Source organism: Polynucleobacter sp. MG-Unter2-18, from assembly GCF_018687675.1.
In the GTDB taxonomy this organism is placed as follows: domain Bacteria; phylum Pseudomonadota; class Gammaproteobacteria; order Burkholderiales; family Burkholderiaceae; genus Polynucleobacter.
On record NZ_CP061302.1, the window covers coordinates 574303 to 630503 of the forward strand.

General features: G+C 45.2%; 60 protein-coding genes and 2 tRNA genes (2 of these 62 only partly in view). 34 read left to right on the forward strand and 28 right to left on the reverse strand.

Annotated elements, in window-relative coordinates:
- The 9 genes from C2759_RS03040 to C2759_RS03080 all read left to right on the forward strand — a co-directional run.
- Positions 1 to 150, forward strand: partial view of a DUF1854 domain-containing protein gene (locus C2759_RS03040; RefSeq protein WP_215356211.1) — the 3' portion only. The gene continues 327 nt to the left of window position 1, outside the view; only the last 150 of its 477 coding nucleotides appear in the window; its start codon lies off the left edge, out of view; it ends in the stop codon at positions 148 to 150.
- 187 nt (positions 151 to 337) lie between these two features.
- Positions 338 to 1336: a tripartite tricarboxylate transporter substrate binding protein gene (locus tag C2759_RS03045; protein WP_205621330.1), complete on the forward strand. Its 999-nt coding sequence runs from the start codon at positions 338 to 340 to the stop codon at positions 1334 to 1336.
- Positions 1337 to 1457: 121 nt separating this feature from the next.
- Positions 1458 to 1985, forward strand: coding sequence for a tripartite tricarboxylate transporter TctB family protein (locus tag C2759_RS03050; RefSeq protein ID WP_215356213.1), 528 nt, complete (start codon positions 1458 to 1460; stop codon positions 1983 to 1985).
- A gap of 44 nt (positions 1986 to 2029) precedes the next feature.
- On the forward strand, positions 2030 to 3529 hold the full coding sequence (locus tag C2759_RS03055) for a tripartite tricarboxylate transporter permease (RefSeq protein WP_215356215.1): 1500 nt from the start codon (positions 2030 to 2032) through the stop codon (positions 3527 to 3529).
- A 115-nt stretch (positions 3530 to 3644) separates the two neighbouring features.
- The gene (locus C2759_RS03060) at positions 3645 to 4019 is read left to right on the forward strand and encodes a DUF2946 family protein (RefSeq protein ID WP_215356217.1); all 375 of its coding nucleotides are present in this window, start codon (positions 3645 to 3647) and stop codon (positions 4017 to 4019) included.
- Between the two features lie 70 nt (positions 4020 to 4089).
- On the forward strand, positions 4090 to 4572 hold the full coding sequence (locus tag C2759_RS03065; RefSeq protein ID WP_215356219.1) for a copper uptake system-associated protein: 483 nt from the start codon (positions 4090 to 4092) through the stop codon (positions 4570 to 4572).
- Positions 4550 to 6505 carry a TonB-dependent receptor gene (locus tag C2759_RS03070; RefSeq protein ID WP_251367009.1) on the forward strand — a complete coding sequence of 652 codons (1956 nt, stop codon included), beginning with the start codon at positions 4550 to 4552 and terminating at the stop codon, positions 6503 to 6505. The genes C2759_RS03065 and C2759_RS03070 overlap by 23 nt, the downstream gene beginning before the upstream one ends.
- Before the next feature lie 71 nt (positions 6506 to 6576).
- A complete protein-coding gene (locus tag C2759_RS03075; RefSeq protein ID WP_215356221.1) occupies positions 6577 to 6963 on the forward strand; it encodes a DsrE family protein in 387 nt (128 codons plus the stop codon).
- A gap of 64 nt (positions 6964 to 7027) precedes the next feature.
- Positions 7028 to 7513, forward strand: coding sequence for a copper chaperone PCu(A)C (locus C2759_RS03080; RefSeq protein ID WP_215356223.1), 486 nt, complete (start codon positions 7028 to 7030; stop codon positions 7511 to 7513).
- 75 nt (positions 7514 to 7588) lie between these two features.
- Here the strand turns inward: C2759_RS03080 and ilvD are convergent, their stop codons facing one another.
- Positions 7589 to 9280 carry a dihydroxy-acid dehydratase gene (gene ilvD, locus C2759_RS03085; RefSeq protein WP_215356225.1) on the reverse strand — a complete coding sequence of 564 codons (1692 nt, stop codon included), beginning with the start codon at positions 9278 to 9280 and terminating at the stop codon, positions 7589 to 7591.
- A gap of 226 nt (positions 9281 to 9506) precedes the next feature.
- Between ilvD and C2759_RS03090 the strand changes: the two genes are divergently transcribed.
- A complete protein-coding gene (locus tag C2759_RS03090) occupies positions 9507 to 10139 on the forward strand; it encodes a response regulator transcription factor (RefSeq protein WP_215356227.1) in 633 nt (210 codons plus the stop codon).
- A gap of 73 nt (positions 10140 to 10212) precedes the next feature.
- Positions 10213 to 11262: a hypothetical protein gene (locus C2759_RS03095; protein WP_215356228.1), complete on the forward strand. Its 1050-nt coding sequence runs from the start codon at positions 10213 to 10215 to the stop codon at positions 11260 to 11262.
- A 33-nt stretch (positions 11263 to 11295) separates the two neighbouring features.
- Here the strand turns inward: C2759_RS03095 and glnK are convergent, their stop codons facing one another.
- The 3 genes from glnK to ppa are packed head-to-tail and all read right to left on the reverse strand — an operon-like array spanning position 11296 to position 13858.
- On the reverse strand, positions 11296 to 11634 hold the full coding sequence (gene glnK / locus C2759_RS03100) for a P-II family nitrogen regulator (protein ID WP_015420723.1): 339 nt from the start codon (positions 11632 to 11634) through the stop codon (positions 11296 to 11298).
- Between the two features lie 51 nt (positions 11635 to 11685).
- The gene (locus tag C2759_RS03105) at positions 11686 to 13356 is read right to left on the reverse strand and encodes an NAD+ synthase (RefSeq protein ID WP_215356229.1); all 1671 of its coding nucleotides are present in this window, start codon (positions 13354 to 13356) and stop codon (positions 11686 to 11688) included.
- Positions 13322 to 13858 carry an inorganic diphosphatase gene (ppa, locus tag C2759_RS03110; protein WP_046329807.1) on the reverse strand — a complete coding sequence of 179 codons (537 nt, stop codon included), beginning with the start codon at positions 13856 to 13858 and terminating at the stop codon, positions 13322 to 13324. The genes C2759_RS03105 and ppa overlap by 35 nt, the downstream gene beginning before the upstream one ends.
- Before the next feature lie 217 nt (positions 13859 to 14075).
- Between ppa and C2759_RS03115 the strand changes: the two genes are divergently transcribed.
- Positions 14076 to 14336, forward strand: a complete 261-nt coding sequence (locus tag C2759_RS03115; RefSeq protein WP_251367010.1) for a BrnT family toxin — start codon at positions 14076 to 14078, stop codon at positions 14334 to 14336.
- Complete coding sequence (locus C2759_RS03120) at positions 14314 to 14655, forward strand: DNA-binding transcriptional regulator (protein WP_215356231.1); 342 nt, start codon at positions 14314 to 14316, stop codon at positions 14653 to 14655. The genes C2759_RS03115 and C2759_RS03120 overlap by 23 nt, the downstream gene beginning before the upstream one ends.
- 69 nt (positions 14656 to 14724) lie before the next feature.
- On the opposite strand, the gene trxB is transcribed toward C2759_RS03120, so the two are convergent.
- Positions 14725 to 15681 (reverse strand): thioredoxin-disulfide reductase, encoded by a 957-nt coding sequence (gene trxB / locus C2759_RS03125; RefSeq protein WP_215356232.1) that lies wholly within the window; start codon positions 15679 to 15681, stop codon positions 14725 to 14727.
- A 114-nt stretch (positions 15682 to 15795) separates the two neighbouring features.
- On the opposite strand from trxB, the gene C2759_RS03130 reads away from it, so the two are divergent.
- The 5 genes from C2759_RS03130 (at position 15796) to C2759_RS03150 (ending at position 20420) form a co-directional block, all read left to right on the forward strand.
- Positions 15796 to 18033, forward strand: a complete 2238-nt coding sequence (locus tag C2759_RS03130; protein WP_371816912.1) for a DNA translocase FtsK — start codon at positions 15796 to 15798, stop codon at positions 18031 to 18033.
- A gap of 49 nt (positions 18034 to 18082) precedes the next feature.
- Positions 18083 to 18727, forward strand: coding sequence for an outer membrane lipoprotein carrier protein LolA (locus C2759_RS03135; RefSeq protein ID WP_251367011.1), 645 nt, complete (start codon positions 18083 to 18085; stop codon positions 18725 to 18727).
- A 31-nt stretch (positions 18728 to 18758) separates the two neighbouring features.
- Positions 18759 to 20069 carry a serine--tRNA ligase gene (gene serS, locus C2759_RS03140; RefSeq protein ID WP_215356235.1) on the forward strand — a complete coding sequence of 437 codons (1311 nt, stop codon included), beginning with the start codon at positions 18759 to 18761 and terminating at the stop codon, positions 20067 to 20069.
- A 55-nt stretch (positions 20070 to 20124) separates the two neighbouring features.
- Positions 20125 to 20214, forward strand: a tRNA-Ser gene (locus tag C2759_RS03145).
- A gap of 131 nt (positions 20215 to 20345) precedes the next feature.
- Positions 20346 to 20420: transfer RNA gene (locus tag C2759_RS03150), tRNA-Ile, on the forward strand.
- A gap of 215 nt (positions 20421 to 20635) precedes the next feature.
- Here the strand turns inward: C2759_RS03150 and C2759_RS03155 are convergent.
- The gene (locus C2759_RS03155; RefSeq protein WP_215356236.1) at positions 20636 to 21181 is read right to left on the reverse strand and encodes a YggT family protein; all 546 of its coding nucleotides are present in this window, start codon (positions 21179 to 21181) and stop codon (positions 20636 to 20638) included.
- Between the two features lie 72 nt (positions 21182 to 21253).
- Here C2759_RS03155 and C2759_RS03160 point away from each other — a divergent pair, with 72 nt between their 5' ends.
- A complete protein-coding gene (locus C2759_RS03160; protein WP_215356237.1) occupies positions 21254 to 21901 on the forward strand; it encodes a glycosyltransferase in 648 nt (215 codons plus the stop codon).
- A 4-nt stretch (positions 21902 to 21905) separates the two neighbouring features.
- Here the strand turns inward: C2759_RS03160 and C2759_RS03165 are convergent, their stop codons facing one another.
- The 4 genes from C2759_RS03165 to C2759_RS03180 form a co-directional block, all read right to left on the reverse strand.
- Entirely contained in the window at positions 21906 to 22301 is a 396-nt protein-coding gene (locus tag C2759_RS03165; RefSeq protein ID WP_215356238.1) for a dihydroneopterin aldolase, read from the reverse strand.
- Positions 22302 to 22322: 21 nt separating this feature from the next.
- Complete coding sequence (gene folE / locus C2759_RS03170; protein ID WP_215356239.1) at positions 22323 to 23006, reverse strand: GTP cyclohydrolase I; 684 nt, start codon at positions 23004 to 23006, stop codon at positions 22323 to 22325.
- A gap of 19 nt (positions 23007 to 23025) precedes the next feature.
- Positions 23026 to 23505 carry a glutathione peroxidase gene (locus C2759_RS03175; protein ID WP_371816913.1) on the reverse strand — a complete coding sequence of 160 codons (480 nt, stop codon included), beginning with the start codon at positions 23503 to 23505 and terminating at the stop codon, positions 23026 to 23028.
- A 102-nt stretch (positions 23506 to 23607) separates the two neighbouring features.
- On the reverse strand, positions 23608 to 24675 hold the full coding sequence (locus tag C2759_RS03180) for an ABC transporter ATP-binding protein (protein ID WP_215356241.1): 1068 nt from the start codon (positions 24673 to 24675) through the stop codon (positions 23608 to 23610).
- 68 nt (positions 24676 to 24743) lie between these two features.
- Between C2759_RS03180 and C2759_RS03185 the strand changes: the two genes are divergently transcribed.
- Together C2759_RS03185 and C2759_RS03190 are read left to right on the forward strand one after the other, a co-directional pair.
- Positions 24744 to 26300, forward strand: a complete 1557-nt coding sequence (locus C2759_RS03185) for an iron ABC transporter permease (RefSeq protein ID WP_215356242.1) — start codon at positions 24744 to 24746, stop codon at positions 26298 to 26300.
- Positions 26301 to 26362: 62 nt separating this feature from the next.
- Positions 26363 to 27418, forward strand: coding sequence for an extracellular solute-binding protein (locus C2759_RS03190; RefSeq protein ID WP_215356243.1), 1056 nt, complete (start codon positions 26363 to 26365; stop codon positions 27416 to 27418).
- Here the strand turns inward: C2759_RS03190 and C2759_RS03195 are convergent.
- Complete coding sequence (locus tag C2759_RS03195; protein ID WP_215356244.1) at positions 27409 to 27720, reverse strand: hypothetical protein; 312 nt, start codon at positions 27718 to 27720, stop codon at positions 27409 to 27411. The two genes, C2759_RS03190 and C2759_RS03195, sit on opposite strands and share 10 nt — an antisense overlap.
- Positions 27721 to 27852: 132 nt before the next feature.
- Here C2759_RS03195 and C2759_RS03200 point away from each other — a divergent pair, with 132 nt between their 5' ends.
- Entirely contained in the window at positions 27853 to 28122 is a 270-nt protein-coding gene (locus C2759_RS03200) for a hypothetical protein (protein ID WP_215356245.1), read from the forward strand.
- Between the two features lie 10 nt (positions 28123 to 28132).
- Here the strand turns inward: C2759_RS03200 and C2759_RS03205 are convergent, their stop codons facing one another.
- The gene (locus C2759_RS03205; RefSeq protein WP_215356246.1) at positions 28133 to 29008 is read right to left on the reverse strand and encodes a hypothetical protein; all 876 of its coding nucleotides are present in this window, start codon (positions 29006 to 29008) and stop codon (positions 28133 to 28135) included.
- A 241-nt stretch (positions 29009 to 29249) separates the two neighbouring features.
- Between C2759_RS03205 and C2759_RS03210 the strand changes: the two genes are divergently transcribed.
- Positions 29250 to 31064, forward strand: coding sequence for an AsmA family protein (locus C2759_RS03210; RefSeq protein ID WP_215356247.1), 1815 nt, complete (start codon positions 29250 to 29252; stop codon positions 31062 to 31064).
- 3 nt (positions 31065 to 31067) lie between these two features.
- On the opposite strand, the gene C2759_RS03215 is transcribed toward C2759_RS03210, so the two are convergent.
- The 5 genes from C2759_RS03215 to C2759_RS03235 form a co-directional block, all read right to left on the reverse strand.
- A complete protein-coding gene (locus tag C2759_RS03215; RefSeq protein WP_215356248.1) occupies positions 31068 to 31415 on the reverse strand; it encodes a phage holin family protein in 348 nt (115 codons plus the stop codon).
- 63 nt (positions 31416 to 31478) lie between these two features.
- The gene (locus tag C2759_RS03220) at positions 31479 to 31784 is read right to left on the reverse strand and encodes a helix-turn-helix domain-containing protein (protein WP_046329827.1); all 306 of its coding nucleotides are present in this window, start codon (positions 31782 to 31784) and stop codon (positions 31479 to 31481) included.
- Positions 31781 to 32113, reverse strand: coding sequence for a type II toxin-antitoxin system RelE/ParE family toxin (locus C2759_RS03225; protein WP_215356249.1), 333 nt, complete (start codon positions 32111 to 32113; stop codon positions 31781 to 31783). The genes C2759_RS03220 and C2759_RS03225 overlap by 4 nt, the downstream gene beginning before the upstream one ends.
- Positions 32114 to 32181: 68 nt before the next feature.
- On the reverse strand, positions 32182 to 32385 hold the full coding sequence (locus tag C2759_RS03230) for a SlyX family protein (RefSeq protein ID WP_215356250.1): 204 nt from the start codon (positions 32383 to 32385) through the stop codon (positions 32182 to 32184).
- Between the two features lie 21 nt (positions 32386 to 32406).
- Positions 32407 to 32646, reverse strand: coding sequence for a hypothetical protein (locus C2759_RS03235; RefSeq protein WP_046329829.1), 240 nt, complete (start codon positions 32644 to 32646; stop codon positions 32407 to 32409).
- Between the two features lie 33 nt (positions 32647 to 32679).
- Here C2759_RS03235 and C2759_RS03240 point away from each other — a divergent pair, with 33 nt between their 5' ends.
- Positions 32680 to 33696, forward strand: coding sequence for an LLM class flavin-dependent oxidoreductase (locus C2759_RS03240; protein ID WP_215356251.1), 1017 nt, complete (start codon positions 32680 to 32682; stop codon positions 33694 to 33696).
- On the opposite strand, the gene C2759_RS03245 is transcribed toward C2759_RS03240, so the two are convergent.
- Together C2759_RS03245 and C2759_RS03250 are read right to left on the reverse strand one after the other, a co-directional pair.
- Positions 33680 to 34102 (reverse strand): putative toxin-antitoxin system toxin component, PIN family, encoded by a 423-nt coding sequence (locus C2759_RS03245; protein WP_215356252.1) that lies wholly within the window; start codon positions 34100 to 34102, stop codon positions 33680 to 33682. The genes C2759_RS03240 and C2759_RS03245 overlap by 17 nt on opposite strands.
- On the reverse strand, positions 34099 to 34647 hold the full coding sequence (locus C2759_RS03250; RefSeq protein ID WP_046329832.1) for a YaeQ family protein: 549 nt from the start codon (positions 34645 to 34647) through the stop codon (positions 34099 to 34101). The genes C2759_RS03245 and C2759_RS03250 overlap by 4 nt, the downstream gene beginning before the upstream one ends.
- An 89-nt stretch (positions 34648 to 34736) precedes the next feature.
- Between C2759_RS03250 and C2759_RS03255 the strand changes: the two genes are divergently transcribed.
- Both C2759_RS03255 and C2759_RS03260 read left to right on the forward strand, forming a co-directional pair.
- Entirely contained in the window at positions 34737 to 36347 is a 1611-nt protein-coding gene (locus C2759_RS03255) for an NAD(P)/FAD-dependent oxidoreductase (protein WP_215356253.1), read from the forward strand.
- 142 nt (positions 36348 to 36489) lie between these two features.
- Positions 36490 to 38421, forward strand: a complete 1932-nt coding sequence (locus C2759_RS03260; RefSeq protein ID WP_215356254.1) for an ATP-binding cassette domain-containing protein — start codon at positions 36490 to 36492, stop codon at positions 38419 to 38421.
- 35 nt (positions 38422 to 38456) lie between these two features.
- On the opposite strand, the gene C2759_RS03265 is transcribed toward C2759_RS03260, so the two are convergent.
- The 5 genes from C2759_RS03265 to C2759_RS03285 form a co-directional block, all read right to left on the reverse strand.
- Positions 38457 to 39128, reverse strand: a complete 672-nt coding sequence (locus C2759_RS03265) for an alpha/beta hydrolase (RefSeq protein WP_215356255.1) — start codon at positions 39126 to 39128, stop codon at positions 38457 to 38459.
- Positions 39129 to 39176: 48 nt separating this feature from the next.
- Positions 39177 to 39494, reverse strand: a complete 318-nt coding sequence (locus tag C2759_RS03270) for a chaperone modulator CbpM (protein ID WP_215356256.1) — start codon at positions 39492 to 39494, stop codon at positions 39177 to 39179.
- Between the two features lie 5 nt (positions 39495 to 39499).
- Positions 39500 to 40480: a DnaJ C-terminal domain-containing protein gene (locus C2759_RS03275; protein WP_215356257.1), complete on the reverse strand. Its 981-nt coding sequence runs from the start codon at positions 40478 to 40480 to the stop codon at positions 39500 to 39502.
- Between the two features lie 131 nt (positions 40481 to 40611).
- Entirely contained in the window at positions 40612 to 42159 is a 1548-nt protein-coding gene (locus C2759_RS03280) for a UxaA family hydrolase (RefSeq protein ID WP_215356258.1), read from the reverse strand.
- A 29-nt stretch (positions 42160 to 42188) separates the two neighbouring features.
- Positions 42189 to 43151 (reverse strand): tripartite tricarboxylate transporter substrate binding protein, encoded by a 963-nt coding sequence (locus tag C2759_RS03285; RefSeq protein WP_215356259.1) that lies wholly within the window; start codon positions 43149 to 43151, stop codon positions 42189 to 42191.
- A 66-nt stretch (positions 43152 to 43217) separates the two neighbouring features.
- On the opposite strand from C2759_RS03285, the gene C2759_RS03290 reads away from it, so the two are divergent.
- Entirely contained in the window at positions 43218 to 44366 is a 1149-nt protein-coding gene (locus C2759_RS03290) for a mandelate racemase/muconate lactonizing enzyme family protein (RefSeq protein WP_215356260.1), read from the forward strand.
- Here C2759_RS03290 and C2759_RS03295 read toward each other — a convergent pair.
- A complete protein-coding gene (locus C2759_RS03295; protein ID WP_215356261.1) occupies positions 44353 to 45288 on the reverse strand; it encodes a 3-hydroxyacyl-CoA dehydrogenase family protein in 936 nt (311 codons plus the stop codon). The genes C2759_RS03290 and C2759_RS03295 overlap by 14 nt on opposite strands.
- A gap of 144 nt (positions 45289 to 45432) precedes the next feature.
- Between C2759_RS03295 and C2759_RS03300 the strand changes: the two genes are divergently transcribed.
- Genes C2759_RS03300 through C2759_RS03315 form a run of 4 tightly spaced genes read left to right on the forward strand, consistent with a single transcriptional unit; the run spans position 45433 to position 49157 of the window.
- Positions 45433 to 46365, forward strand: a complete 933-nt coding sequence (locus C2759_RS03300) for an SMP-30/gluconolactonase/LRE family protein (protein ID WP_251367012.1) — start codon at positions 45433 to 45435, stop codon at positions 46363 to 46365.
- Position 46366: 1 nt separating this feature from the next.
- Positions 46367 to 47101: a GntR family transcriptional regulator gene (locus C2759_RS03305; protein WP_215356262.1), complete on the forward strand. Its 735-nt coding sequence runs from the start codon at positions 46367 to 46369 to the stop codon at positions 47099 to 47101.
- A gap of 15 nt (positions 47102 to 47116) precedes the next feature.
- Positions 47117 to 48166, forward strand: a complete 1050-nt coding sequence (locus C2759_RS03310) for an Ldh family oxidoreductase (RefSeq protein WP_215356263.1) — start codon at positions 47117 to 47119, stop codon at positions 48164 to 48166.
- Between the two features lie 19 nt (positions 48167 to 48185).
- Positions 48186 to 49157: a tripartite tricarboxylate transporter substrate binding protein gene (locus tag C2759_RS03315; protein ID WP_215356264.1), complete on the forward strand. Its 972-nt coding sequence runs from the start codon at positions 48186 to 48188 to the stop codon at positions 49155 to 49157.
- Between the two features lie 52 nt (positions 49158 to 49209).
- Here C2759_RS03315 and C2759_RS03320 read toward each other — a convergent pair whose 3' ends face one another.
- Entirely contained in the window at positions 49210 to 49911 is a 702-nt protein-coding gene (locus tag C2759_RS03320; RefSeq protein WP_215356265.1) for a pirin family protein, read from the reverse strand.
- A 72-nt stretch (positions 49912 to 49983) separates the two neighbouring features.
- Between C2759_RS03320 and C2759_RS03325 the strand changes: the two genes are divergently transcribed.
- Both C2759_RS03325 and C2759_RS03330 read left to right on the forward strand, forming a co-directional pair.
- Positions 49984 to 51390: a TAXI family TRAP transporter solute-binding subunit gene (locus C2759_RS03325; RefSeq protein ID WP_215356266.1), complete on the forward strand. Its 1407-nt coding sequence runs from the start codon at positions 49984 to 49986 to the stop codon at positions 51388 to 51390.
- 29 nt (positions 51391 to 51419) lie between these two features.
- Entirely contained in the window at positions 51420 to 52775 is a 1356-nt protein-coding gene (locus tag C2759_RS03330; RefSeq protein WP_215356267.1) for a DUF3422 domain-containing protein, read from the forward strand.
- A gap of 49 nt (positions 52776 to 52824) precedes the next feature.
- On the opposite strand, the gene C2759_RS03335 is transcribed toward C2759_RS03330, so the two are convergent.
- Together C2759_RS03335 and C2759_RS03340 are read right to left on the reverse strand one after the other, a co-directional pair.
- Complete coding sequence (locus tag C2759_RS03335) at positions 52825 to 54102, reverse strand: NAD(P)/FAD-dependent oxidoreductase (protein ID WP_215356268.1); 1278 nt, start codon at positions 54100 to 54102, stop codon at positions 52825 to 52827.
- Between the two features lie 9 nt (positions 54103 to 54111).
- Positions 54112 to 54441, reverse strand: coding sequence for a c-type cytochrome (locus tag C2759_RS03340; RefSeq protein ID WP_215356269.1), 330 nt, complete (start codon positions 54439 to 54441; stop codon positions 54112 to 54114).
- A 183-nt stretch (positions 54442 to 54624) separates the two neighbouring features.
- On the opposite strand from C2759_RS03340, the gene C2759_RS03345 reads away from it, so the two are divergent.
- Positions 54625 to 56201, forward strand: the 5' portion of a protein-coding gene (locus C2759_RS03345) for a glycosyltransferase family 39 protein (RefSeq protein ID WP_215356270.1). 145 nt of this gene lie beyond the right edge of the window; only the first 1577 of its 1722 coding nucleotides appear in the window; its start codon is at positions 54625 to 54627; its stop codon lies off the right edge, out of view.

Sequence of the window (56201 nt, forward strand, 5' to 3'; positions counted from 1 at the left end):
ACCAGAATTCGTCTCAAGGGAGAGGAAGATATTCGTCGCATTGCAAGTAATACGCTCCTCATTGCAGATTCCAATGGCCTGCAATTTTTGATTAAAGATTCCACACAACTGGATAAAGTCAGCAAGAAGCTTTTGGATCGATTCCGCTAGTTCAATATTTCGTAAAGGCCTTGCTAGGGTTTTTACTTAGGAGTTAGTGTTTGCCCTAACTACCCATTTGATAATTGTTGACTCTTATCAAGTGTTCATGCCACAGCTTGGATAAAAATCCTCACATAACAAATAAAAGCCAAAGTAATATTGGTATTCAAATTTTTTTGGAGGAGCGTTCATGAAGATGAAGTTAAAAGGGGCATTGATTTCCACCGCATTAGCCCTCGGTGCTGCTGCTGTTTCACCTGCTTTCGCTGCTTGGGAACCTACTAAGCCAGTTGAGTTCATCATTCCTGCCGGTCCTGGCGGTGGTGCTGACCAAATGGCTCGTATGATCCAAGGCATCATCACGAAGAATAATCTGATGAAGCAGGCTGTTATTCCAGTAAATAAATCTGCTGGTGCTGGTGCTGAAGGTTTCTTGGCAATGAAAGAAGCTAAGGGCGATCCAAACAAAATCGTTATTACCCTCTCAAACTTGTTCACAACTCCATTGGCAACTGGCGTCCCATTTAACTGGAAAGACATCACTCCAGTAGCCATGTTGGCATTAGATCAGTTTGTGCTGTGGAACAACGTAGACAAGCCATACAAAACAGCCAAAGAATATATCGACGCCGCTAAAGCAGCTGGCCCAGGTAAATTCAAAATGGGTGGTACTGGCTCTAAGCAAGAAGACCAAATCATTACTGTTGCCCTTGAAAAAGCGACTGGTGCTAAGTTCACTTACATCCCATTTAAAGGGGGTGGCGACGTTGCTGTGCAGCTCGTAGGTAATCACGTTGACTCTACTGTGAATAACCCAATCGAAGCAGTCGCTCAATGGCGTGCTAACAAATTACGTGCCTTGTGCGTATTTGATGACACTCGTATGCCTTACAAAGAGAAGATTACTGCTACGCAATCATGGTATGACGTTCCAACCTGCAAAGAGGCTGGAGTTACTACTGACTACGTGATGTTGCGCGGTATTTTCATGGCTCCAGGCGTTACTCAAGAGCAGATTGACTACTACATCAATGTGTTCAAAAAAGTACTACAGACACCTGAGTGGAAGAAGTTCATGGCTGATGGCGCATTTAACCAAACATTCATGACCGGTAAAGAATTTACTAACTGGTTGACATTGAATGAAGTGCTCCACAAGCAACTGATGACTGAAGCAGGTTTCTTGGCTAAGTAATTTTTAGATATGAGATGGGGCCTCTGTGAGGAGGCCCTATTTTTTTAAATGTAAAACGTAGTAGCACTAAGTATTAAACACAAAGCAGTATTAATTAACCATTTATTAGCGAACGAAGCACATGTCTGAACATACAAATAATTCAAATCAAGAATCCCTGATCAGCGTTAGGATGATGGATATCTTCACTGCACTCTTATTTATTGCCGTGGGCCTAGTGGTCATGGTGGGAAGTATTAAATTAGGCGCCAGTTGGGGTAGCGATGGCCCTGAGGCCGGCTATTTTCCTTTCTACATTAGCTTAATCATTCTGCTCTCCAGCTCAGTGACGCTCTATCAAGCTGTAGTGGTTGATAAGAAAAAAGAGACAGAAACATTTGTTGATAAAGAATCGTTCAAGCAGGTGATGGCTGTGATGTTGCCAGCTATTGTCTTTGTGCTCGGTGTTCAGCTGATCGGTATTTATGTTTCATCTGTAATTTACATCGCCGTATTCATGGTCTGGCTTGGTAAATACCCACTATGGAAAGCAGCAGCAGTTTCTGTAGGTGTGAGTGTGGCCTTGTACCTCATGTTTGAGTACTGGTTCCAAGTTCCATTGCCACATGGCTCCTGGATTAATCCGCTTGAGTTCATTGGCGTGCAGTAAAAAAGAATAACTATTAAAAAAGATTAGAAAAGAAGGAGTTCAAGTTGGAAGAAATTAACGCTCTATTCAGCGGCTTTGCCGTTGCAATGACACCCTTTAACTTACTGTTAATGATCGTTGGTGTGACACTCGGCGTGATTATTGGCGTATTGCCAGGTTTAGGTGGCGCTAACGGAATTGCGATTCTGTTGCCATTGACCTTCACAATGCCGCCAACTTCAGCAATCATCATGCTCTCCTGTATTTACTGGGGCGCGTTATTTGGCGGTGCGATTACATCTATTCTGTTTAACATTCCTGGTGAGCCTTGGTCTGTTGCGACTACCTTTGATGGTTATCCAATGGCCCGTGAAGGTAAAGCTGGCGAAGCCTTAACAGCAGCGTTCACATCTTCATTTGTTGGTGCGTTCTTTGCGATTGTGATGATCACCTTCTTGGCGCCTTTGGTCGCAAAGTTTGCCCTGCAATTTGGTCCGCCAGAATTCTTCTCGGTGTACTTGCTCACCTTCTGTAGTTTTGTAGGTATGAACAAGGGATCACCATTTAAGACGATCTCCGCCATGATGTTGGGCTTTGCTCTAGCTTCAGTTGGTATGGATACAGTGACAGGTCAATTGCGCTTGACATTCGGTAGCCACGAGCTGATGCGTGGTTTTGACTTCTTGATTGCTGTGATTGGTTTGTTTGGTATCGGCGAGATTCTGTTGTCGATGGAAGAAGGTCTTGAATTTAAGGGTGCCGCTGCAAAGATTCGTCGTCAAGTGGTTCTTGAGACTTGGGCGAAGTTGCCAAAGTATTGGGCTACAACACTGCGCAGCTGCTTGATTGGTTGCTGGATGGGTATCACCCCAGGTGGTGCAACTCCAGCTTCTTTCATGGCCTACGGCGTTGCTAAGCGCGTGTCCAAGAAGGGCGAGAACTTTGGTAAGGGCGAGATGGAAGGTATTGTTGCTCCAGAAACAGCAGCCCATGCTGCTGGTACTGCCGCTTTACTACCAATGCTCTCATTAGGTATCCCGGGTTCACCAACTGCAGCTGTATTGCTCGGCGGCTTGTTGATCTGGGGCTTACAACCAGGACCATTGCTCTTCGTTGAGAAGCCAGACTTTGTTTGGGGCTTAATTGCTAGTATGTACTTGGGTAACTTGGCAGGCTTGTTTGTTGTATTAACTTGCGTTCCATTGTTTGCCTCAATCTTGAGAATTCCATTCTCAATCATTGCCCCAGTCATTATTGTAATTTGTGCGGTTGGTGCTTACACCGTTCACAATGCAACTTTCGACGTTTGGTTGATGATGGGCTTTGGCTTACTCGGCTACATCTTTAAGAAACTCGACTACCCAATGGCACCAATGGTCTTGGCCTTGGTATTGGGCGACCGTGCGGAAGATTCATTCCGTCAGTCCATGTTGATTTCTCAAGGTAGTGTTGACGTGTTCTTCTCAAACTACTTGGTAGCTGGTATTACAACTCTAGCCTTGGTATTGCTGTTCTGGCCATTAATTGGCAAGCTCACAGGCAAGAAAAAAGCAACTGCAGCGTAAGCTAAAGAAGTAAAAATACAGCTCAATTTAGTCAAAAGCAAAAATTGAGCAAAGAGAAGGGGGCGCAAGCCCCCTTTTTCTATGACTACAAAAAATCCGATAAAATCGCCACATCATGAATTTCCGTAAAAACCGCCTCATTCACTGGATTGCTGCTTTGGCAATCGCAATGAGTTCGCTTGCGCCAGCGGTTTCTCAAGCGGTATCGCTTGCAAAACATGGCCAAGGTTTTGCAATGGAGATTTGTGCGGCAGATGGCACAAAGTCACAAATTAGCGTTCAAAGCTCTGAGCAAACAGAGTTGGCTGAGTCAGTTCAGCCATGTCCGTATTGCATCGCTCATACAGCTATCACACCAGTTTTCAATACCAATCTCACTTTCCAAGCGCCGCAAACACTTGCTCTGCTGCCGCAGCTTTTCTATCAATCACCTAAGCCACTCGCTGCTTGGGTAACTCCACCCTCAGCTGCACCCCCTACACAAACCTAAATATTTTTAGGGCATAGCCTAGCTATGCGTTGGGCAACACCATATTGCCGCAATCTTGTGTGGAGTAGTCATGTTTTCAATCCAAATGAATTGGCCTTTCTTAAGGCACATCTCACTATTTATATGTGCAGCTATCTGCATTGCTTCAAATGCTGTTGCTCATCCCCAGACTGATGCAGAGTCTCAAGAGAAGATCAAAGCGTTGATCTCCAAGACATTTGATCAACCTAATCTGAAGGTGCAAATCACCCCGATCGTTATTGAGGGCAAAGTTGCGATTGCAGATTGGACTCAAGGTCAAAAGGGTGGCCGGGCTCTCCTCAGAAGAAAGCATGCCGATTGGGAAATCATTGCTTGCGGTGGTGCTGGATTTAAAGATCCTAACGCGATTGCGGCAGCTGGCATTTCCAAGAGGATTGCTCAAAACATTACTGCAAAACTCAGGACTGCAGAAGCATCGCTATCTGCACAAAAAATTAAACAACTGGATTCATTTGATGGTGTCGTGACTATGGGTCACGGTATGCAGCATGGATCTGATTCAAAACATTAATTCGAGGTTAAAAATGAAACTATGTAAAACAAAATTAGCACTTGCCGCCTCACTCATCATAGCTGGCAATGTGTATGCGCAAAGCTTGCCAAATGTAATCGTTACAGCTAAGCCAGACGTAGCGGAAATTGAGATTGATAAGTTTTCAAGTGTATCTGCTGTTATTACTGATGACACAATCCGTGATTTACATGCTGCGGATTTAGCTTCTGCATTGCGCAATACTCCTGGAACACAAATTTCAAGATATAACCCAGTTGGCTCGTTTGGCGGTGATGAGGGGGGCTCCATTTTTATTCGAGGTATGGGATTGAGTCGCCCGGGTAGTGAGATTAAAACTTATATTGATAATGTTCCGATGTATATGCCAATCTGGAATCATGCTGTCCTAGATTTGTTACCAGTAAATGGTATGAAAAATATTACTATATTCAAAAGCCCGCAACCACAGGTTACCGGTAATAACTTTGCATCTATTAATCTGACCACAAAAACTGCTGGGCCAGAAAATGGCGTTTCAGGTAATGCTCGTATTTCTTATGGTTCATACAACACAGTTATTGAGCAAGTTGATATGGTTGGTCGTAGCGATGATATTGACTACTCTCTTGCGCAAGGTTACTCAAAATCAGATGGTCATAGAACGAATGCTAGCGGTCAATTAGCCAATATTATGGGCGGCCTAGGTATGAAGATTAATCAAAATTGGTCGGCTAGTGTAAGTGGAATGGCATTAAATAACTCAGTAAAAGATCCCGGAAGTAATCTTTCGGCATCGCCAGCTGTAGCGCCAACTTACGATACTGCGGCGCAAATGGTTACAGCTGTTCTCAAGCATTCATATGATCTTGTAGAGGGTGAGTTTCGCGTTTACTCCAATACAGGAAAGGGCAACCTTAATAATTCAGCCGACTGGGGAACAGAAGATCAGCCCTTTACAATGCAAGGTTTCCGATGGAAAGAGAGCATTACTCCTTGGCAAAATGGAACATTATTGCTGGGGCTTGATTATGACTCTTCTTATGGAAGTATCACTCAAACTAACGTAGCCAAGACAAGCACGGCAAAAACAACGCTGCCTACATTTAAGATGACTTCGCCATATGTTGGATTAAGTCATAACTTACTATTAAATAGTGCTTGGTCGCTAGTCCCATCTGCCGGCATTCGAACGTACCAAAATAATTACTATGCTTCTAAGGCGGCACCATATGGCGGCGTTTCTTTGGTCTCGGACAAGGTTACCGTATTTGCAAATGCCTCAAAGGGTATAAATTACCCTGGAATGGAGGGGCCTGCATTAACGGCAGCTGTTTTAACAAACACTGGGGGGTTTGTAAATTTTTCAGATACTTGGAAACAACTATCTCCGGAAGAAAATAATCATCTAGAAGTTGGCACGAAAATTTTCCCGGATAAAAAATCACGTATTGATTTGAGTTTGTTTCAAGATACCATTTCAAATAGGTATGGATTCTCATTTGCCAACGCTGCTTGGTTTAATTATGGCAAGTACACTATGCAAGGTATTGAGTTATCTGGCCAGCGTGAGATTATTCCTGAGTTGACAGTATTCGGTGGCTGGACTTATTTGAATAATGACAGCACTACGAATCTACCCTATGCACCACAAAATGCGTTTAATGCCGCTATCACTGGTTACGTAGGAAAATTCAGGTTGTCTGTAGATGGTCAATATCAAACAGCATTCTATGGTCAAAATCTAAATCGCAATGGCAGTTCCAATACTCAAAGAATGGATGGTTACACTGTTGCCAATGCACGAATTTCTTACCCAATCCCTGAGTTAGGAAAAAAAGGTGAGGTTTTTGTGATGGTCGAAAATATATTCAATCAACAATACAGCTATCGTCAAGGATATCCAATGCCAGGCACTTGGGGGTCAGTCGGCCTATCTACAAGCTTTAACTAATTATTTATTTAGATAGTTTTTTATAAAAAAGGGGTGTCATCATGTTTCCAAAATCACTAAAAGCCGGAGTTATGACTTTATTGATAAGCTTATCTTTGTCAGTATTTGCCGGTGCTAACGATCCACTCTTCATCAACCTCTCAACCGATGAATTACATCGTTCTACGATGGCTATTAACTTTGGCAAGCATCATTCTGCCAATGGTCATCCATTGACTATTTTCTTAAATGACAAGGCAGTGATGCTGGGTGTAAAGGCTGGAGCTACCAAGTTTTCCGATCAGCAGCAGGCTTTGTCTGAAGTAATTTCTAGCGGTGCCTTGGTCATCATGTGCCCAATGTGCTTAAAGCAAGCTGGTTTTACTGAAGCTGATTTGATCGCTGGGGTAAGGATAGGTAGCCCTAAGGTAACTGGTGATGCCCTGTTTAAGGATGGCACTAAGACAATGAGTTGGTAGTAGAGTAAGAGAATAAAAACCGCATCTATGATGAGAATTGAAGATTAACTAAGGAGATTTCTAAATGAAACGCAATACATTATTAAATGCTTTACTAGCTACTATTGTGGGCTTAGGTTTGACTACTACTGTAAAAGCACAAGAGGTAAAAGTGGGCTCAATTAAGGTTGAAAACGCTTATACACGTGCAACTGTTCCGGGCCAAATGGTGGCCGGCGGTTTCATGAAAATTGAAAACAAAGGTGTTGCCGATCAATTGATCTCTGCAAGCTCTCCAGTTTCAGGTGAGGTTCAACTACACGAAATGGCGATGGACGGTAATGTGATGAAAATGCGCCAAGTAAAAGATATTCCAGTACCAGCAGGTGGCGCAGTGGAATTGAAGCCAGGCGGTTTACATTTAATGTTCATGAATATTAAGGCCCCATTGGCTGCAGGCGAGACCGTTCCAGTCAAACTCAAGTTTGCTAAAGCGGGTGAGGTGGAAGTGAAGATGCCTGTGAATGCGATGGGTGCTGGAGCAGGTCATGGCGGAGCAAGCAAGCACTAAGTTAAACCTCAAGTGGTACGAGGAATAAAAAAGCCCCTAGTTTTACTTAGGGGCTTTTTAGTTGGGTGAATCAATTTAGATCTTTAAATCCAAATCAGTCACTGCGCCTTTGCTGGCACTACTTGCCAAGCTTGCGTATTTAGCAAGCAAACCACGGGTGTAGCGTGGCTTTGGTTGTAACCAAGTTGCACGGCGCTTAGCAATTTCTGCCTCGTCAACGTTTAACTGAATAAGTAACTTGTGAGCATCGATCGTGACTGAGTCACCTTCATGAATGAGGGCAATCACGCCGCCTACAAATGCTTCGGGAGCAACGTGACCTACAACCATGCCCCAAGTACCGCCAGAGAAGCGGCCATCGGTGATGAGACCTACTGTCTCGCCTAAGCCTTGACCAACCAGGGCAGAGGTAGGAGCAAGCATCTCACGCATGCCAGGACCGCCTTTAGGGCCTTCGTAACGAATGACCACAATGTCACCATCTTTAATCTTTTGCGCCATGATGGCAGCCATTGCGTCATCTTCAGAATCAAATACGCGAGCAGGACCAGTAATGGATGGGTTCTTAAGGCCAGTAATTTTGGCAACGCAGCCTTCAGGAGAAATATTACCCTTGAGAATTGCTAAGTGACCTTGTTTGTACAGTGGGGTATCTAAAGTACGAATCACTTTTTGATCGGCACGCGGTACGGATGGAACATCTTTTAATGTTTCAGCAATCGTTTTACCAGTGATGGTCATGCAGTCACCATGCAAGAGTCCGCCATCTAACAAGATCTTCATCACTTGTGGAATACCGCCGGCCTGGTGAAGGTCAGTTGCTAAATACTGACCAGATGGTTTCATATCCACAATCACGGGAACGCGCTTACGAATGCGCTCAAAGTCATCAATCGTCCAATCGATTTCAGCAGCGCTGGTAATCGCTAGAAAATGGAGAACCGCATTGGTAGAGCCACCCACTGCCATGATGACGCTCACTGCATTCTCAATAGATTTCTTGGTAATAATGTCGCGTGGACGTAAATTATTTTTAATAGCCTCAACCAAGACAATGGCTGATTCATGAGCGCTAGTGACTTTCTCAGCATCTACGTTGGCCATCGTAGAAGAGTAAGGCAGGCTCATGCCCAAAGCTTCGAATGAGGAGCTCATAGTATTGGCGGTATACATACCTCCGCAAGAACCGCTACCTGGACAAGCATTTTGCTCCACACCCTTCAGATCTTCTTCACTGAGGCGGCCTGAGGTAAATTCACCAACAGCTTCAAATGCAGAAACAATATTGAGCTCTTTGCCTTTGAAATGGCCAGGCTTAATGGTTCCGCCATACACATAAATTGCCGGTACGTTAGTGCGGGCAATCGCCATCATTCCGCCTGGCATGTTTTTATCGCAACCACCAATGACGAGAACGCCATCCTGCCATAAGCCATTTACACATACTTCAATGCTATCTGCAATGACTTCACGTGAGACGAGAGAATATTTCATACCCTCGGTACCCATGCCGATGCCATCTGATACGGTTGGAGTGCCAAACATTTGCGCCTTTGCACCCGCTTCCTCAAGCGCGCTGACTGCTGCATCAGCGAGTTTCTGTAAGCCGCTATTACAAGGGGTAATGGTGGAATGGCCATTAGCCACGCCAACCATCGGCTTAACAAAATCCTTCTCTTCGTAACCCATCGCGTAATACATTGAGCGATTAGGAGCGCGAGCAACCCCTTCGGTGACATTGCGTGAGCGTTCATTGAGGCGTTTCATGCTGATATTGACTCCAGAAAAGAATTTGTCGAAAAGCTCTATTGTGCCGTGATAAAAGGGGTAATGCAGGGGTTTTATAGGGGGGCATGCTTCTATCATGCATCGCAACAAGTACATTTCTCTATTGTATTTGGTGATTCAGTGAATTTATTAGCTTAAAAGCTAATACCCATCCTAAAAAACCTGCGGTAAATTGACTCATGTTCCATTTTTCCTTTTAAATTCAATGACTAAAGTTGGTCACATCTATCTAATCGACGACGATGAGTCGATACGTACTTCTTTAAGTCGAATGTTGAAAGATGTTGGCTATACGGTGGAGGATTATTCCTCTGCGTTAACATTTTTAGAGCATTCTGTACCGGTAGCGCCCGCGGTCATATTGCTTGATATGCAAATGCCGGATATGACTGGCCTTGATTTGCAGGAAAAATTGGTTCAACTGGGCCGCAAAACCCCTATTGTGTTTGTCAGCGGGCAGAGCCACCCCCATCAAATCGTTAAAAGTCTTAAGCGTGGCGCTGTCGACTTCCTTTTTAAGCCCTTTAATTTGGAAGATCTATTAAGGGCTGTGGCAGATGCGCTTGAGTTTGATAGGCGCCAACTCAAGCGGATCTCTAAAGAAGTGGAAACTAAAAAAGACTATGCAACTCTGACGCCCAGGGAGAGGGAGGTCTGTTTTTGGTTGGTAAAGGGATTGCTAAATAAGGATATTGCCGTCAAACTGGGCACAACTGACGCAACGATCAAGGTTCATAAGGCTAGAGTGATGGATAAGATGAATGTGGAATCAGTCCAAACGCTAGTCGCTAAGTACCTAGAATCTGATCTTGAGAATTTACAAAAAATTAGCTCTTAAGCTAATTTCCCTTGTAATTTATAGGCACTATGATGGGGCAACTTTTGATAGATAAAGCACTTACAACACTTTTGTGAATACCGATTCCAAACCTCCAGATATTCGCAAAGAGGCTTTTACTAAGGCTCGCGAAAACCTGAACTTAAGCACCAAAGAGCTTGGTGGCATGGCCTGCCTATCCACTCGCCAAATCGAGCAAATCGAAAATGGCGAAATGAGTTCTTTTTACGGTGTTCAAATTAAATTTACTGCTGCCAAGAAAGTGGCAAAGCTCCTCAAATTAAGCGATGAAGAGGCGTTTGATTTTGGTGGTGAAGTTTCAATAAAAGAAATTGAATCAGTAAGTGCAGAAGAGCCTTCTGTTGCGCCTACTATAAAAGCGTCAGAACAAACAGAAGTCGCTCTCCTTAAAGAGGTGGCGGAAAAGGTTGAAGCTCCAGTGCCAGGGCCTGAGGAAGATAAACAGTCAGTCAAAAAAGCAGAATCTATAAAAGTAGAGTCTGTGAAAGCGGCATTGAAAGAAATTCCTTTTCCTGCAACATCGGCCAGTTCAAGGTCTGCTCCGTCAAAGAAGTTATTTCTGGGTCTTAGCGTTTTAGCGGCACTCGTGTTTTCGGTGCTTAACTTACGCCCACTCTTTTTTGCAGACAAGCCAGAGGAAATTGTTGTTGTAAAAGAAGAAATTATTGAGCCGGCACCCGCTGTAAACCCAACAGAACCTGCGCCAATAGCTCCAGTAGCAAGCACTCCTGTTGCTGCGATTCCAGCTGCCAGCGCGGAACTTGTAACAGCTTGCCCTGCTGAGGAAGGCGTTATTAGTTATAAAACAGATGCACCTCGCAAGGCAGCCGATATGGTTTATGTGCAAGTGAAATCAAAGCAAGTAGTGTGTGTAAGTGACGCTACTGGGAAGATGCAAAACAAGATGATTGAACCTAGCGCGGGAGCATCTTTTTATGGAAAGCCTCCATTCAAAGTCCTGACTGGGGGCCTTGCTCAGGCTGATGTGTTTTTTCAGGGCGCTAAAGTGCGCCTGACAAATCTCAATTACAAAACCTTAGTATTGGAAGCTGCTGAAGTGACGGCTCCCACTGCAGACCGGACGGATTCCCAGCAGCGCTAACCCTCGGGGGAGTTAGCGCATCAATGCTGGCTCTTAAACCGCTGAGTCGTTAGTTTCGCCAGTGCGAATGCGAATAGCCTGTTCGATTGGGCTAACGAAAATCTTGCCATCACCAATCTTGCCTGTACGTGCAGCTTTAGTAATCGCTTCGATTGCTGAATCTACGCGGTCATCAGCAACGACTACTTCTACCTTTACCTTAGGCAAAAAGTCGACTACGTACTCGGCACCACGATAGAGTTCGGTATGGCCTTTTTGGCGACCAAAGCCTTTAACTTCAGTAACAGTTAATCCCGTAACGCCTACTTCAGCTAAGGCTTCACGAACTTCGTCAAGTTTGAACGGCTTAATAATGGATGTGATTAGCTTCATATATTCCCCTTAATACAGTAATCATACCTAGAACTGAAAACCAATGCCCGCTTACGCCCTAAATTGGGAGGTAATGGGATAGCGCCAGTCACGCCCAAAGGCTCGAGTAGTGACTCTAACGCCGGGAGGTGCTTGGCGGCGCTTGTACTCATTAAGCTTAATGAGGCGAGTGACTTTTTCGACGCTATCGGGATCAAAACCGGCGGCAATCATTTGGGCGATAGATTGGTTTTGCTCCATGTAGCGCTCGACGATGCCATCCAATACTTCATATGATGGCAAGCTGTCTTGATCAGTTTGGTCAGGACGTAATTCTGCAGAAGGAGCGCGCGTCAAAATCCGCTCTGGAATAATCGGGGCAATACTATTGCGATAAGCGCACAAGCGATAGACCAAAGTTTTAGCAATATCTTTAATGACCGCAAAGCCGCCAGCCATATCCCCATATAGAGTGCAGTAACCCACAGCCATTTCACTCTTGTTGCCGGTTGTTAAAACTAGTCGGCCCGTTTTATTGGAGAGCGCCATCAAGAGAGTGCCTCGCACCCGTGCCTGAATATTTTCTTCAGTAGCATCGAGCTTGAGACCTTTAAATTGTTCTGCTAAGGCATGCTCCAGAGCATCAACGGGACTACTAATGGGGATCTCATCGTATTGAACACCTAAATTCTGAGCCATTTCTCTAGCATCAATCCAAGAGATATCCGCGGTATAGCGTGAGGCCATCATGACGGTACGAACTTTGTCCGCACCCAATGCGTCTACTGCAATTGCCAACACCAATGCAGAATCAACTCCACCCGAAAGACCAATAATGACTCCTGGGAAACGATTTTTCTGAACATAGTCACGCACACCCAGAACAAGTGCTTGGTAAGCTTGAGCTTCTACGCTGGATGGAGCAACTATTGTTCCTGGCTCTAGATCGGCGGATGCGTTGACATTCACATAGCCGAGAGCAGTCTCAAACTGCGGCAGGGCCATCACTACTTTGCCTGCATTATTTAAAGCAAATGAGCCGCCATCAAAAACTAGCTCATCTTGGCCGCCTACCGCGTTCACATAAACCAGCGGCATCTTGTTTAAGGCGATTTGTTTGCGCAGCACCTCAATACGTAAGGATTCTTTTTGGAGGTGATAAGGCGAAGCATTGAGAACTAGCAGTACTTGGGCACCTGCTGCATGAGCCTGTTTAGCAGGACCCTCATGCCAAGCATCTTCACAAAGAATGAGTCCGTACTGAATGCCTGCATGCTCAAAGACGCAGGCTTCATGACCGGGTATGAAATAGCGTACCTCATCAAATACTTCATGATTGGGTAACTCTTGTTTGGCATAGCCGGCGATGATCTTGCCATCACGAATGACGGAGGCATAGTTTTGTAAACCAGTGGCAGTCTTTTTGGGGTGGCCAACGATGACAGTCAGTCCTGGAAATTTCTGGAGCTCTAGCATTAAACAGCCTAGCTCTCGATCGGCGCCCTCAATAAAGGCTGGGCGCAATAACAAATCTTCTGGTGGGTAGCCGGTGAGCGAAAGCTCAGGCGTAAGAACTAGAGTGGCGCCTTGCGCATAAGCATCTGCGGCAGCTTGAGAGATGAGCTGCGCGTTACCAGGCAAATCACCCAAAAGAGGGTTGATTTGCGCTAGGGCGATTTTTTGCGAGCTCACTCCAATGGCTACTGAATTACTTCTGTGACTTGGCGTAACCTTCGATGCCATCCAAAATTTCTTTATGGGCACCAGCAACACCGGTCCAACCTTTAACTTTTACCCACTTACCTTTTTCGAGATCTTTATAGTGCTCGAAGAAGTGTTGGATTTGGGCGAGCAGTAATTCGTTTACATCTTCAGGTTTTTGTAAGTGCTTATAGATTGGCAAAATCTTATCTTCTGGAACAGCCAACAGCTTTGCATCCTGGCCGCCTTCATCTTCCATTTCTAACATGCCGATAGCGCGGCAACTCACTACTGAGCCTGGCACCAATGCAAATGGAGTAATGACGAGAACGTCGACAGGATCGCCGTCACCGGCAACCGTTTTAGGGATGTAACCGTAATTACATGGGTAATGCATTGCTGTACCCATGAAGCGATCTACAAAGAGGCAGCCAGTTTCTTTATCTACTTCGTACTTCACTGGATCCGCGTTCATCGGGATCTCAATAATGACGTTGAATGATTCTGGAATTTTCTTACCTGGGCTGACCTTGTCGTAACTCATAAATACTCCGGTTAGTGATTAATGTGCGTTAGATCTTAGCAAAGAGGCAGAGCCATGCTGCTGAAGACAAAATTTATTTCCTACTATTAAAGCCATGAATGCTTAATGCCTTCATTTTAAGGCTTTCTGCAGTAAGGCTTATCGAAATGCGTTCTAGCTTGCTTGACTGGAAGTAGGCCATTGGCCTACAATACGCTTAATGGATTTTGAATGGGATATGGCTAAAAGTGACTTATGCCAGATCTCTCGAAATTTTGATTTCACATATGTTCTGTCAGTTTTTATAGATCCGAATTTGTTGATTGAAAAAGATCAGCGTTGGGACTATGGGGAAGAGCGATTTCGGGCATTAGGCGTCATAGATGAAAAAGTGTTTGTAGTGATTTATACAAAGAGGCCTTCAGCAATGAGGATTATTTCAGCTAGGCGGGCAAATCGTAGGGAGGTGAGGCGTTATGAAGAAAATCATTCGAGTTAGCTTGGATCTAAATGATCCCAGTAGCTTTCCCAAAGGATTCGTCGATAAAAAATTACTCGATGCGACATCGGAGCGTTTGATTAAATTGCATCAACAGCAAGATGATGCAGCGGCCATGTTAGACGCTGCTCAATATGCAAAAGGTGTACGAGAGAGAATTGGTTTGTCCCAACAAGAGTTCTCTAAACGTATCGAAGTCTCATTAGAGACTATTAGAAACTGGGAGCAAGGGAAACGCAGCCCCACTGGTGCCGCCAAAGCTTTATTGAAGATTTTGGATAGGGCGCCTGAGATTGCATTGCTTGCTCTCAGCGCTTAATACTGATCTTAGGAATAAAAATACCTAGCAATGCTAGGTATTTTTATTGGATGCTTTGGATTGCTTGTATTAGTCCAAAGTTTCCAAGTAACGCTGAGCATCTAACGCAGCCATACAGCCTGTGCCCGCGCTAGTAATGGCTTGACGGTAAATATGGTCCTGCACATCACCTGCTGCAAATACGCCAGGGATGTTGGTAGCAGTAGCATTGCCTTCCAAGCCGGAGTGTGTCTTGATGTAGCCATTATTCATATCGAGTTGACCAATAAACAATTCAGTATTCGGTTTGTGACCAATTGCAATAAAAGCGCCAGTTACAGCGATATCTTCTGTACTACCATCAGCTTTCTTAATGCGTACTCCAGTCACACCTTTTTCATCGCCCAAGACTTCATCGAGCGTGGCGTTCAACTTGAGTTCGACTTTGCCTTCAGCTACTTTGGCCATGAGGCGGTCATTGAGGATTGGCTCTGCGCGGAATTTATCGCGCCGATGAATCACGGTAACCTTTTTGGCGATGCCGGTAAGGTAAAGCGCTTCTTCAACAGCAGTATTACCGCCGCCAACTACGCAAACATCTTGATTGCGGTAAAAGAATCCATCGCAAGTCGCGCATCCAGAAACACCACGGCCCATAAATGCTTCCTCACTTGGAAGGCCAATGTATTGAGCAGAGGCGCCTGTAGAGATAATCAAGGCATCGCAGGTATAAGTTCCTGAGTCGCCAACCAAGCGGATGGGTTTTTCAGTCAGAGCTGCAGTATGAATATGATCAAAGATGATGTTGGTGTTAAAGCGCTCAGCATGTTTTAAAAAGCGATCCATCAGTTCTGGGCCTTGGACACCATCTGGGTCAGCTGGCCAGTTTTCTACATCTGTAGTGGTCATTAATTGGCCGCCTTGTGCCAAACCAGTAACGAGAGTGGGGCTCAAATTAGCTCGAGCTGCGTATACGGCAGCAGTGTAGCCAGCAGGGCCTGAACCGAGGATAAGTACTTTGGAGTGTTTTGGGGTATTTGTAGTCATATCCAAATTATAGAATTGCTTGATTACAATCGGTATAACATGGCAAGAACCGCATACCCGAAGTCCAAAACTCCTTTAGGTCTCCAGCCCCCTGAGAATCAAGGGCAGGGCAGGATGCCCCGACTTCTTTTAGAAGCCCGATGGTTTATCTCCCTGGGTCTTTGTTTGGGTTTATTGGCTATTTTAGTGACTTATTCCAAGGCGGATCCAGCTTGGTCACATGCTAGCTTTGAAGCCCCTAAGAACCTGGGTGGGCGTTTTGGGGCCTATTTGGCCGACTTATTGCTCTATATTTTTGGCATTTCTGCTTTTTGGTGGGTAGTACTCTTTGGTCGTCGAGTTCTGACTGGCTGGCGTGAACTTTGGAGCACCCCCCTTCCGCCAGACCCGGATGCCAAGCCAGACTCCTTATTGGTGCGTTGGCTAGGCTTTGGACTGACTTTATCGAGCAGTATGGGTCTTGAGTCCATTCGGATGCATTCGCTGACCTGGGAGCTTCCTAGGCCTCCTGGCGGTATTTTGGGCGAGCTGATTGGTGATCCCTTGCAGATGACTCTGGGTTTTACGGGCTCCACCTTGGTGTTGCTATTTACCTTCTGTGCTGGCCTATCCTTATTCCTGCACTTTTCCTGGTTAGATGTTGCCGAAAAGGTGGGTCGCACCCTTGAGATTTCTTATAACCGTTTACGTGAGCGTCGCGATAGCGAAGAAGATCGTAAATTAGGTGAAGCGGCCGCCGAAGAGCGTGAAGAGTTCGTTGAAGAGTTTCGTGGGCGGGTGGAGATTGCTAAGCCAGTGCAGATTGTTCGTGCCCCAGTAGAAATTCCGAAGAGCGCCCGCGTGGAGCGTGAAAAACAGCAGCCGCTGTTTGTGGATATTCCGGACTCAGAATTGCCGCCCTTAGCTCTACTTGATCCTGTCCCAGAAGTAAAAGAAACCATTTCAGCTGATGTATTGGAATTTACTTCTCGCTTAATTGAGCGCAAGTTGGCTGAGTTCAATGTAGAAGTAAAAGTCATCGCAGCCTACCCAGGCCCAGTAGTAACTCGTTATGAAATTGATCCTGCTGTCGGTGTAAAGGGTAGTCAGATTGTCAATCTTTCACGTGACTTAGCGCGCTCGCTAGGCGTGGTGAGTATGCGTGTAGTGGAAACCATTCCAGGTAAGACTTGTATGGCTCTGGAGTTACCAAACCCAACTCGTCAATCGGTTTACCTGTCCGAGATTTTGAGCTCACAGGTTTATAACGATAGTCACTCCAACTTGACTTTATCTTTAGGTAAAGATATTTCCGGTAGCCCTATCGTTGCTGACTTAGCGAAGATGCCGCACTGCTTAGTTGCTGGTACTACTGGTGCCGGTAAGTCCGTTGGTATCAATGCAATGATTCTGTCTATTCTCTTTAAGGCGAAGCCTGATGAAGTGCGTCTGATCATGATTGATCCGAAGATGCTCGAGATGGCAATGTACGACAAGATTCCGCATCTCCTGTGTCCAGTAGTTACTGACATGAAGCAAGCATATAACGCGCTCAATTGGGCCGTGAATGAGATGGAGCGTCGTTACAAACTGATGAGTAAGTTTGGGGTGCGCAACCTTGCTGGCTTCAATAAAAAAATCCTAGAGGCTGAAGAAAAGGGTGAGAAGCTTACCAATCCATTTAGCTTGACCCCAGAGGATCCGGAGCCAATTTATAAGGCCCCTGTGATTGTCATCGTGATTGATGAGTTAGCAGACTTGATGATGGTTTCTGGCAAGAAGATTGAAGAGTTAATTGCCCGTATCGCTCAAAAGGCGCGTGCTGCAGGTATTCACTTAGTCCTGGCAACGCAACGTCCTAGCGTGGATGTGATTACCGGCTTGATCAAGGCTAACGTACCAACTCGGATTTCATTTCAGGTGAGTAGCAAGATCGATAGTCGTACGATTTTGGATCAACAAGGTGCTGAGGCTTTGCTGGGTATGGGTGACATGCTCTATATGGCGCCAGGTACCGGTTTGCCGGTTCGCGTTCATGGCGCCTTTGTTTCTGATGATGAAGTACATCGCGTAGTGGAGTGGCTCAAAGAAAAGGGCGAGGCGAACTATATTGACGGTGTTCTAGAAGGTGCTGACGAATCAACTGTCGATGCCCTGACTGGTGAAGGCGGTGGCGAGGCTGATCCTTTGTATGATCAAGCAGTCGCTATTGTTTTGGAAAATAAGCGCCCATCAATTTCTTTGGTGCAACGTCACTTGCGTATTGGTTATAACCGTGCAGCCCGCTTACTCGAGGATATGGAGAAAGCTGGTTTAGTTTCCAAGATGGGTAATGGCGGTAATCGCGAAATCCTCCATCGCCCCTCTGAATAAGGCCACTCTTTTGCGCAGATTTTTCTCGGTAGTAGCTTTAGGGCTCTTAGTGTCCTTATCTCCCAATGTAGTATTTGCACAGAGCGAGAGTGGGGCTGAGCAGTTGCGTCAATTCGTGCGCAACTCTAAAACAGCTGAAGGTGAGTTTGTGCAACAGCAGTTGCGTGCACCCAAAGCAAATGAGCCACAAGACAAAGGTTTAAAAGTCGTGCGCCAAACACAGGGGCGTTTTGTGTTTCAGCGTCCAGGCCGATTCATTTGGGATACCCAAAAGCCATATGAGCAAAAACTGATTGCCGACGGTAAGCAACTCATTATGTGGGACAAGGATTTAAATCAAGCTACTTTTAGGCCTGCTGGCCAAGCTTTGGCTACTACTCCTGCTGCAATCTTATTTGGGGAGACTTCTTTAGATCAGCACTTTGATTTAGTTGAGGGCGAGGATCGTCTCGGTATGAAATGGGTTGCTCTAGCTCCCAAGAAAAATCCTAATGCAAAAAATGGCAATGACTTGCCGTACACCAAGATCTCTGTCGGAATGGCCAATGGCTTACCTAAAGCTCTGGAGCTCATTGATGGCCTTGGAAGCGTTGTTTTAGTAACGCTAGATAAGATTCAGCTCAATGTGAACCTACCCGCTAATCGATTTACCTTTGCGCCACCTGCTGGCGCAGAAGTCTTACGCTTAAACTAACGTACATACCCATTAACTAATAGAGCATTACATGATTGATCCGCAATTACTTCGTAAAGATATCGCAGCCGTTGCTGCCCGTTTAGCTACGCGTAAATTTCAACTCGATGTTGAAAAGTTCAACACCTTAGAGTCCGAGCGTAAATCCTTGCAAACTCGCACTGAGGAATTACAAGCAAAGCGTAACCAGCTGGCCAAAGCCATTGGTATGAAAAAAGGTAAAGGTGAGGATGCGACTGCTGAGATGGCTGAAGCAACGCAGATCAACGTCGATATGGAATCAGGCGCAGCACGCTTAGCAATATTACAGGTAGAGATTGCGGATTTCTTAATGGGTATTCCTAATTTGCCGGATGAAGCGGTGCCGGTGGGTAAGGATGAAACTGAAAACAAGGAAGTAAAGCGTTGGGGTACGATCCCTGATTTTGCATTTCCCGTGAAGGATCATGTAGATTTGGGCGCACCACTAGGGCTCGATTTTGAATCTGCTGCAAAGATTAGCGGCTCACGCTTTGTCGTGCTGAAGGGGCCTGTCGCTAGATTGCACCGTGCGCTGGCGCAATTCATGATCGATCTGCATACAACTCAACATGGCTATGAGGAGCTTTATGTCCCTCTCATGGTGAATGCTGCATCTATGCGGGGCACTGGTCAGCTTCCTAAGTTTGAAGAGGACTTGTTTAAGGTCCCTCGTCAAATGGGTGGTGAGGATGGGGCAGGGGAAGCAAAAATTGAAAACTTTTATTTAATACCGACAGCAGAAGTACCGGTTACTAATTTAGTGCGTGACACTATTACTGCAGCAGAAGAGTTGCCACTGAAATTTGCTGCTCATACTCCATGTTTTAGATCCGAGGCTGGAAGCTATGGCCGTGATGTGCGTGGCATGATTCGTCAGCACCAATTTGAAAAAGTAGAGCTCGTACAAATTGCAAAGCCAGAAGACTCAATGCAGTTGCTTGAAGAATTAACTTCGCATGCTGAAAAGGTTTTGGAATTACTTGAGCTGCCATATAGAAAAGTATTACTCTGCACTGGCGATATGGGCTTTGGAAGTACAAAGACCTATGACCTTGAGGTATGGATCCCATCACAAAATGCCTACCGCGAGATTAGCTCTTGCTCCAACATGGGTGATTTTCAGGCTAGACGTATGCAGGCAAGATATAAAGCTGGCCAAGGTAAGCCAGAGTTAGTACATACCTTGAATGGATCAGGCTTGGCGGTTGGCAGAACTGGTGTTGCACTTCTAGAGAATTGCCAGCAGGCTGACGGTAGCATCGCAATACCGAAAGCATTGCGACCTTACTTGGGTGGCCTAGAAGTATTAAAGTCCATCTAGCTTAAATAGTCAGAAATATAAGAAATCCCCAACAGCTATAATCGCTGTTTGGTTCGGAGAGGTGGCAGAGTGGTCGAATGTACTTGACTCGAAATCAAGCGTACTGTCAAAGGTACCGTGGGTTCGAATCCCACCCTCTCCGCCAAGTCAATAGCTATTACGAGGCTTTGTTGCAATACAACGACCTTGTTACCAAAAACGTTACCAAAGCCATCATTCGGGGGTGGCATTTCTTTTGGCGCTGATGGTCCGCTTTCGGCCGGATAGTGTCATTAAGGGCTCATAGCTCAGTCGGTTAGAGCAGAGGAATCATAATCTTTGGTCCCAGGTTCAAGTCCTGGTGGGCCACCATGAAACGCTTGGACTATCTTCGGCTGATTCTATTATCTGTGACCGTTTCTTATGGTTTGTTAGCAGTCATTCCGTAGGTTATGTACGCCAAAGTCAGTTTTGACGCGTAAGCAGTCACTGCGGAGGTGGAGTCGGGCAAGCTAAGTTAGAGCGTTATGGTGAACACTTTATCAAGGTCATTCTGGAGCATCTTGAGGCTAACTAGACTTAATTAGTCACCTCAGATTGCTCACTACAATCTGTAGAACTTGCAAGATGAGTAGCAGCATTAGCGGTGATAAATCTAAGGCTCCAAATTTGGGCATTGCTTTTCTGATTGGTGCCAGCAGAGGCTCAACCAGTAGTGAGACTAAGTACTGAATCTGGGAGCCAGCACTAACCCAAGAGAGAATGACACTTGCAAAAACCAAGCCAACCAACCCCGAAAGTATCAGGTCGACTAAATCAATTAAGGCCAATAGAAGCCACGAGATGTTAGTAAGAGTGGCTCCTGAGAGCAATAAAAGAATTGCTGTCTTGCCTGCGACCAGTAGGTAGGCAGCTAAAAAGCTGGCAACATCAAAGCGGCCAATACTAGGAATCAGCTTGCGAAGTGGAATAACAATCCAATTGCTCAGCGGTAGCACGTAAGCGCCAATTGTTCTGCTCTGGCCTGATCCTAGATTAAATGCGAGCCACTGGAGATAGCATCTCAGGAGACACGCTCCAGCAACAATGCTAATGAGAACTTGGAGGAGAAGGTTGGCGATTTGTATCAACATACGTCTATTGTATGGGGTTTAAAGCTCTGCTTCATTAGGGCATCACACTTTCGTGTTCTAATGCCCTCCAATATGATTACTGTCGTTATCGCCTCTTATAAATACGGTCACCTTGCAGCCCACTGCATTGAGTCCTTACTATCTCAAACAAAAGCCCCCGCCAGAATTCTATTTGTCGATGATGGAGCGCATGATTGCGGCCATTTACCTGGCTTATATCCCGATATTGAATATATCCTCAGGCCTCAGAATTTAGGTACTGTGGATAACTTCCATGATGTGCTAATGGGAGTCAATACAGAATACGTTCTTTTTGTTGGCGCTGACAATTGGCTCAGATCGGATGCAATTGAGCTGCTATCCAATGCTCATGCAGATATCGTTACTTATGACATTGTGGTTACTGGCGAGTTAAAGGAAGAGATTCATGACCGTGTTCCTGGCGAGACTAGGTCTCACCAAGGAGATCTCTACTGGGACCGCGAAGGAAAGCATCACGGTTCAATGATGTATCGAACCTCTCTGGGTCAGCAAGTGGGTTACAAGGAAAGGTATGCCGATGGCATTCATCCGCAGGAGGATTGGAATCTCTGGGACAAAATGCGCGAGCAGGGCGCTACTGTAGCCAGCCTGAATGAAGGCCTTTTGTACTACAGAAGACATCGTGAAAATTTTTTAAAGTATGACCATCTCATCGATGTTCTTGAGGAAGAGGCTTAAGCGTCTAAGCTAATGTTGTTCTCAAGCTAGTCAAACTGCTTACATCAAGGTATAGCTTGATTCCCAATACGCCCGAACTCTCTCGAACGGGTGTTTTTCTGAGACTAATTTCTAGAGACTCAATTTCCGGATAACGAGCACATGCCTCAACTATCCTAGTAGCTAATCTTTCTTGAGTCTCATAATGCCCATCGGCAGCCAAGCGATCGATTTCAAGGACGAGGGGATCGTAGTCGAATACCTGATCCATAAGATCTTCTGAAATCAAAATCAGTTTAGTGCTGATCCATAAAGTCAAATTTAGTAGATGCTGATCAGGGATGGTGGCACCGGGGGCATAAGTGCCAATTTGGGTGTTTAGTCGGAGATCTTTTAATTCTATGCAGGCCGTTGATGCCATTCGATGCTTTCTTTAACTAGCTTAATTACGTGCAATTAGTGACAAGAACTCGCGACGCAAATTGGGATCTTTCAAAAAAGATCCTCGCATCACACTATTAATCATTTTGGAGTCAGGATCCTTGACGCCTCGCCACTGCATACAGAAATGATCAGCATCCATTACGATCGCAACGCCAGTAGGCTTGACCTTCTTCTCAATCATATCGGCGAGCTCTACAACCGCCTCCTCCTGAATTTGTGGGCGGCACATTACCCACTCAGTTAGGCGAGAGTATTTCGAGAGTCCAATCAGGGCAGAGTTTTTGTCCGGCAGTATCCCAATCCACACTCTACCCATAATCGGACATAGATGATGGGAGCAAGCACTTCTAACGGTAATGGGGCCAATAATCATCAACTCATTCAGTTGGCTGACATTAGGAAATTTTGTCAACGATGGTTGTTCTACGTAGCGTCCATTAAACACTTCATTAATGAACATTTTGGCAACACGCCTACTCGTATTTTTGGTGTTGTGATCACTTTGCGTATCGATTACAAGGCTTTCTAAAACAGCCTGTATTTTCTCAGAGACCTCCTCAACTAAGGCATCGAGTTCACCAGCCTGAATAAAGGCCGAAATATTATCGTTTGCATGAAATCGCGCCTTTTTAGCTTTGATGCGTTTGCGTATTACTTCTGAGAGTGGAATGCCATCGTTCATATATAAATATTCTTCTTAATTAAAGTAGTTTTTCAATATCAGTACTGATGCTCGCAGGTGAGCTCGCTGATGCAAATCGTTTTACTGGAAGCCCATTACGGTTTACTAGAAATTTTGTGAAATTCCACTTGATGGCTTCGGTCCCAAGCAAGCCGGGAGCAGCTGTTTTGAGATATTCAAAGAGGGGGTGGGTATTGGAGCCATTGACATCTGTTTTTTGAAAAACAGGAAAGGTGACCCCAAACCGAGTACTGCAAAATGCTTCGATCTGTTGAGGTGTACCGGGCTCTTGGCCGCCGAATTGGTTGCAGGGAAAAGCAAGAATTTCTAAGCCTTGGCTATGATATTTAACATAGAGATCTTGCAGCTCTTTGTACTGGGATGTAAAGCCGCACTGGCTAGCTACATTAATTACCAACAGAACTTTGTCTGCATAGTCAGTGATTTGTTCTTTATTGCCGTTTAGGCGCTCTAACTCTATATTTGGTAGCACGTTCAATTTCCAGAAAAAGATCCTGCAGTGGCAAAATCACAATGTATCTGAAAAGAGTGCTTTCCGCTGAGAGTGAAATGAGGGTGCTTTTCTTCGTGAGGCGACTCGTTAGCTAAATGTGACTACGTGATCAGCTACTAGGTGGATACCAATTCTTTCACCAATTGCATGATCATGGTGGCTGGGTACGAAAGCAAAAATTTCAACACCCGAAGCTAGCTTGAGGGTGTACAAGAAGTCAGCCCCCCTAAAGGTCTTGCGTACAACCTCTGCGAGCAGGGTGCTGTGGTCATCATGCTGAATATCATCGGCGCGCAATAGTACGTCGATTTCTTTTCCAACTTCCGCGCTACGGTCTTCTTCCAGGTCGAGTTCACCTAACTCAATTCTGACTTTGTTGTTAGCTTGGACGACACCTTTCAGAAATACTCCACGACCAATAAAGTCCGCAATATACCGATTGGCTGGCTTGTGATACAGCTCGTAGGGGATATCCCATTGAAGTACTTTGCCATCTGTCATCACGCCGACCTTATCGGCAATGGCAAAGGCTTCAAATTGATCATGCGTGACCAACAAGGCGGTAATGTTATTTGACTTGAGGATTTCGCGCATCTCGCCTGCAAGACGCTCTCTAAGTTCAATATCTAAACTAGAGAAGGGCTCATCTAGCAAAATTAAATCCGGCTCTGGTGCCATTGCCCTGGCTAGTGCCACACGCTGCTGTTGTCCGCCACTGAGCTCATGAGGGTATGCATCGGCTTTATCAGATAGTGAAACCCGCTTAAGCCACTCCATTGCCACTGCAGACCTTTCATTGCTTGATAGGTGTTGCAAGCCAAACGCAATATTTTCTAAAACATTGAGATGGGGGAAGAGGGCGAAGTCCTGAAAGACCATGCCGACTTTTCTTTGGTTCGGTGGGAGGTGAGAGGATGTTGAGCTCACCACATGATCACGCAAGAGGATTTTTCCTGCTTTAACGGGTTCAAACCCACAAATTGCTCTCAAGACGGTAGATTTACCGCAACCAGATGAGCCCAATAGGCAGCCAATCTCACCTTGAGCTAGATCGAGATTCAGGTTTTTAACCGCAGTAACACGACCCTGACCATCACGACTAGGGTAGTCGATTTCCAGTGCTTGAATCGAAAGCAGGGTGCGAGCAGAGTTCATCTCTATAATTTTCTCATTAATGCTAGTGGTTTAATACATAGCTAGAGTCTAAACGGATTGCCGATTTCATGAATCGTATTGTGGTGCCACTTGCCCTGTTGTTATTTTTGCCCCTCTTTGGCCTGGCGGCACCTTTCCTATTCCCTGGCAAGGAGTTGTTGGCTACTGGCACCCTCAGTCATTTATGGAACTTTGTACTAGGCGGCTATATTGCCTCGACCTTAGCGCTTATTCTTGGTGTCGGTGTGGGGGTGTTTATTCTTGGGGTAGGTAATGCGTGGATTATTGCCAGCTATGATTTTCCAGGGAAGAAAATATTTGAGTGGGCCCTCATTCTGCCTTTGGCAGTGCCTACTTATGTCATGGCCTATCTCTTTGTCGATCTCTTGCAGTTTTCGGGTCCGATACAGAGTACGCTGCGCGCTGCACTAGGAGTTGATGCGCTCTTGTTTTTTCCAGATCCAAGATCCTTGAGTGGAGCTATTTGGTCTTTCTCATTCTGCCTATTTCCTTATGTTTATCTCATTACTCGTACGGCATTCTTAGAGCGCAGTGGTCGATTGATTGAGGTTTCAGAAACGCTAGGCTACAGTCCACTTCAGGGATTTATAAAATTGGTATTACCTATGGCAAGGCCAGCCATCTTTGCGGGCATGGCCCTTGCGTTGATGGAAGTACTAGCTGATTTTGGCGCTGTCTCTTACTTTGGCGTTCAGACTTTTGCCACTGGTATCTTTAAGGCTTGGCTGTCATTTGGCGACCGAGTGGCGGCAGTGCAGCTTGCCTTGGGCCTCTTAAGTTTTGTTTTACTTATTTTCTTTATCGAGCAAAGTAGCCGCTCAAAATTACGTTATGCCTCTGCAACACGGGGTAAACCACTTGCCAAGTCTCTGCAAGGTCAGAAAGCTTTTTTTGCATTTGCATTTTGTGGTGTGACACTCTTATGCGGATTTTTGATACCTGCATTTGCGCTCCTGCAATTGGTCTTTAAGCAAGGCCTTGCGATCGATATTCGTTATCTAGATTGGCTGAGTAATTCGCTGTCGGTTTCGATTTTGACAGCATTGATCTCTGTTGCGCTCGCCATATTTTTTGCTTACTCGGTAAGAATGAATGCACGATTAAGTTGGGTTAATCGATTATTGGGTTTTGGCTATGCGCTACCTGGTGCAGTATTGGCCATTGGCATCCTTTCTTTTCTGGAAATCTTTCAGCTTGCTTGGTGGATGTCTGCCAGCATGTTAGTGCTGATCTATGCATACCTAGTCCGCTTTCTTTCTTCTAGTTTGCAGAGTGTAGAGGCAGGTCTGGTGCGTATAACGCCTTCGATGGATGCTTCCGCAGCGCTACTGGGGCTCTCCAGAATGCAGATTTTGAAGCGGGTTCATGTGCCCTTGCTCAGGCGCAGTCTGATTACTGCGGGCCTCTTTGTCTTCGTAGATGTTATGAAGGAATTGCCTGCCACGCTCTTACTGCGCCCATTTAATTTTGATACTCTGGCTGTTGCAACCTATCAGCTGGCCGCAGATGAGCGTCTTGCTGAATTGGCATTACCTTCCTTAACCATTGTTTTGGTTGGGCTTTTCCCAGTCCTGCTACTTTCAAGGGTCATTTCCAAGTCCTAATTGATAATCATTCGTATTTGTGATACATTAGATTTCATCTAATTCTGATCGCAAATGCAGCAATGACAAACTCACTAATAAGAAAATTCCTAGGCAACTCTGGATTGGTGTTGAGCGCTATTCTGGCTTTACCCTTGCAGGCTCAAGAAGCGAAAGAACTTAATCTCTACTCAGCCCGTCACTATCAAACTGATGAGGCGCTCTACAGTGACTTTACAAAAAAGACAGGAATCAAGATCAACCGTATTGAGGCTGATGACAATGCTTTGGCGGAGAGATTAAAAAGTGAAGGCAGCAATAGCCCAGCAGATGTGATTTTGATGGTCGATGCAGCTCGATTGTGGCGCGCTCAAATTGATGGCTTCTTTAAGCCGATTCAGTCAAAATATTTAGAAGGTCGTATCCCCGCAAACTTGCGTTCTCAGTCCGAGCCAGAGGGGTCAACTTGGTTTGGCTTTTCAACCAGAGCGCGTCTTGTGGTCTACAACAAAGCAAAAGTAAATCCACAAGACGTTGATACTTATGAGAAGTTAGCTGAGACCATCAATAAGGGCAAGGTGTGCACACGCTCAGGTGCCCATCCCTACATGTTGTCATTAATCGGCGCCATGATTGAACGTCGTGGCGAGACTGCTACTGAGGAGTGGGCCAAGGGTATGGTAGCTAATATGGCTCGCCCTCCGAGAGGTGGCGATACCGATCAAATCAAGGCGGTAGCTTCAGGTGAATGCGGTGTGGCTTTAACAAATTCTTATTACTTGGTCAGGCTTTTACGCTCAACAAAGCCAGAAGACCAAGTCATTGTTTCTAAGATTGGATTTATCTGGCCAAATCAGCAGACGACTGGCACGCACATCAATATTGCTGGGGGTGGGGTTGCGAGGAGTGCGCCACATCCACAGGCTGCAAAACAATTTCTTGAATACTTGGCAAGTGATTCTGCGCAAGAGTATTTTGCCAATGGCAATAATGAGTGGCCCGTAGTCAAGTCAGTCAAAATTGAAAATGAAGGCCTGAAAATGTTAGGTCCATTCAAAGCGGAAAATATATCTATTGCGGCGATTGGTAAGAATCAAATTGCCGCCCAAAGATTGTTAGACAGAGTGGGTTATAAATAAGTCACTCGCTCTAGTAGTTCTTGTGCATTGATGAGGGCGGATTGAAAAGTTTTCCCATCTTTACAATTGACGATTACGCCAATACCAGCCACTGGTGCTAGGCTGTCGACTTTAAAGCGACCTACATTGCCCTGTTGTCTGATAAAGCACTCTTCATCAAAGAAAAGTCGATCACCGTTATCGTCAATTTCATCGGAGTCAATGGTGCTAAAACCAATTAATTCTTGAAGTGCCTCTTTTGTATCTGCAATTTCTACACTATTAATTTCTTTTGTCAGGGGATTAATGGCAAATACCTGCATAGCGTGCTTTCAATCAATTTCGTTTGTAATAACCCCAATCCTAATTGAAATTCAGCGGACCTGCTTTAAGCGCCTATTTAAGGAATCTAGCTAGAATGAGGTATTACTTCTTTTGATGTTAGATTGGTGTCTATGAAGCGTCTATTACATATTTTGGTCTCAAGCCTTGGATTATTTCTTTTGGCTTGCGCTACGCCGCCCAGCGAGTTTGGTGTCTATCGACAGTCTGATGGAACCGTTGGGGTACATGCCCCTAAATCCGCCAAAGAAACTGACGCTCAAGTAGCAGCAGTAGAGGAGTGTAAAAAACTAGGAAAGCGAGGCGCCACTATTGTCGAAACTCGTAAAACAGTGAACGACCGCTTTCCTATGACCTACATTTTTGTGTGCAATACCTACTAATAGCAATTACTTAGCTAAGCAACCACTTCTTAATTGATTTATTAACGCACATTGCATCTAAAGCTAAGCCGAAGAACTCTGAGCCATTAGTGACCATGCTTTCAATGGCCTCAACCTTGCCAGATTTCACGCCACGCAAATAAGTAGCTGCACGATAGCGTAAGAAGTGCTCATTCGCACCTTCTTCGTTATCAGTAGAGCAAATCTCAAGGCTGCCATAACGAGTTTCCGGATTGATATTCAAGATGGAGAGGCCTAATGCGCCAATCAGCTTTTCTGGCACAGGAATAGGAACGTAAGAGTAGAGGGAGACTAACTGCTCTTGTTCGTCGACTTCAATAATATGGTCAACATCGAACACATCTTTCTCTGTCAACTCTGTCTCACCAGAATCGCCGCCACCAAAAGTGGACTCAAACTGCAGCATTGCAGTATCGCTATCTTTAGAGATTTCAATCATATCGGGATAGCCTAGCAATCCTTTCCACCAATACATCAGCGAGAAGGTGCAAGGTTTTACTTCAACTAAGCCCTTATTGGTTGATTTAGCAAAGTAGAGGCCGTAGAACTCATCATCCTCTTCGAGTCCGTACTGATCCACTTTGAGCTTCTTCGGTGCAACTGCTTTAGGTGATTTCTTGGCAGCTTTCTTTGGCGCTGGCTTTTTGGCTGCAGGCTTCTTAGCGACTACCTTTTTAACTACTTTTTTTGCCACAGGTTTTTTAGTAGCTGACTTTTTTTCTGCTATTTTTTTCACTACCTTTTTGACAGCCTTTTTGGCTACCACCTTTTTGGCGGTAACTTTTTTAACGGCTTTCTTTGCAGGGGCTTTTTTTACCACCTTGCTAGCTACTTTCTTTTTTGCTGGAGATTTCTTTGTAGCCATGGTCTATTGCCCTTCCTATTGGTAGTTAATGTGCATATTGCAGCTTTGATCTTACTTCAGATCTTTCCACTTTTGCTGATACTGATATGGGGATTTACCTTCAATATTCAGAGTGAATGTCCGATTGATTTAAGTCTCAACAAAAAGTCGGCTCCACTTGAGGGTCTTATGCTAGCGAAATTAAAAAATATAAAAATTAATCCTAGTCTAAGGCTGGTATGCAATTTAGAATCACTTAACAATGAGTAAATTAGTCAAAATCACTATTAGCACCCTTGGCACCGTAATCATCCTGATTGCAATAGGTATATGGTATGCAGCCTCAACAGTAGATCCAGTACAACTGACCAGATTGCTCTCTTCCTCTGTGAAGACTGCTGCCGGCAGAGATCTAAAAATCACTGGGCCAGTAAGTCTCAGTTTCTTTCCGAGCATTTCCGTTGCCGCAGAGGGCTTGAGTCTGAGTAATGCATCTTGGGCACCTGATTCTGACATGCTGACGCTCAGGCGCATTGATGTAAGCATTAAAACTCTGCCGCTTCTGAGTAAGCGGATTGAGGTTGACAGTGTGAAGCTTTCTGGCCTGGAGCTATTTCTTCAAAAAAATGGGACTGGTAAAGCTAATTGGGATTTCAGTACTGACGCCCCCAAGGAACCTTCCGATACTAAAAATAATGCAGAAACATCATCTGTTAGCGATGATTTAATTTCTATGGACAATGTTTCGATTACGGATGCCCGTATTCAATATCAAGATCCTTCAAACACCATTTCAAGCTACCAAATTCAGCGCTTATCGTTGGCAGACAGTAGCGATAAAACAGTCGTATCCCTTGCGATGAAGTTTCAAGAGCAAGTTCTCGAGCTCAGCGGAAAAACGGGCTCACTTTCTAGATTACTCAAAAAGTGGAATGTCTCATCTGCACAATTCCCAATTGACTTGAACCTCACTATGAATGGTAAGTCTATGATGATTAAAGGCGAGGTAAGTAAGAATCCCAAGACCCCGCCCACAATGGATTTGACACTGAACTCAAAAGCATTTGACTGGCCCGTTTTCGGGGTGTCGCCCAATCATTCTCCGCAGGCAGTAAGTGCCGCTAAGTCAGCGCCAGTCGTACATCAAACTCAAAAGCCGCAGCCTAAGTACTTATTTAGTAATGAGAACATTCCCTTTGATGTGCTGCCCTTAGTCAAAGGGAAAGTCGCAATCAATATTGGTGAATTCAATTTGCCAAAACGTAAATCTATTGAACATCTTGAAGCTACCTTGCAATTGAATGGCAGTGTGATTGATGTTCCAAACCTCAGGTTTCAGATGGATAAGGGTAGCGCTGACTTACAGATCAAACTCTCTGGGCTGGATACGGCAAACCCGGTATTGAGGGCCATAGGGATGACAAAGGATTTCACACTAGAAAGCTTGCTAGCTAGGCTTGACCCGGGATCCAAGGTGAGCGGGGGTGGCATGAAGATGGCGTTTGATGTGAAAACCTCTGGAAGTAGCTTGCATCAAATGGCATCAAATTCAAATGGCAAGATTCAGTTGAGTATTAGCCAGGCACGTATGGGTACGAATTTTTTAAATGATGCTGGTGATTTCGTAGTGACGCTTTTGGATTCGATGAACCCGCTACGTAAAAAAACGAACGAGACAATTTTGGAGTGTGCTGTTGCCTATTTGCCAATTAACAACGGCCAGATCAATATAGCTAAGTCAGTTGGGGCTGAAACAGATAGGTTAGACGTGGCTTTAGCTGGCTCTATCAATCTGAAGACGGAGGTAATTAATCTCACCATTGATCCACAAGAGAAATCAGGTCTCACCACGGGCTTAGATTTAAGTGGTATGGTAAAAATGGGTGGGACATTGGCCAATCCAAAGGCAGGTATTAATCAAGCCGGGGTAGTCAATAGCGCCGTTTCTATTGGGCTTGGATTTTTGACGGGCGGCGCAAGCATTTTGGCTGAGAATGCCAGATCAATGACTTCAAAGAGTCGCCCATGCCGCGATGCGCTCCACCCGTGGTCTGACATCTATCCTGGGGCAGAGTAATTTTTAAAACAGCATTCCGCTGATAAAGAGGCTGAATAAAGAAATAAAGATGCTGGCAAAGAATGCGGTCCAAAAGCCAGAAATCGTAAAGCCACTCACCACTGCAGACACCAGCATTAGTACCAAGGCATTCACTACTAGCAGAAACAGTCCCATCGTGAGGACAGTTAGTGGGAGCGTGAAGAGAATTAACAGGGGCTTTACTACTGCATTAGCAAATCCCAGCAGTAGGGCAGCAATTAAGAGTGAGCCACCATCTGCAAAGCGTAAGCCGCTAAAAAGATAGCTGGCAACCCAAAGGGATAGAGAGGTTAAGCCCCACTGGACTAAAAATGGCACTAAGTTACCCATGGTATTTACCTTTTTTAATAGCCTTCGAAATCAATATTGATAATAGCTAATTTTAGTGGAGCCCTAAGCGGCTAATTTTTGCTTTGAATTTTTAATTGGCTTGAAGTGGATTTCAATATGGGTATTTGTGGCTGCCGCCAATTTCGTCAAAGTCCTCAGGGAGGGGAGACTGACCCCACTCTCAAGTCTTGCAATTGCAGATTGGGAGGTGCTCATTAGTGCGGCTAGCTCCTCTTGGGATAGTCCACTTTTCATGCGCGCCTCGATAACTTCTTGCGCAATTTCAAACTCCATACGTGACTCGTCGTAAGCTTCTTTGTAGTCTGGATTTTTAATCCACTTTTTATGTAAATTGGATATCTTAGTCATATTAGCTTTGCCTGTTTAGCTCTTCTTGTCGCCATCTCCAAAGCTGCTAGTGGAGTTTTCTGAGTCTTCTTAATAAACACATGTAAAACGATTATTTTTTTTCCTTTTGCATAGAGATAAATTCCTCTTGCAATTCCGCCCCGTCCAGAGACTCGTATTTCCCAGAATTTATCACCCAAAGACCTGATGTGAGGCATTCCAACATTTTGGGGGCCAAACTGCTCCAGTAAACCAGAGACTCTCACAAACTTACTTCTAATATCTACTGGCAGGGCCTCTAGCTCATCGTCAACGGTGTTATTAAGGGCATGTACAGTCCATATGGTCATCTATAAATTATATCAATATTGATATATGTCAAAAATGATATAACTTAATCTAATATAAATCAAGGACTTTAATAATGCGGAGGGATTTCATCTTTTGGATTGTTGTTACCTACACCATCCCCGCTGCTAGCTTGCTCCTTGATGGATTTAAGTTCACGATACAGAAATTCAATTTGTTGCTGCTGCTTGTAGATTGCTTCATTGAGTTGATCAATCAAATCTTCAGTAAAGCTGAGTTTAATTTCAAGATTGGTGATGCGATCATCGCTCATGTCAGTTCCTTTACCTTTATCTTAAGCATTGACCAACTCAAATCGACCATCTTCCATCTCGGCCTTTGGTCTGATCCAAAAATCGTGCGACTGAAGTGATTCATAAACGTAGGCTGGCTCTAGATTAGCTTCGACATTGGCAAGTAAGACTACTTTATAAAAGCCACCCGTCTTAATGTGCCTTAGCTTACTACCTGGCTTAAAGAGGCCGTCATCGGCATCTGCCATCTTTGGCATCGTTGGCGTCTCTAGTTTACTCATGTCAAAAAAGCGCTTTCTTAGTATGATTGTTGGATGGCAAATTGCGTCCCGTACTCCATTCTAGATATATCTCCGATCCCAGAGGGATTTACTGCTGCAGATGCCTTACGGAACTCTTTAGATATTGCTCAGCATGCGGAGGCTTTAGGCTATACCCGCTATTGGGTAGCAGAGCACCACAACATGACAGGTAATGCTAGCTCTGCTACTGCTGTTTTGATTGCTTATATTGCTGGTGGTACAAAAACCATTCGCGTTGGGTCGGGTGGCGTGATGTTGCCAAATCATGCCCCGCTAGTCATTGCAGAACAATTTGGTACTTTGGCATCTATCTACCCCGGTAGGATTGAGTTGGGTCTGGGGCGTGCGCCAGGTACAGATCAAATGACAGCTAGAGCCTTACGTCGAGATTTGCTCGGAAGTGATGATCGCTTTCCGCAGGATGTACGGGAGTTACAGCATTACTTTGGCCCCATCGAGGAGGGTCAAATTGTGAGAGCTATTCCGGGTGCAGATACCGAGGTACCGATTTGGATATTAGGATCTAGCTTGTATGGCGCACAATTAGCGGCTCACTTCGGCCTACCTTACGCATTTGCATCTCACTTTGCACCGGAGCAATTATTGGATGCTATGTCAACCTATCGCGAATTGTTTAAGCCATCGGATAAGTTAGCCAAACCCTATTGTGCATTTTTAATGAATGTAGTCGCTGCTGATACCGATGAAGAGGCTGCACACCTTTTTACTACTTTGCAGCAAAACGTCATTCGTATGCGCCGAAATACCCGCGGGCAGTTACCTTCCCCAATAGAAGATATAGATGACTTCTGTGAGCCACATGAAAAAATAACTGCTGCTCATGCTTTGCGCTGTTCTGCTGTCGGATCTTTACAGACTGTAAGAAAAGAGATGCAATATTGGCTTGATCAGACCGGTGCTAATGAAATCATCATCACGGGTCAAATTTATGACCATCAAGCCCGCCTCAAGTCCTTTGAAATTGCTGCTGAGGCAGCCAAAGGATTGCGTTTTAGTTCTTTAGTCTAAAGGCGTTGTAATCGTTGGTAATGAGAATGTCTTCTGAGGCTGCTCTACTAGCAATTTGAAGTACTGCATTATCTTTGCTAATGAGTAATGTAGGCCTGAGTTGATAGGCCAAATCTAAAAAGATCTGATCATCCGGATCCTGGCATTTCCAGGGTGCGGGGGCTAAATTGGAATCATCATGCATCTGAGCAAAAGATTGCCATTGAGCCAAAATACTTGCTTGGGCGACTTCATCAAGATTAAAGAGGGGGCGTGATATGACGTCAGCAAGTTCCAGCAAGGTTTTTTGACTCGTGATTACTTGAATAATCCCATCCATGATTGCTTGCTTCAGATGAATCGTTCTTTTGTCATTAAAGACAAAAATATCTAACAAGATATTGGTGTCTAAAACTACAGGTCTCATTGCTGTTGATTGCGCCAGATTTCTGGGGTGATAGTGACTTGCCCCATATCTGAAGAAACGTATGCTTCCCCATCTTGAATATTCACATGCAGAACCATGCTACGCTCAACTAGCTTATTGAGCTCTTTGGCCTGCTCCGCTGGAATGGAGATCACCTGAAGATTACGGGCGCGAGTTAATTTATTGGCAATGCCATCCCACCAGATTTTGCTGGTGTGCCCGCCGTAGCAGTAGACAATGACTTGATCAGATCGACCACAGGCTTTCAGAATGCGCCTCTCGTCTGGCTGGCCTATCTCAATCCAAAGCTGAATGGCATCCGTGAGGTCTTTTACCCAAAGATCAGGCTCATCGGTATCGCTCAAACCTTTAGTAAAAGCTAACTCTTCTTGTGCTTGAAGGGCAAACGCAATAATGCGCACCATCATCCGCTCTTCAGTTTCAGAGGGGTGCTTTGCAATAGTGAGTGAATGACTGCCGTAATAGTGGCGGTCAGAGTCTGCGACATGAAGGTCGGCTTTGTGGATAGTTGCGCGTAGAGCCATGGCGCATTATCGCCTTTTAAGGCAATCATTCGGCTTATCCCAGTATTATTTGGCAAAATGCCCCAATTTACTGTGTATCGTAGAGCCCCATGATCCGTATTACCGAACTTCGCTTACCTATTAGCCATGCCCCCGAGGCACTGGAAGAGGCGATCTTGAAGCGTTTGAATATTCAAGCCCAGGACCTGATTCAGTTTGATGTGTTCAAGCGTAGCTACGATGCTAGAAAAAACGTGGCTCTGGCCTTTATCTACACCGTGGACTTATCGGTAAGGAATGAAGAAAAATTACTGAAGCAATTTTCGAATGACATTCATATTCGACCATCGCCGGATATGAGTTATCACTTTGTCGCTAACGCCTCACAAGTAATGAGCGAAGGTTTTGAGCGACCCGTTGTCATTGGATTTGGCCCTTGTGGAATTTTTGCCGCCCTGGTTTTGGCGCAAATGGGTTTTAAACCGATCGTATTAGAGCGCGGTAAAGCTGTACGTGAGCGTACTCAAGATACTTGGGGTCTGTGGCGCAAGAATGTTCTTAATCCAGAATCCAATGTGCAATTTGGTGAGGGTGGTGCAGGGACATTTTCTGATGGCAAGCTTTGGAGTCAAATTAAAGATCCGAAGTTTTACGGCCGTAAAGTAATTGCCGAATTCATCAAAGCAGGCGCCCCAGAAGAAATTCGTTATGTAGCTAAGCCTCATATCGGCACCTTTCGATTGGTGGGTGTGGTCGAAAGAATGCGTCAAGAAATTATTGAGCTTGGTGGAGAGATTCGCTTTTCACAAAAAGTGATTGGCTTTGATATTCAGAAGGACCAAATCGCTGGAGTCAAGATTGAGGGACATCCGGATTTATCAGCTAATCATGTAGTGCTAGCCTTAGGGCACAGTGCTCGTGATACCTTTGAGGCCCTGCATGCGGCAGGGGTTTATATGGAAGCAAAACCCTTTTCAGTGGGCTTTCGTATTGAGCATCCACAATCCTTGATCGACAGGGCGCGCTTAGGGCCTCATGCTGGCAATGAACTCATTGGTGCAGCGGATTACAAATTGGTTCACCATGCCAAGAATGGCCGCGCAGTTTATAGTTTTTGTATGTGCCCAGGCGGAACCGTTGTTGCTGCAACTTCCGAGCCAAACCGTGTTGTTACGAATGGAATGAGTCAGTATTCTCGCAATGAGCGTAATGCAAATGCGGGTATCGTTGTCGGTATTACTCCTGAAGATTATCCCGGTGGTCCTCTTGCCGGCATTGAGTTTCAAAGAGCTTTGGAGTCCAAGGCATACGAGCTCGGCGGATCTACTTATGAAGCTCCTGGGCAATTGGTAGGAGACTTTCTCGCTGGTAAAGCTTCTACAGAATTTGGTTCTGTAATTCCGTCTTATAAACCCGGCGTGCATCTGACAGATCTTGCTGATGCTTTACCTCCTTATGCCATTGAAGCAATTCGAGAGGCGATCCCCGCTTTTGAAAAGCAGATTAAAGGCTTTTCGATTAAGGATGCCGTATTGACTGGCATTGAAACGCGTACATCATCACCATTGCGTATTACTCGAGGTATCAATTTTCAGAGTTTAAATATCAAAGGCCTTTATCCTGCAGGCGAGGGCGCTGGATATGCGGGTGGAATCTTATCGGCAGGAGTTGATGGCATTAAGGTAGCGGAAGCTATTGCGCTTGACTATCTATCTAAATAATCTAACAGGCTTAATTTAGTAAAGCTGAGCTTGCAGGGCATTTATCCCTTTATTTGGAGCTATGCCTTGGGTAAATTCCACCTCTCAATCCCATGTTTATTGGAAATATCACCACTTTGAGTGAAGTGACGATAATGTCGCCATGGCTTTAATCGTACTCACTGATGCAAAACTGGCTTTTGGCCACGTTGACCTCCTCGCAAACACTGCTTTCTCACTCGAATCTGGGGAGCGTGTTGGCTTAATTGGCCGTAATGGCACTGGCAAATCCTCTTTATTGAAGATCTTGGCGGGCATAGAAAAAATGGATGATGGCTTGCTGCAATATCAGCAGGGTCTTCGCATTGCCTATGTTCCACAAGAGCCTATATTTGAAGCTGAGGAAACCGTTTTTGATGCCGTATCCAAGGGTGTGGCGCAAGCCAAAGCCCTACGTGAAGAATACGAAGCTCTTAGTATTGGAGAGTGGGATGATGCTGCCCACCATCGTCTAGATGAAGTGCAGTCACAATTGGAGGCTTTAAGCGGCTGGAATTGGGAGCAACGCGTTCATGAAACGCTGGATCGTCTTCACCTAGAGGCTGAGCTCAAGATTAATACTTTATCGGGCGGTACCAAGAAGCGGGTTGCTCTTGCTCGTGCGCTGGTAGAGATGCCTGATGTGCTGCTCTTGGATGAGCCTACTAACCATTTGGATCTAGATTCTATTTCTTGGCTGGAAGATTTATTGAAAGAGTACAAAGGCTCTGTGATTTTGATTACCCATGATCGCGCTTTCTTGGATAACGTTTGCACGCAAATTGTTGAGCTTGATCGCGGTATCTTGCGTACCTACCCAGGTAACTTCTCAGCCTATGAGGTATTAAAAGATCAGGAAATGAATTCAGAGTCTTTGGCTAATGCACGCGCGGACAAATTACTCGCTCAAGAAGAGGTCTGGATTCGTAAAGGGGTCGAGGCTAGGCGTACTCGCAGCGTTGCTCGTATTGCACGCCTAGAAAACCTTCGTGCGACTCGCTCACAAAGACGTGATGCTGTTGGGCAAGTAAAGCTTGCAGTTTCAGCAGGAGATAGAAGCGGCAAGATTGTTGCTGACTTGCAAAATGTTTCCAAGTCATACGAGCGCCCGATTGTGAAGGATTTCACGGCAACGATTTTGCGTGGCGATAAAGTCGGACTCCTTGGCCCTAATGGCGCAGGTAAGACTACGTTACTTAAGTTGATCCTTGGAACGATTGCGCCAGACTCTGGCACAGCAACGATGGGTACTCGTATCGAGGTAGCCTATTTTGATCAAATGCGTGAAGGTCTTGATCTCAATGCCTCACTCGAGGACTACATCAGCCCAGGTAGCGAGTGGATTGAAATCAACGGTAACAAGAAACACGTGAAGAGTTATCTGAGTGATTTCTTATTTGCGCCTGAGCGCACTAATTCACCGGTCAGTACTTTGTCTGGTGGAGAGCGTAACCGCCTGTTATTGGCGCGCTTATTTGCCCGTCCTGCAAACGTTTTAGTGCTAGATGAGCCAACGAATGATTTGGATATCGACACTCTGGATTTGCTCGAGCAATTACTCCAAGACTATAAAGGCACGGTGTTCTTGGTTAGTCACGATCGCTACTTCCTGGATAACGTAGTTACCAGCATCATCGCTAATGAGGGTGATGGATTTTGGCGAGAGTATGAAGGTGGTTACGAGGATTGGAAAATCCAGAAGGCACGCTCAGACAAGATTCGCGCTGCCAACGGTGGCCTTAAGGCTGCTGAGAAATTCGAATCAAAGCCAGAAGTAAAAGCAGAGGTAAAAGTTGAATTAAAACCTCCGGTCGCAAAAACCGGTGTGAATAAACTCAATGGTAAAGAGCGGCAGGAATTAGAAGCCCTACCTTTGCAGATCGAAACCCTGGAGACAGAGCAGGCTGATATTGGGATCGCTATGAGTAATCCCGATCTCTACAAGAATGAGCCTGAATTAGCGGCGAGCATGCAAACGCGCTTGTCAGAAATCACCGCTGATCTAGATATCAAATTACAGCGTTGGGAGTTGCTCTTAAGTCGCTCAGAATCTTAATGTAATTGAGGTCCCAATGACCAAAGTAGTGTGGTTTATGACCTGCTCAGTACGGTACTCAAAAATCTAGAAATATCTACTAGCTCATCTGGATGAAGAGAGTGTTCCATTGGGTAGGTATTCCAGTCCACCTGATAGCCTAATTTTTCCAAGATATCGGCTGAAGCTTCTGCGCGCTCTAGAGTGATCACGGCATCCCAAACACCATGTGCCATCAATATAGGAGTCTTACCATTGGCCTCACTTCTCTCGAGTGCCAGTGAATTTGCTAGAGGTAGGTAGCCCGATAGCGCCATGATGCCGGCCAATCGATGCGGAAAACGTAGGCCGACCTGTAAAGACATAGCGCAGCCCTGCGAGAAGCCGGCTAAAACAATTTTTTCATAAGCAATCCCGCGGCTTGCCTCTCGCTCAATTAGCTGTGAGATTGCTGCTGCTGATTTATGAATGCCAGCAAGATCTTCACGAGCGTTGATATCTCTCTCAGTAATGTCATACCAGGCTGGCATCACGTAGCCACCATTGACTGTGACAGCCATGGAGGGTGCACTTGGAAAAACAAATCGAATAGCAGGGCATTCAGAAAGATTGAGCTGGGGAATGATGGGTACAAAGTCATTACCATCGGCTCCTAGTCCGTGAAGCCAAATGACGGCGGCACTTGGATTGGGGGCGGTTTCAATTTCAATGCAGGGCAGTGCGGTCATTTTTTTATCCTAAATTACAAGTGCATCGTTGCTAAACCGTTCAGGGACTTAAACTATTTTTTCACGAACCAGCTGATTTCGAAGACGACTGATTTCATCTAGAAGATCTAGCGCTAGAGCAACTCCAGGAGTATTAAGCTCTAGATCATGGCTTAAATGAGCAGCAGTCTTTGCACGCTTCAGGGACTCTCCACTGAAGCGCCAGTCCTCTGGGGATGAGCCTGCAGGACTAAGAACACCTTCAGATACCCAAGACATGATGAGATCCTCTGGCGCACGCGTCGCTTGTGAAATTTCCACAATGCTCATGTGTACTTCTTCCTCAACAACGCTACCTGTAATCCAGGTGATTTGTGTTTGTGTCATATTCATCATCCCTTCAAATGGTTTCTGGGCTTGAAATCAAAAGCTTTTTCCAGTGCTTGATAAGCCTCTTTTTGCGCATCTGTTTCAGCGCTGGGTAAAACAATATTTGGCACTACGTATAGATCGCCCGCCTCTTTGCTGGGGATGCCTTTCTCTTTGAGTCGCATCTTGCGGCCGGCGGCTGTGCCCGCTGGAATCTTCAGTTCTAAATTTGAGCCTGCAGGGGTCGGAATATTGACGGTAGTGCCAAGCGCCGCTTCCCATGGGGCTAGCGGTAAATCAAGGTAAACGTCTTTGCCGTCCACGCGATAAATAGGATTGCGATGGAAATCAATCTCAAGGTACAGGTCACCTGTACCACCAGAGCCCATGCCTGGGCCGCCCTGACCAGCTAAGCGTAGATTTTGTCCAGCCTTAATACCCTTCGGAATGCTGACATCAAGCTTGCGTTCTTGGGTGCTGACATGACCGTGAGCATCTTGCGTAGGCATATGCAGGGAGATAGTCCGTTGTGCGCCGTTATACGCATCCGCAAGATCAATCAATATCTTGGCATGATGATCTTGACCTTTGAGGTTCATGCCTTGGCGGGGGTTAGCACCTTGTCCACCTTGGCTCTGACGCCCTCTACCAAAGAGGGATTCAAAGAATTCACTTTGATCGCCCTCGTAGCCACCACCAAATCCACCATGCCCGCCACCAAAGTTGCTATCCGAATATTCAAATCCTTCATTCCAGTTTGGTGGAGGAGTGAAGTCTTGCCCATTTTTCCAGTTGGCGCCCATGCGATCGTAGGAAGCACGCTTTTCAGTATCTTTGAGAACAGAGTAGGCTTCGCCGACTTCTTTAAATTGAGCCTCTGCCCCAGCTTCTTTATTTACGTCTGGGTGATATTTGCGCGCCAACTTTCGGTAAGCCGCTTTAATTTCTGCTTCGGTAGCGCCACGCGCTACACCAAGTGTTTCGTAGTAGTCCCTGAATTTCATAAGCCTATTGAAGTCCTGATTAAATCAATAACTTGAATTCTACAGTCCCTAGCACTGACTTTTAGCTTCTTTTAATAAAGAAAAAGCGGACTAAATGCCCGCTGATCGCTAATCTGAGGCGGGGTCTTTTATTAGCTCATAACACCAACCTGCCAGGGTACGAATTCATAATCACCCAGGCCTAACAATTCGCTTTTTGAAGCCTCTCCAGAGGCCGTCCGGAGGAAGAGTTCAAAAATACGTTGCCCCATCTCTTGAACGGAAACCGTACCATCCAAGATCTCTCCGCAATTAATATCCATGTCTTCAGTTAGCCTTTGATACATGGGCGTATTGGTAGCGAGCTTAATGCAAGGCGCTGGTTTAGAGCCAAACATGGAGCCTCGTCCCGTAGTAAAGGCAATGAGGTTTGCTCCGCCTGCAATTTGACCAGTTGCTGAAACAGGATCAAAACCAGGCGTATCCATAAATACAAAACCTTTGGCTGTGACGGGTTCCGCATATCGATAGACTTCCATTAGGGGTCCAGTGCCACCTTTCATGGAAGAGCCGAGTGACTTTTCAAAGATGTTAGCAAGGCCACCAATTTGATTGCCGGGACTCACTTGCCCATTAATTTGAACATCACGTCCAACAGAGTATTCATCTTTCCACCAACGAATCCGTTTAATGAGCTTCTCGCCGATTTCTTGAGTAGCAGCTCTGCGAGTCAGTGTGTGCTCAACTCCATAAATCTCGGGTGTTTCAGAAAGAATACCTGTGCCACCATGGCGCGATAGGATGTCTATCGCAGCGCCTAAGGCGGGGTTTGCAGTAATCGAAGAGAATCCATCCGATCCACCACATTGCAGGCCAACACATAAATGGCTCGCAGAAACAGTTTGACGCTTTGCTTTATTGGCTTCTGGTAGAAGCGCCTTGACGGCTTCAATTCCTGCTTCAATAGTTTTGCGTGTGCCACCAGTTTCTTGCATGATGAAGGTGTGCAAGGTAGAATTTTCTTGCAAGGCTTCTTGCTCCATCAATCCCTTAAGTTGATTGCGCTCGCAACCTAAGCCAATGATGAGAGCTGCAGCTAGGTTGGGATGTTGTGCATAACCTGCCATCGTTCTGCGAAGCAATTGCATAGGTTCGCCACTCATTTCCATTCCGCAACCAATGCCGTGACTAAAAGCAACTACGCCATCGATATTTGGGTAATCTTTTAATCTCTCAGGGGTGAACCAGTCAGCAATTTTATTGACTACCGTTGCAGAGCAATTGACGGTCGATAGAATGCCGATGAAATTACGTGTACCTACTTTTCCATTGGCACGCACATAACCTTGAAATGTTGCACGTTCGGATTCTGGAAGGAGGGTAGTAGGCTTATATTCACTGGCATAGGCATAGTCACGATCGAATTCACGAAACTCGGTGTTATGACTATGGACCATCGTGCCAGCTTCAATATCGGTGTTAGCAAAGCCTACGGTTACGTTGTATTTGAGGATAGGTTCACCCTGCAAAATTTTCTTTGCTGCAATTTTGTAACCGGCAGGTACTTGACTGCGACTAGTCAATTTTTCGCTAGGTATGCTTTCACCAATGCCAATATCTATGCGAGCAACAACAATATTGTCATTTGGATGCAAGCGAATGATCGCGCCGGCTAACTTTTTTTCAGATGTTTCAATCATGAGTAACTCTCGGTTTATATATTTTTTTATTATTCTGCGGTAACACCTGATTTCTTGACAATCGGCGCCCACTTTGCGACTTCAGATTTAATGTAATCACCAAGCTGACCTGGAGTGCTAGTGACAATATCAAATCCTCTAGAGTTCAACTGGGATTTAACTTCAGGGTTGTTGAGCACATTAACTAATTGCGTATTTAATTTGTCCACAATAGCCTTTGGTGTGTTTGCTGGCGCAACAATGGCATAAACCAGTTCTACGTCGAATTTAGGTAGGGTCTCGGATATAGCTGGAATCTCTGGGGCATTTGGAGACCGTTTTAAGCTAGTGACACCCAATCCAGTTAACTTTCCAGATTTGACATAAGGCAGCGCCGCCGGGGTGCCAACAATTGCTGTTTGAATCTGTCCGCCCAGAACATCTGTTAAAGCGGGAGCCGCCCCTTTGTATGGGACATGGAGAATATTAGTACCCGCTTGAGTATTAAACAATTCGCCCGCCAGATGGAGTGGTGTGGCCGCACCCGAAGAGCCAAAGCTGACTTTGCCAGGATTGGCTTTATCAAATGCTATCAATTCTGCAACAGTTTTTACAGGTACGCCAGGGTTAGCTACCAACATCAATGAAGAAGAAGCAACCAGTGAGACAGGGGCAAAATCTTTTATAACGTTGTAATTGAGTTTCTTATATAAGGTCTCATTAATAGCTTGGGTTCCTACTAGCATTAGGAATAGCGTGTAACCATCGCCTTTTGAGTTGACTACATATTCTGCGGCTAAATTGGCGCCCGCACCTGGTTTGTTTTCAATGATGATGGGTTGACCCAAGTTTTCACCAAGCTTTGGAGAAAATCCTCGAGCGAGAACATCTGATGGCCCGCCAGCCGCAAATGGGAGGATTAACTTAATTGGTTGATTTGGATATCCTTGCGCGCTCGCGAGCGATGGCAGTGTGATTCCTAAGGCCAGTAGGGTAAAGATAATTTTTCTCATGTATTGTTCTCCTAGATATTATTTTTAAAATAAAAACTGTTTTGTTAAAGCTGATAAAGCAAAAAAATGAAAATCACGTGCGCTGAAATCTATCCCTTATCCATCCCCCTGATCGAGCCTATCAAGATGTCTCGTGAGATGGTGGTTGATGCAAAAACGGTGCTGCTCTGCCTAACGGACGACAAGGGTCGACAGGGCTGGGGTGAGGCCTCAGTCGCACCTTTGATGACTGGGGAAAGCTTGGATAGTCTCGTCGGTAGCATTAAGTACTTAGTTGAATATGCATTGCCAATAGATTGGAGCGAGCCAACCGAATTTGCAAGTGTTTTTAATCGAATTTTATATGCCAATGCATCAGCAAAATCTTGTCTAGAGATGGCGTTGTTGGATTTATTTACGCAAGAGCGATCCATCCCTTTATGGCGATATCTGCGTCGTGATAGTGGTTTCTTGGTAGATGATGCCGTACCTGCGCCCATACCCTTGCTCAGAATGTTGGGCGGCTCATTGGACAAAGAGCTTAGCGATGCCAAGGCGTTCCGTGAGCTTGGATTTAAGCACTGGAAAATTAAAATCGGCTCACTCTCGCTTGATGAGGATTTGCATAGGGTGAAAGTGCTGTGTGACGCCTTGGAGGGCGATGTTATTTCTGTTGATGCAAACTGCGCCCTCACCTTGACAGATGCGCTACGATTTTGCCAGTCAGAGTCAGTAAGCAAATTAACGTTTGCAGAACAGTTGATTTCTGCAGAGCTGCCCATTGCAGATTTTGTATTACTCAACAAGAGCTCATCTATTCCAATCGGATTGGATGAGTCTGTCCATGGTCTAGCTGAGTTAGAACAATTAATTGAGGCTAAGGCATTGAGTGGAGCAAGCTTGAAGCTCATTAAAACGGGCGGAGTAATGCAAGCGTTTGAATGTGCACGGCTACTAGAACGGCATAAACTCTCACTCAATTTAGCGTGCAAGATTGCGGAGACTTCTTTGTCGGCGGCGGCGACTGCATCTCTAGGATTTGCAATGGGTAAAGTCAATTGGGGTTTTAGCATGTCAAATCAGTATTTGAAGTTTGATATCTGTGACACACCACTGATAGCCAAGCAGGGAAGCTTTGATGTGAGCCAACTAGCACCCAGCGGCATTGGTATAACTCCAAATATTGATCGAGTAAAGGAAGCCATTGCTAATGGGTATACGGCTATTCAATATTAAGTACATCGAAGGCAGCTTTCAATCTCCTGGAGTAGGAGTCTGAAACTTGCTGTATTTCTACTGGAGTCCACTTTCTGAAACCTTCACCAGATTTCATTCCTGTTTTTCCTTCGCTCATCAGTTGCAATACCTTCGGGGGTAGGGTGGTGATGTTGGAGAGCGAGGGGTAAATCTCTTTTGCAGCATTTGCCATCCCATCCCATCCAGAGATTTCTTTTTGCGTCATTGGACCAACGGCAGCATATCGAAAGCCAAAGCTGTAACGGACGGCATCATCAATATCCTCAGGGCTTGCAATGCCCTCTTGGACAAGCGATAGGGCTTCACGCATGAGCGCGTGTTGAATGCGGTTTGCCAAAAAACCGGGAATATCTTTTTTTACTAAAACCGGTTTTTTGCCTATGCTTTTGTACAGGCTACAAGCTTGTTCTGCAAATACCAGTTCCGTTTTCTCTCCCATGACTACCTCTACTAGAGGTACAACTTCAGCAGGCATAAAGTAGTGTGCCCCCATCATTCGATTGGCAGTTTTAAGTCCAGAAGCAATTTTGCTGATTGGAAATCCTGAGCTATTGCTACCTATAGGGATGTGCGCTGGAACACGTTCATCAAGGTATTGGAATATCTCTTGCTTTAGAGCAAGGTTTTCTGCCACAGTTTCGATGACCCAGTCACACCCAATCCAGTTGGACCAGTTCTCAAGAACTTCAGTTTTCTGTTCGGCCTTGATTGCGTCTTGGCTCTGGCTTGCATACGTCCCAATAACCCCAATTTTCTGAGCGAGGGTCAGTGCTTTATCAAGGCAAGCATCCGCTTTGCCCTTACTTCTGCCCAAAATGACAACGGGAATACTTTGCGCAAGGAACCCTGCGGCAATACCTGCAGCCATGATTCCGGTACCAATTACGGCAACATAGTTCATAGGAAGCCTTACTTATACGGTTAAGTTTTAATAAATTGAAATCATCATAAGCTTATATCTACAGTACATTATCATCAATTATGTTTTAATTGTGAATCATTTAAATAAACCTATCCGTATAACTAAAAAGAGGAGCAATCTACTATGACGATGCACAACCCATTTCAGCCCGTAGAGAAAATTAAGGCAGAAGTCTTTATGTCAATGCCTGGGAAGTTTAGAAAGAAGTCTCGCACAGCTTGGTCCGACCCAAACCGTCAAAACGCTGAAGTAGAGTGCTTTTTAGAGGGGCCTTCTTTTGACCGTGAGGGTAATTTATGGTTTCTGGATATCCCTTTTGGCCGTGTTTTCAGAATTACGCCGAAGGGTGATTGGGATTTGGTAACTCAATTTGATGGTTGGCCTAATGGACTGAAGTTCCACAAAGATGGCCGTGCTTTTATTTGTGACTACAAGCTAGGCTTATTAGCCCTCGATCCTAAAACTGGAAAAGTGGAAACAATCCTGGGGTCTATGTATAGCGAAAACTTCAAGGGCTTGAATGATTTGCACTTTGCCTCCAATGGCGATCTGTACTTTACTGATCAGGGTCAAACTGGAATTGCAGACCCAACAGGTAGGGTGTTTAGATTGCGTGCGAATGGCCAACTAGATCGTTTGGCTATTAATGTGCCGAGCCCTAATGGCATCACCATAAATACCCAAGAAAAACATGTATTCGTTGCGGCAACAAGATCTCAGCAAATTTGGCGTTTACCACTAATGGCTGATGGTTCTGTTTCCAAAACGGGCGTTGCTATTCAATTAACGGGTGGCGTTGCTGGACCTGATGGTATCGAGATGGACTCTGAAAATGGTTTACTCGTTTGCCACTTAGGCGTTGGTATCTGGAGGTTCGATAGCAATATGCTCCCAACGCATTTGATTTACTCAGATAACCCACACCATCACCACTTAGCAAACATGTGTTTTGGTGGTGAGGATGGTAGGGATTTATACATTACCGAATCGCTATCAGGCGATATCTTGAAGGCGCGACTACCTGTGGCTGGCAAAAAAATGTTTGGTCTCTCCTAAGTTGAAAGAATCTCTACCGCTCTATAAGACCTTAGCAAATGCCCTGGCTCAGCGTATTTATGAGGGTGATTGGGCGGTAGGATCTCACTTGCCGTCTGAGGCGGTACTTTGTAACAGCTTCAAAGCAAGTCGCCATACCTTAAGACATGCTCTTCAAACCTTGGAGCGGGATGGCATGGTATTGCGTCGTCAAGGAGCGCCAACCCAGGTGATCTCAAGACAGAAGGTAAGAAGGTTTACCCAAAGCTTTAATTCCCCTGTTGATATTTTGAGTTATCCAAGAAATACCTATCGACACAATACTATTGAAGAATTTATTGAACTCGACAAACCGCTAAGCGAAATGATTGGCGGTGCAGTCGGATCCTCTTGGTATCACATTGGAGGCATTCGAAAGCAGCGGGATACCGAGGAGGTGATTGCTTGGACTGATATTTATATTCTTCCCCAATTCGCATCCCTGACATCGGAGCCTGAGCATAGCCAAGTAATGGTATTCGAGCAGATCGAGAAAAAGTATGGGACTCGAATTGATCGAGCTGAGGTAGATGTATACGCCATTGGTGTGTCTTTCGATATTGCAAAGAAGCTTGGGTTAAAAGTGAATGACCCCTGTTTAGTCATTGTTAGACGTTACTTTGATAATCAGGATAAGCTTTTTGAGGTAACCTTTACTTACCATCCTCATAATAAATACACTTATAAGATGGAATTTAAGAGTGATGTTGGAAATTAGATCACAAGAATAAACATGAAATATTTATCTATAGCTAAGGCTGAGGCTTTTATTGCACAAGCATTGCATGCCAATCAAGTACCTTTGGTGGATGCCAAGCTTGTTGCCGAGCTGATGATCAAGTCAGACCTCGTTGGTGCTGATGGCCACGGAATTTTCAGACTACCCGCTTACATTAAAAGGATCCGGGCTGGCGGTATTAATTTAAGCCCTCATATTCAGATTGAGCGCGAGCAGGGTGCAACTGCTTTAATCAATGGGGATAATGCTTTAGGTCATTTAGTGATGAATAAAGCGGTTGATGTCGCAATAGAAAAAGTGAAGCAACATAGTGTTTGTTGGGTTGGTAGTCATTATGGAAATCATTCTGGCGCAGCATCGGTATATGTGAGAAAGCTAGCCGAACAAGGATATATCGGCATCTATATGGCGGTCGGAAATGCCAATCACATGGCACCATGGGGAGGCATTGATTTATTGTTGTCCACCAATCCGATTGCTATTGCAGTTCCTTCAGGCGACAAGCCGATCGTGCTATTGGATATTGCAACCACAGTTGCTGCCTACGGTAAGGTAAAGCTTGCCGCTCAAAAGGGTGAATCTATTCCCGACACTTGGATGATTGATCGACAGGGCCAGCCAATTACAGATCCACAAAAATCAAGCGAGGGATCATTGCTTCCCATCGGCGGTTATAAAGGATATGGTTTGGCTGTCATGATTGGCCTTCTTGCAGGAGCACTCAATAATGCTGCAGTTGGTAAAGGCACGATTGACTTTAATGCACACCATGATTTAATTACCAACACTGGTCAAACAATCATTGCGGTTGATCCAAGTGCTTTTGGAGATAAGGAGCAGTTTGTTGCCCGAGTAATTGCTTTGGTTGATGATTTGAAGGCCTCTTCGAAATTGCCGGGCGTGAGTCAAATTCGGGTGCCCGGAGATGGTGCTGCAAAAGTGATGGCGGAGAGACTTTCGCTTGGCATTCCGATTTCAAGTGAATTACAGGAGTCTTTAAATAACTGCGCCAAAGAGTGTGGGATTGACGTATTAGATTTATAACTTACCGGAGGAGACAGCAATGATTAAAAAATCAATTAAAAAAATAGTGTTAAGTTCTTTAGTATTGCCACTAGTTTTGGGAACGGCGTTTGCGTCATACCCAGATAAGCCAATCAAGATGTTGGTTGGATATGCGCCAGGAAGCTCAACCGATATCGTCGGGAGAATGGTGGCGAATGAACTCAGTATTGCCTTGAAGCAATCGGTGATTGTGGAAAATAGAGGTGGTGCTGCAGGTAGCTTGGCAGCCGATGCGGTTGCTAAAAGCGCTCCAGATGGTTACACCGTTTTATTTGCGCAAAATGGCTTGGCAATTAATGTAGCTGCAAACCCAAGACTTCCTTTCAATGGTCAAAAGGATTTGTTACCCGTTGTCGGAGTAGCTGCTACCCCGCATATTTTGATTGTGAACAATAACTCCAAGGCTAAAAATGTAGCTGATTTAATCGCCATGCTCCGAGCTGAGCCGGGTAAGATGAGCTTTGGTTCTTCAGGTATTGGTAACTCTGACCACATGGCTGGAGAGCTGTTCTTGGCAACTACTGGTACCCAGGCAATTCATATTCCGTATAAAGGTGGATCACCAGCTGCTACTGATTTAGTGGGTGGGCAAATTGACTTTTACTTTGCTGGTATGCCAGTTGGATTGCCGCTCTACAAAGGTGGCAAGGTAAACGCACTTGCTGTGACTAGTAAGAATCGCTTTAGTGGCGTTCCTGACTTGGTTACGATGCAAGAGGCTGGCGTGAAGGGTTATGAAATGGCTTTGTGGCAAGGTATGTTTGTGCCTGCTGGTACTCCGCCCGCAATTATCAACACTTTAAGCACAACTATTTTGAAGATTCTCGATACTCCAGAAATGAAGGAGCGTTTTGTGAAGGCGGGCGTGCAAATTGCACCGATGACTACTCAGCAATTTACAGATTTATATGTCTCTGATATTGCAAGATGGAAAGTAGTGATTGAAAAAGCAAAAATTAAGCTAGATTAATTTAAGCTAGCTCAATTGCAAGGGTATTGACATCAGTCGATACCCTTTTTTATTAACTACTGAGATCAAATACCAATACCTCAGTATCTTTACCGTCACCAATAAGTAGGCTACTTTCATTTTCGATTAGCAGTGCATCTCCACTCGATAGAAGTGTGTCGTTGACATGCAGAGAGCCTCTTATAAGATGCACATAGGCCTTGCGTTGTATATCGAGATCCAATTTTTGGGACTGGTGCCCATCAAAAAGACCAGCATATACCCGAGCGTCCGCATGAATTTTGACAGCATTTCCCAATCCATCTGGCGATGCAATTAAGCAGAGCTTGTTTTGCTTTTCTGATAGTGGAATAGATTTTTGCTCATAACTTGGTGGGATCTCCGTGACGTTAGGCTCTATCCAAATTTGTAAGAAATGTGTAGTCTGATCCTTGGCATGATTGAACTCACTATGGGTGACCCCAGTTCCGGCGCTCATACGCTGAACATCACCAGGTGGAATACCTTTGATATTTCCCATGCTGTCCTCGTGCGCCAATTCACCAGATAAAACATAGCTGATGATTTCCATATTGCGGTGGCCATGTTTGCCAAAACCCATGCCTGCGGCTACCCGATCTTCATTAATAACCCTTAAATTACCCCAAGCCATAAATCGGGGGTCGTGATAACCGGCAAAAGAGAAGGAATGGAAGCTTTTAAGCCAGCCATGATCGGCATAGCCACGGTCTTGAGCTTTTCGGAGGGTTTGCATGGGCAGAGTCTTTTCTGAAGGGCAATAAGCACATTATCATTAGCTTTTTACATATTTGCTGATTGGCCTTCCATGGGAAGTATCAAACAAGACATTAAAGAAACCTATCTGGGGCTATATGAGACTGCTCAGGAAAAGTGCAGTGATTTTTCTCAGTTCCTGAGAGAGGCTTGGCCTATTTTAGCCGTTCTTTTGGTGGTCTTGCTCGGAGTTTGGTGGTACGCCGATCCTCCACCACCAAGACATGTAGTGATGGCTACTGGTCAGCCAGGGGGTTCCTACGATGCTTTAGGAAAAAAGTACGCCGCTTTTTTTGATAAAAAAGGTATTACTCTCGAATTACTTCCGACAAAGGGGGCCGAGGAAAATGTAGCGCATCTAGTTGATCGCGAGGATCCAGTTCAGGCTGCTTTTGTACAAGCAGGCGCATTTAATCCTCATGAGGTTACTGGGGTTGAATCCCTTGGCACTGTTTCGTATGACCCAATTTGGTTGTTTTATCGTGGACCAGAGATTAAGGTGGATGATTTTCAGGCCATTAAAGCTCGCGCTAGTTTCTTTTTAAACTCCAGAATGTCGGTTGGTTTAAAGGGAAGCGGAACTTATGCTCAAGCAATGCATATCCTGAAAGCCAATGGCTTTGAGGAGGGGTCTCATTTTTTAAATCTCTCTAGCACTCATTCAGTTGAAGCTTTGCAAAAAGGTGAGATCGATGCGGCGTTCATTGTGGATGCTTACGAGGCTCCAAATGTCCAGAAATTGCTAAAGGATCCCAACTTACATTTAGTTGCCTTTGATCGAGCTGAGGCGTATGTACGATTGCTACCATACATGCAAATACTGAATGTCCCTGCAGGTGCATTTAGCTTAACAAGGAACTTTCCTCCAAGAGATATTAAGTTGATGGCTTCAACTACCAATTTACTGATTGATGACAGAATGCATCCCGCACTTCAATTTTTATTTTTAGAGGCTGCACGCGAGATCAACGGTAAAGCAAGCTTTTTTGCGGAGCAGGGCGAATTCCCATCCTTTAAAAGTACAGGACTCATACAAAGTCCCGTAGCTTTGCATTATGAAAAAAATGGCTCGCCATTATTGATGCTCTATTTCCCTTTTTGGTTGGCGGAACTAATCAATCGCTTGATTTTTGTATTACTGCCATTTTGTGCTGTGGCATATCCTGTCTTACTGACTTTGCCGGGCTATCGTAATAAGCGCATGAAGCGAAAAATCGATAAGTTGTATGGCACTCTTAAGAACTACGAGCGAGAACTCACTGAAAACTTTCTGCCGGAAGTGAAAGATGAATATCTAAAGAAGTTAGATTTACTGGAGTATCAGGCATTACAGTTAGAAGTCTTCCAAAGTATGTCTAGTGATTATTATGCCTTGCGTGCCAGCATAGACTATGTCCGTAACTGCCTTAATCGGGGTGTGCATCCATATCAATCTCAGGAGAGTGCTGTTGGCGTATAGTTTGAGCACAGTCATCTAAATCAAGCCCTATGAAACCTTACGATCATCCCGCTCGAAAACAATTGCACGAAGAGGTACATGCACGTCCACCTATTGCGCTTTGGCCAAATGAAAGAGTGCTATCGCAATCCTTTTTGCTTGATGCAAGTTCTCGTCAGACTCAAATCGAATGGATTCAAAAGCTTAGCGTTGCCTTAGGCATTCCAAATGATCAGCAGCAGGATCACTCTTTTAAGATGTTGACTTTGGCGCCTGAGCCACAGAGGGTGTTAATTAAATGGGAGTTGCATGGTGAGTTTGCAACCATTGCTGCCATTACTCATAATCCCATCAAAATTACTGGACCTTTACTGGAGTCCCGTCTCGCTCTAGAAAAGAGTTTAGATGTATTGCTTCAAAGCTTAGGTTGCCCAACCATTGTTGAGGCTGGTGGCGAAAGAATTTCTGCATTAGATCTCGCATTTGAGCATCGCTCCCTGTTTACAGAGGCCCAAGAGGTATCCTCTATCTTTAGCGGGAATACTGTATTAGGCAGCTTCATCTTATCCAGCAAAAAGGCTCAGTTATGGACGGACTTGCGTTTAGATGAAGATGGCTTTATCTCTTACTTTATTCCGCATGATATTTTGGGCTCACGTCAGGCTGGTCGTGTAGCGCGTGCAATTGCTGAAGCTGAAACTTATCGTATGGCAGCCATGATCGCCTTCCCAGTAGCGAAGAGCCTTTCGATGCCACTCAGAACTGCAGAGTCGGAATTAGCGGATTTATCTAAAAGTATTTCTCACATACAAACTGAGCCAGGGGTGCATACCGAAAAAGATGGTCAGTTTTTAGGTGAGCTCTCTAATCTAGCCTCACGAGCCGAGCAATGGATCTCTGGATATGGATTGCGTTTTACCGCATCCGAGGCTTACAGCCAATTGCTGAATAAAAACTTATATGAGCTAGCAGAATCTCCGATTCCCGGCGTGCAGTCCCTTTCAGAGTTTATGGATCGACGTTTTCAGCCGGCGATGGGAACTTGTATTTGGACTCAGCGTAGATTAAAAGAATTATCTGATCGAATTTCGAGGACAACTCAAACTTTGAGAACGCGTATTGAATTTGTGAATGAAGAGCAGACGCAAAAATTACTGGCTAGCATGGATCAGAGAGCAAGACTGCAATTGCGTTTGCAGGAGATGGTTGAGAGTTTATCCGTTCTGGTGTTGACTTACTATGCAGTGAGTTTGCTGGCCTATATGGCTAAGGGTGGTAAAGAGGCTGGCCTTGCCATTCATCCAGAAATTATTGCCGCCATAGCCGCCCCAGTAGTAGCGATTACTTTCTTGTTCATCAGCAAGCGAAGACGCAAACGAATTATTGAGATGGGTAAATCGCTGTAGACATTAAAAAAGAGGCCGAGGCCTCTTTTTTAATGAGCATAAATACGTTTTAACCCAAGCTATCTGCCCAGATATTATGAGCCCAGCCCCAAGCATAAATACCCTCAAGAATAGACGGTGCAGGTGATAAACCTCCAGAACCCGGAACGGTCTTGAATGTTTTTTCGGCGGCATTGTATTGATGAACACTAGCAACGTGTACTACTTCTCGTTTATTGACGAAGCTATAGCAGGTGTTTGTTAGAACTGGCGCTGGATTAATTTCCCAACCATTTAACTCTGCAACGATTGCAGCTGCTGCAACTTTGGCATGTTGATTGGCCATGTGACCAGATTTGGGCATCAATGGTGCAATCTGAATTGCATCACCTAGTACGTGAATATCTTTACGTGCTGTTGATTCAAAGTTGAGGAAGTTGACATTCGCCCAGCGACCATTGGAATTGGCTAATCCAGTTTTAATGGCAATTTCACCAGCAGCCATTTGAGGTAAGACGTTTAATACATCAGCCTTCACATCATCCTCAACTTCGAGTTTGAGTGTTTTGGTTTTCGCATCAACTCCAACTACATTACTCTTCGGACGGTATTCAATCATGCCAGCGTATTGCTCTGCCCAAACCTTCTTGAACAAACCTCCTTTGGAAACCACATCTTGGTTCGCATCCAAAATCAATACCTTGCCCTTAGGATTATGTTGCTGCAGATAGTTTGCTACCTGACACGCACGCTCATAGGGTCCAGGAGGGCAGCGATAAGGGGCCTCTGGAATGCTAATTGCAAAGGTGCCGCCCTCACGCATTGCAGCGATTTGCTTATGTAAGGCAACAGTCTCTGGACCGGCTTTCCAGGCTTGTAGTGTTACGCCATCTTTATTGGCTTGTGCAAGACCTTCAACACTTTTGAAGTTCATTGAGACACCAGGAGACACAATGGCTTTGTCGTAGCGCAAAGTTTTGCCAGAAGCGAGCGTCACTGTCTTCTTATCTGGATCAATGCTGCTGACGCTATCTTGAATAATCTTGATGCCATGGCGCTTACTCAGGGTGTCATACGGTGAAGTAATTTCAGCGATCGTACGCGAGCCACCGATGACCAAGTTAGACATTGGGCAAGAGATAAAAGAAGTATTGGGCTCAATCAGAGTTACTCTGGCGGTGTTATTGGAGAAGAGTCGTAAATATTTAGCGGCGGTAGCGCCACCATATCCACCACCAATGACCAAGATTTCTGCTTTTTGTAAGTTAGCTGCTTTAGTTTGGCTTGAGAGACCTGCAAGCAAACCTACTGCTGCAGCGCTCTGACCAATAAAATGTCGACGATCCATAGCGCCTCCTTATTGTTTCTTGCCAAGTTGATTGGCAATAGTAGTGAGTTGTTCGTCGGAATAGCCTTTAGCTAGCTGAGGCATGATGGTGCCTTCTAATGCTCCAGACTTGTAGGCCTTTAATTTCTCCAGCATTTGCGCGCTAGTGAGATTGTTAATTAGTGGCATGCCACCATCCACAACGCCTTTACCATCTGTGCCGTGGCAATTGGCGCAGGTAGCAGCAAGTCCACGTTTATAGAGTTGATCAGCGGTTTGGGCGAAGCTGAGTCCGCTCCACTGGCTTAGCCCAATGAGGGCACTAGTCACCAAAATAGGCTTTAAATACTTCACTTGCATGGGGATGATCTCCGTCGTACATACAACTGTTCTTAGAATGCTACTAATAGACTCTATCTTAATCAGATGGGGATTGGATTGGTGGTTTTACTTAGATTGATTTTCAATAAGCTCAGAACCAAAAATGGGGGTATTGGCCTTGTCAGTTTTAGCATTCCACTCTAAGACCTATAAACTAGCAATATGCGAGGCTCATTCACCTACCAAAATGCCATTTTTATCCTACTTCTAGGTGTATTTACCTATCTATATGGTTTAGATAGTCGCTTTGCTCCGAAGAATGGCGATGAATACCCCTATATGCATATCGTCCGCATGACGGCCGATACAGGTGCTTGGTTACCTCTGCAATCGGAGATGGATGGCATTAAAAATACGAAGCCTCCTTTGGTATTTTGGGAGGGTATTGCCAGTACTAGCTGGGGAAGCGACTGGACACTCTTCGCACTACGTTGGCCTAGTGTTGTCTATACCGGCCTAACCGCACTTTTCTTATTTTTAGCTGTATCTCGCTTTAGCGGAAGAAGGCAGACTGGCTTACTGGCGGCTTTAGTATGGCTCTCCTTTTTTGCAACTTACCGCTATGGCCGCCCGTTCTTAACAGATCCCCCCGAAGTATTTTGGCTCAGCCTGCCCTTCTTTGCGCTGTTGTATTGGGGTAGGGTTGCTTTTGAATCAAAGCTTGTATTTCCTGTATTGGCGGGCGCCTCTTTTGGCATGGCCTTGCTGTCAAAGTCTTTCGCCTACATTGTTCCCGCTACATTTGCTTTAGGTTTGTTCTATTGGCGCTGGCGTGAATGGAGTATCCCCAAGGTTTTATTGCGAGATCTTTACAAAGTCCTATTGATTGCCGTTTTAGCTTTGGGCGTATTTGCACTTTGGTTTGTACTGGATCCTTTCCCTGAAGCAGTTTGGAAAGAATTTGTTTTGGGTGAGAACGCCGGCAAGTTTCAAGCGCGTAGCTCTAACTATTTATTGGATTTAGTTCGGGGCGGCGATAGTCTTTGGATGCTGGCTTTAACGACATTAGCTAATGCAGGACTGTTTACCTTTGTGTTGATTTCTGCATTGATGCAATGTTGGCGAGAGCGACGTTTCCTATCTCTTGAAGAGAGCCTTTTGCTGCTATTGGTCTTAGCCTTTTTTATTGTGTTTAGTTTGCCAAGTCAGCGCTCTGGACGATATCTACTTCCAGTAATGCCAGCGTTTGCTGCTGTGATCGCAATATTTTGGGATCGATTGCCTATATGGGGATTTCGGATTGCCTTGCTACTGCAGTTGCTATTACTTGCCGCACTTGTTTGGGTAGGCGGTAATTTACAACTGTCAAACTTCCTAGGTCAGCCCGGTATTTGGAGTTATTCCTTGTGGCATTGGGTTTTTATGGGAGCTGCGATAGCCCTAGTATTGCTTGGTATATTTAATCGACAACGTAGTAAGGCAATCGCTCTAGCTGGCTGCTTTCTTTGTTATTGCGCACTCACTAGTGGCTTATCACCTCTTGAGGGCACCTTGGGTCGTTACTCGCAAGCGACCATTCAGGGTCTTGTCGGAAAAGATGTTTGGGTTCCTTGCGACTATCGCGCTAAGGATGAAGAGTATCGACTCTTGTTACCCGGGGCAATACTGCATGGCTATTTTGCAAAGGATGCCAATCAAATTGACTTACTGACTAAAAATTACCCATTGGTAGCGGTGCAGTCGGCGATTGGTGTGGAGCCTGCGCTGTGTGATTCTTGCAGGATAGTGGGTAAACGAAT

Bases quoted from the DNA above. Each gene is read 5' to 3' on its own strand.
- C2759_RS03045 (WP_205621330.1), top strand. From the start codon at position 338: ATGAAGTTAAAAGGGGCATTGATTTCCACCGCATTAGCCCTCGGTGCT.
- C2759_RS03050 (WP_215356213.1), top strand. From the start codon at position 1,458: ATGTCTGAACATACAAATAATTCAAATCAAGAATCCCTGATCAGCGTT.
- C2759_RS03060 (WP_215356217.1), top strand. From the start codon at position 3,645: ATGAATTTCCGTAAAAACCGCCTCATTCACTGGATTGCTGCTTTGGCA.
- C2759_RS03065 (WP_215356219.1), top strand. From the start codon at position 4,090: ATGTTTTCAATCCAAATGAATTGGCCTTTCTTAAGGCACATCTCACTA.
- C2759_RS03070 (WP_251367009.1), top strand. From the start codon at position 4,550: ATGGATCTGATTCAAAACATTAATTCGAGGTTAAAAATGAAACTATGT.
- C2759_RS03075 (WP_215356221.1), top strand. From the start codon at position 6,577: ATGACTTTATTGATAAGCTTATCTTTGTCAGTATTTGCCGGTGCTAAC.
- C2759_RS03080 (WP_215356223.1), top strand. From the start codon at position 7,028: ATGAAACGCAATACATTATTAAATGCTTTACTAGCTACTATTGTGGGC.
- ilvD (WP_215356225.1), bottom strand. From the start codon at position 9,280: ATGAAACGCCTCAATGAACGCTCACGCAATGTCACCGAAGGGGTTGCT.
- C2759_RS03090 (WP_215356227.1), top strand. From the start codon at position 9,507: ATGACTAAAGTTGGTCACATCTATCTAATCGACGACGATGAGTCGATA.
- glnK (WP_015420723.1), bottom strand. From the start codon at position 11,634: ATGAAGCTAATCACATCCATTATTAAGCCGTTCAAACTTGACGAAGTT.
- C2759_RS03105 (WP_215356229.1), bottom strand. From the start codon at position 13,356: ATGGCATCGAAGGTTACGCCAAGTCACAGAAGTAATTCAGTAGCCATT.
- ppa (WP_046329807.1), bottom strand. From the start codon at position 13,858: ATGAGTTACGACAAGGTCAGCCCAGGTAAGAAAATTCCAGAATCATTC.
- C2759_RS03115 (WP_251367010.1), top strand. From the start codon at position 14,076: ATGGCTAAAAGTGACTTATGCCAGATCTCTCGAAATTTTGATTTCACA.
- C2759_RS03120 (WP_215356231.1), top strand. From the start codon at position 14,314: ATGAAGAAAATCATTCGAGTTAGCTTGGATCTAAATGATCCCAGTAGC.
- trxB (WP_215356232.1), bottom strand. From the start codon at position 15,681: ATGACTACAAATACCCCAAAACACTCCAAAGTACTTATCCTCGGTTCA.
- C2759_RS03130 (WP_371816912.1), top strand. From the start codon at position 15,796: ATGCCCCGACTTCTTTTAGAAGCCCGATGGTTTATCTCCCTGGGTCTT.
- serS (WP_215356235.1), top strand. From the start codon at position 18,759: ATGATTGATCCGCAATTACTTCGTAAAGATATCGCAGCCGTTGCTGCC.
- C2759_RS03155 (WP_215356236.1), bottom strand. From the start codon at position 21,181: ATGTTGATACAAATCGCCAACCTTCTCCTCCAAGTTCTCATTAGCATT.
- C2759_RS03160 (WP_215356237.1), top strand. From the start codon at position 21,254: ATGATTACTGTCGTTATCGCCTCTTATAAATACGGTCACCTTGCAGCC.
- C2759_RS03165 (WP_215356238.1), bottom strand. From the start codon at position 22,301: ATGGCATCAACGGCCTGCATAGAATTAAAAGATCTCCGACTAAACACC.
- folE (WP_215356239.1), bottom strand. From the start codon at position 23,006: ATGAACGATGGCATTCCACTCTCAGAAGTAATACGCAAACGCATCAAA.
- C2759_RS03180 (WP_215356241.1), bottom strand. From the start codon at position 24,675: ATGAACTCTGCTCGCACCCTGCTTTCGATTCAAGCACTGGAAATCGAC.
- C2759_RS03185 (WP_215356242.1), top strand. From the start codon at position 24,744: ATGAATCGTATTGTGGTGCCACTTGCCCTGTTGTTATTTTTGCCCCTC.
- C2759_RS03190 (WP_215356243.1), top strand. From the start codon at position 26,363: ATGACAAACTCACTAATAAGAAAATTCCTAGGCAACTCTGGATTGGTG.
- C2759_RS03195 (WP_215356244.1), bottom strand. From the start codon at position 27,720: ATGCAGGTATTTGCCATTAATCCCCTGACAAAAGAAATTAATAGTGTA.
- C2759_RS03200 (WP_215356245.1), top strand. From the start codon at position 27,853: ATGAAGCGTCTATTACATATTTTGGTCTCAAGCCTTGGATTATTTCTT.
- C2759_RS03205 (WP_215356246.1), bottom strand. From the start codon at position 29,008: ATGGCTACAAAGAAATCTCCAGCAAAAAAGAAAGTAGCTAGCAAGGTG.
- C2759_RS03210 (WP_215356247.1), top strand. From the start codon at position 29,250: ATGAGTAAATTAGTCAAAATCACTATTAGCACCCTTGGCACCGTAATC.
- C2759_RS03215 (WP_215356248.1), bottom strand. From the start codon at position 31,415: ATGGGTAACTTAGTGCCATTTTTAGTCCAGTGGGGCTTAACCTCTCTA.
- C2759_RS03220 (WP_046329827.1), bottom strand. From the start codon at position 31,784: ATGACTAAGATATCCAATTTACATAAAAAGTGGATTAAAAATCCAGAC.
- C2759_RS03225 (WP_215356249.1), bottom strand. From the start codon at position 32,113: ATGACCATATGGACTGTACATGCCCTTAATAACACCGTTGACGATGAG.
- C2759_RS03230 (WP_215356250.1), bottom strand. From the start codon at position 32,385: ATGAGCGATGATCGCATCACCAATCTTGAAATTAAACTCAGCTTTACT.
- C2759_RS03235 (WP_046329829.1), bottom strand. From the start codon at position 32,646: ATGAGTAAACTAGAGACGCCAACGATGCCAAAGATGGCAGATGCCGAT.
- C2759_RS03240 (WP_215356251.1), top strand. From the start codon at position 32,680: ATGGCAAATTGCGTCCCGTACTCCATTCTAGATATATCTCCGATCCCA.
- C2759_RS03245 (WP_215356252.1), bottom strand. From the start codon at position 34,102: ATGAGACCTGTAGTTTTAGACACCAATATCTTGTTAGATATTTTTGTC.
- C2759_RS03250 (WP_046329832.1), bottom strand. From the start codon at position 34,647: ATGGCTCTACGCGCAACTATCCACAAAGCCGACCTTCATGTCGCAGAC.
- C2759_RS03255 (WP_215356253.1), top strand. From the start codon at position 34,737: ATGATCCGTATTACCGAACTTCGCTTACCTATTAGCCATGCCCCCGAG.
- C2759_RS03260 (WP_215356254.1), top strand. From the start codon at position 36,490: ATGGCTTTAATCGTACTCACTGATGCAAAACTGGCTTTTGGCCACGTT.
- C2759_RS03265 (WP_215356255.1), bottom strand. From the start codon at position 39,128: ATGACCGCACTGCCCTGCATTGAAATTGAAACCGCCCCCAATCCAAGT.
- C2759_RS03270 (WP_215356256.1), bottom strand. From the start codon at position 39,494: ATGACACAAACACAAATCACCTGGATTACAGGTAGCGTTGTTGAGGAA.
- C2759_RS03275 (WP_215356257.1), bottom strand. From the start codon at position 40,480: ATGAAATTCAGGGACTACTACGAAACACTTGGTGTAGCGCGTGGCGCT.
- C2759_RS03280 (WP_215356258.1), bottom strand. From the start codon at position 42,159: ATGATTGAAACATCTGAAAAAAAGTTAGCCGGCGCGATCATTCGCTTG.
- C2759_RS03285 (WP_215356259.1), bottom strand. From the start codon at position 43,151: ATGAGAAAAATTATCTTTACCCTACTGGCCTTAGGAATCACACTGCCA.
- C2759_RS03290 (WP_215356260.1), top strand. From the start codon at position 43,218: ATGAAAATCACGTGCGCTGAAATCTATCCCTTATCCATCCCCCTGATC.
- C2759_RS03295 (WP_215356261.1), bottom strand. From the start codon at position 45,288: ATGAACTATGTTGCCGTAATTGGTACCGGAATCATGGCTGCAGGTATT.
- C2759_RS03300 (WP_251367012.1), top strand. From the start codon at position 45,433: ATGACGATGCACAACCCATTTCAGCCCGTAGAGAAAATTAAGGCAGAA.
- C2759_RS03310 (WP_215356263.1), top strand. From the start codon at position 47,117: ATGAAATATTTATCTATAGCTAAGGCTGAGGCTTTTATTGCACAAGCA.
- C2759_RS03315 (WP_215356264.1), top strand. From the start codon at position 48,186: ATGATTAAAAAATCAATTAAAAAAATAGTGTTAAGTTCTTTAGTATTG.
- C2759_RS03320 (WP_215356265.1), bottom strand. From the start codon at position 49,911: ATGCAAACCCTCCGAAAAGCTCAAGACCGTGGCTATGCCGATCATGGC.
- C2759_RS03325 (WP_215356266.1), top strand. From the start codon at position 49,984: ATGGGAAGTATCAAACAAGACATTAAAGAAACCTATCTGGGGCTATAT.
- C2759_RS03330 (WP_215356267.1), top strand. From the start codon at position 51,420: ATGAAACCTTACGATCATCCCGCTCGAAAACAATTGCACGAAGAGGTA.
- C2759_RS03335 (WP_215356268.1), bottom strand. From the start codon at position 54,102: ATGGATCGTCGACATTTTATTGGTCAGAGCGCTGCAGCAGTAGGTTTG.
- C2759_RS03340 (WP_215356269.1), bottom strand. From the start codon at position 54,441: ATGCAAGTGAAGTATTTAAAGCCTATTTTGGTGACTAGTGCCCTCATT.